The following is a 57671-nucleotide window of genomic DNA, read 5'->3' as shown; positions in this document are numbered from 1 at the left end:
GATTAGCGTCAGCATACTGATGGCGATTCACGCCCAGGCGGCGGAACAACCCGCTCTGACCGTCACCGCAAACCCGAATAACACCCCGTCATCGGTCGAGAAAAAAGCCACGTTAGGTAATTCAGGCAGCCAGGAAATCCGTAATACGCCCTGGTCAGTGCAAACGGTTTCACCGCAATTAATGAAACGCCAACAGCTAAAAAGTATCAGCGATATTTATCGCTATATGCCTTCGGTGCAGGGGGATGGTGCCCGACCGCAAACGCGCGGTATGCAAGGAAGCGTGGTGCAGAACAGCATGATTGACGGATTGAATGTCGTCTCCACCACGGATTACGCCGCCGCGCAGTTTGACCATCTGGAAGTGCTGAATGGTCTGGCCGGTTCGCTATATGGACCGGCTAATCCGGCGGGATTATTTAATTTTGTCAGCAAACGTCCCACCGATTCCCCACAACATAGCGTCACTATCGGCGCGGGAACCGGTATCAGCCATTTGCTGGCGGGGGATTTTAGCGGTCCACTGGATGATAACGATCGGCTGCGTTATCGCCTCAATCTGCTGGATGATGAAGGCAGTGGCTACGTCACAGGCAGCAAAAAGCGCCGCCAACTGGTCAGCTTCGCGCTGGATGCCAATCTCACCGATCAGACGGTGCTGGAAACCAATTTTAGCTACTACCATTTTTACGACAAAGGGCTGCCGGGTAAATTCGCGCTGGGTAGCGGTCTGACCTTTCCGGCAGCACCGGATCCGAAAACCGCCCATCTCGGTCAATCCTACGCCGGGGACAATAACCACACCCTGACGGCGGGCGTGCATCTGAAACACGATTTCGATGGAAACTGGCAAGGCGAGGTGGCCGTGCTGCGTCAAATTGCCGACCGTGAGTCAACAGCGGTGACCAATACCTTTACCGATAACCAGGGGCATTACACCACCACCACCTCATCCGCCACTGCCAGCCGTTTTACCATCAACAGTTACCTGGCAAACCTCAATGGTGAAGTAGATACCGGCTGGATCCACCATCAAATCGCCGCCGGGGTACGGGGGTTCGTCTGGAAAAATATGAACCCGAAAGCCGGTGGCACCAGCACATTGGGCAGCGCGTCGTTGGATAATCCCCAGGCATTTGCCGAGCCGGACTATCCCGATTTTACCGATCGCTATCACTCAGCCACCGCCACCCAACATGCGTTTTTGCTCAGCGATAATCTGGCGTTTTCTCCGCAGTGGAGCCTGCTGCTGGCGGGCAGCGAAAGCCTGCTTAGCTCGGCCAACTACAGCAAAACCGGCAGCCGCAGCAGCGAGTCGTCAAATAGTGGTTTTAGCGGCTCAGCCAGCCTGATGTATAAGCCGGTGGATCCGCTGACACTGTATGTCAGCTACGCCGACAGCCTGCAACAGGGCGACACCGCACCCGCCACCGCCAACAACGCAGGCAACATCCTGGCGCCGTATCGTAGCCGTCAGGTTGAGGTGGGGAGCAAGCTGGCGGTCAATAAGTTGCTGCTGACCGCCGCACTGTTTCAGATCAAGCGTCCTTATGCCTATACCAACGCCAACGGTGACTATGCGGTGGACGGTGAGCAGCGTAACCGGGGCATTGAGCTGATGGCCGACGGCGATGTCACCGAGCGTTTACACGTCTATGGTGGCATGACCTGGCTGGACCCGCGTCTGCTGAAAACCGCCAGCGCGCAGACGGAGAATAAACAAATCGTCGGTTTGTCGCGCTATGTTGCCAGCCTGTTTGCCGCTTACGACCTGCCAATGCTGAGCGGTACCGATATTCACGGCGGCATGCATTATGTCGGGCGTCGTAGTACCGACAACCAGAACGAAGGTTGGGTCAGCGGTTACACCACGCTGGATGCGGGGGCGGCGTGGAAGACGCAACTGTTCAACACCGCCACCACCTTCCGCCTTGATGTCACTAACCTGACCAATCGCCACTACTGGACCAATATCGTGCCGGGTGGGCTAAACGGCTACAGCGGTTCTGGCTATGCCAGCGCGCAACTGGGCGAACCGCGTATGGTTCAGGTTTCCATGCAACTCAATTTCTGATCGGGAGCAAGGCCATGTTAAAACCTTTCTGCGGGCTGGCGCTGCTGGTAATTAGCGCTGTGGCTCAGGCCCAAACGGTGACGGACGATGTGGGTCAGCAGGTGGCAATTAGCCATCCGGTGACGCATATCGCCGATGCCTGGTTCGCTCACCATTCGTTGCTGATGACGCTGGGAGCGGGGGATCGTATTGTGGCGACGGTGAATCATCCGACCGATCGCCCCTGGATGTTTAAGGTGCAGCCAACGTTGTTTCAGGCGTTACAGGCGCACGGTAAAACCTTCGCCAGCGAAGCGCTGGTGGCGCGTCATGTCGATGCGATTTTCGTTCCGGCCCATGATCCTGATGCCCAGTCTTACCGGCTGGCGGGGATCCCGGTGCTGGAGATGCAATTTGATGACTTTGCCTCGCTGCGCCGCTCCCTCACCACCACCGCGCAGGTGGTCGGTACGGCTGAGGCCGAGGCACGCGCGGTGGCGTATAACCATTATCTCGATCAGCAAATTACCCGCATTCAGGCGAAAACACAGGGGTTGAGTGCCAGTCAGCGTCCTCGCGTGCTGCATATTCAGTCGCTGCATCCGTTGAAAGTGGATGGCCGCGCTACCTTGATTGATAGCTGGATCTCGCTGGCGGGAGGACGCAATGTTGCGGCGGGCATTGAAGGCAATATGAAGCCGATCTCCCCAGAGGAGGTGATTCGCTGGAACCCGGATGTGATCATTATTGGTGCCGGTGCGGGAACCCTGGCGGATTCCGATTACGCTGCGCTGTTTGGCAGCGTCAATGCGGTGAAAAATCATCGGGTGTGGCAGAATCCGGCAGGGGTGTTTCCGTGGGATCGCTATGGCACCGAGGTGGCGCTCCAGATTCAATGGGCCGCAGCCAAATTGCATCCTGAGCTGTTTCCCGATCTGAATATCGTCGACGCCACGCGCGATTTTTATCGCCAGTTTTATGCGTATCCATTGAGCGCCGCTGAGGCCGGACGCATCTTACAGGCGCTGCCGCCTGCAACCTAAAACCGCAGTGAATAAAATGCTACAGCAAATAAATCAACAATTTTAAGCATGCAAGAAAGCCGCACCTGTTGGACCAATAATTCAGCAGTTAAATAAAATTACAAGACATATCAAGCTGTTCCCTTTACATATCTCTACAATCAACGAAATAAGCACCGGGGATGGCGGCATCTCTCCCCGGTTGCGTAGCGGCGCGATTTATCGCGCTGTTTTTTTTAGGGTTAAAATCGCGCCGCTACCTTGTGTCTTTTAACGGAGTCGCCTTAATTCTTAAGGTTAACTTAATGTTGAGATGTGGCTCACATCAGGAAACAAAATAATATCTGGCAATGTCACGGGCAAATAGAGTTTTTCCTTTTTTTACTATGCTGGTTAGCGGGAATGTTTATTATTCTCACGGGGAGTGATACTAATAATTATTATCATTTCGCTTTTAGCCACTTTTGGGAGCACTCTACTTGCTGGCCACGTTCATTATCGCATTGCGCGAAGGCCTTGAAGCCGCATTAATCGTAGGCATTATCGCCGCTTTCTTACGCAAAAATGGCCGTTCGCTCACCGCGATGTGGTTGGGTGTCGGTTGTGCGGTGATACTCTCCCTTGGCGTGGGTTTTGTGCTGAACCTGACCGAAAACGCGTTACCACAGGCGCGTCAGGAGATGATGGAGTCCATTATCGGTCTGGTGGCAGTGTTTTTTGTCACCGGCATGGTGATGTGGATGAACAATCATGCGCACAACCTCAAGCGTCAGTTGGAAACCGAAGCAGCAGAAGCCATCAGCCATTCCAGCGCCTGGGCGTTGACCAGCATGGCGTTTCTCGCGGTACTGAAAGAAGGCTTCGAAACCAGCGTATTTCTGCTGGCGACTTTTTCCGCTTCACAGTCGGCTGCCTGGGCGGCGGTGGGTGCCGTATTGGGGTTACTGGCTGCCGTCCTGGTAGGATGGGGCATCTATGTCGGTGGCATCCGTATTAACCTGTCGCGTTTCTTCCGTCTTACCGGGTTGTTCCTGATCCTGGTTGCGGCCGGTTTAATTATCTCCGCGTTACGTAGCGCGCATGAAGCGGGATGGTTAAACACCGGACAACAACGCATTGTTGACCTGAGCTGGCTGGTTACTCCCGGCACCGTGCAATCGGCGCTGATTACCGGCGTGCTGGGTATTCCGGCAGATCCGCGTCTGGTGGAATTCGCAGGCTGGATTATCTATATCGTGGTGGTCGCGGCGATGATCTACTGGCCTGCCCACTTAAGACCGACACCAAAAAGAGCCGCACAGTTCACCACCGTGACCGGTGCGGGCCTGACGATCACCGCGTTGTTACTGTTCTTTGGCTATCCGGCACCGGATGTGGACATTCCCGATCAAATTCCGTTGGTTAGCCGCACCTCGCAGCAACCGGTCGGCCATATCAGCAGCCAGCCAGGCGCGGGCAAACAGTTTGCCGTGACGCTTGAGGGACAGGCAGCGGAAACGCTGGTGGTGCCTGCCGATCAGCTCAGCAACGTCAGCACCTCGGGGCGTCAGGAGTGGCAGGCGAGTTTCAGCTATGAACCCGCCGATGCCAGTTCACCGCTGACGCTCGACCAGGTCATGGCCGCCTATGGCAACCGCATCCCGGTTGGCTTAAGTCCGTCACAACATCCCGGTCCTTATGACGCCAAATGGACGGTGAATTGCCGTGTTGATGCCGCCATGAGACGTGGCGTGTTGGTGAGCGCGGAATCTCAGGCCGGCACCTTTATCACGTTATCGGGCGGTGGCCTCCAGTCTCCCCGCACCATCAGCGCGCGGGCGCGTAACGCAGAAGCCGGGTGCGACTGGCAGATCAGCCCGACCTGGTCACAGGATATTGAACAACGCTTGCGTGATGCGGTTGTTGCTCATGATATCTGGCACTTCTGGGCCGTTATTTTACCTTCACTTTTTGCCATTCTGGCCTTCACCTGCTTTTTCTCAGCCAGTCGCCAGTTCCGGCGGCTGAAAGGTGTTCGTGCCCGAGGACGCAGCAAACAGGGACTGCTGGACAGTTCAACTCACCAACTGCCTGAAAAATAAACAGGAAGGCACGATGAAGACAAAACCGTTCTCTACAAAATACGCGCTGATTGCAGCAGGGATTTCTGCGGCTTTAATGCTGTCCGTGGATGCGCAGGCGGCTACGGCAGCGCCGGTGAAAAACGGCGCTTCACAGGTCAACATCACCATGACCAGTGAAGGCGATGGCACCTGCCATATCGACCATACTTCGGCGAAAGCCGGTCCGGTCACCTTCACCGTGGTCAATAAAACCGCGACCTCACTGACTGAGCTGGAACTGTTAAGCGACAACCGTATTCTGGGCGAAAAAGAGAACCTCGCACCGGGCCTGCCTGCGGTGAAATTCACCGTCACGCTGGACGGCGGCACCTACCAGATTTATTGCCCGGGAGCGAAACAAGAGCTGACTAACTTTACTGTCACCGGTAAAGCGGCGGCAGCACCGACCGGCAGCGTCGCGACGCTGTTGGAAGAGGGCACCAAAGGCTATGCCAGCTATGTTAACGGCGTAGTGGATGCCATGGTGGTGGCGGTCGATCGTCTGAAGGCAGACATTGATGCGGGCGATCTGGAAAAAGCCAAAGCAGACTACGCCAAAGCGCGTCCGTTCTACGAACGTATCGAATCTGACGTCAGCGGCTTCGTGTTACCGGGCTTTAAAGCCACCGATAATGCAGGCAACCTTGATTACTTAGTCGACATGCGTGCGTCCAACATCGACCCGAAAGTGGGCTGGCACGGTTTCCACGCCATTGAACGTGAGCTGTTCAGCAAAAAAGCGATTACGCCGGAAACCAAACAACTGGCGGCTGAACTGCAAACCAACGTACACAAACTGGATGAGCAGGTTAAGCAACTGACTTACAAACCGGAAGACCTGGCAAACGGTGCTGCGGATCTGCTGGAAGAAGTTCAGAGCAACAAAATCAGTGGCGAAGAAGAAGCCTTCAGCCATCTCGATCTGATCGATTTCGCCGGTAACATCGAAGGTGCTGAGCAGGCATTCGCCTTCCTGAAACCGGGTCTGGAAAAAATCGATCCCGATCTGACCAAGCGTGTCACCGAGCAGTTCGCGGCAGTGCGCGCGTTACTGGAAACTTACCGCGACCCGGCGATTCCGGGTGGCTACAAGTACTACACCGCCGAACTGAAGGCCTCAGAGGGTGCCAAACTGAGCCGTGCTGTACAGGCGTTGCAGGAACCGTTGTCCAAAATCGCTGAAAAAGTCGCAACCAGCGGAAAATAATCGATGAACGATAAGTCCAAACCGGCCAGGGAGGCCGGTAATTTCACCCGGCGAGATTTATTGAAAGGGGCGGTCGCCAGCGCCCTGACGATTCCGGCAGTCAGTTCGGCGCACGGACAGATTGAAGCGCAGCATAATCCCGAAGATCGTGTTGACCTGTCGCGCGAGCATGCTTTTTATGGCACCGGTGGTCAGGTGGGTATCGAAACACCCCCGCAGCGCCATATTATGTTTATGGCGTTTGACCTGACCTCGCAGAATCCGCGCGATCTCCAGGTTTTGCTGGCGCGCTGGTCATCCGCCATCGCGCAGATGATGCGCGGCGAAACCATTGGTCAGATTGAACCCGCGCGCAACAGCGGAGTGGGGGGCGATACCGGCGAAGCGATGGATCTGGGGCCCGCCTCGTTAACCGTCACCGTTGGTCTGGGGCCGCGTATTTTCAGTGAAGCAATGGGCCTGGCAGGGAAGAAGCCGCCGCTGATGCGCGAGTTGATTCAGCTACCCAGCGACAACTTTGATCCGGAACTGACCGGGGGCGATCTCTCGATTCAGGCCTGTGCTGATGATCCACAGGTGGCGTATCACGCGGTGCGTAACCTGGCACGTATCGCCAAGGCGACGGGCACTGCGGCGACACGCTGGTCGGTGTTGGGATTTGGCCGCGCCTCCGCAGGTAAGGGGCAATCCACGCCGCGCAACCTGTTTGGTTTTAAGGATGGTACGCGCAATATCACCGAGAAAGCCGATTTCAAACGCCATGTGTGGATTAATGAGGGTCCGGCCTGGCAGCAGCAGGGTAGCTATCAGGTGGTACGTAAAATTCGTATGCACATCGAGAACTGGGATGTGGACCGCGTCAGCGATCAAAATAATATCTTTGGTCGCCATAAGCTGTCCGGTGCTCCGCTGAGCGGTCATAAAGAGTTTGATCAGCCTGATTTTGAGGTCAAGGATCAAAGCGGTGAACGGGTTATTCCGGCTACGGCGCATATCAGCCTGGCGGCGCATGAGAATAATCAGGGTATTCGTATCCTGCGACGTTCTTATAATTATACCGATGGCTTAAATAATCTCGGCTTTCTCGATGCGGGATTGCTGTTTATCAGTTATCAGAATGATCCGGCACATTTTGAAACCTTACAGGCTAAACTGGGCGCGGCAGATGCGTTGAATGAATATATTTCCCATATTGGTTCAGCCATTTTCTTTATTCCACCGGCACCGGCTGAAGGTTCATATATCGGGGCGGAATTATTCACCTGATTAAATGCACATCGCCAGGGGAATGGTGCCTGGCGATGTGCCTGCTGTGTGCCAGATTGTTCGGTAATCCACGTTTTAACCGTAAGCCACTTTGTCATTAATATGATACAGGGTTGCAGTCGCCGCCATCACATGCTGACCATCATTGCCCGGCTGATGGGAATCGACATTGGTGATGTGGTAGCCCACGGCACCCGCTTCCAGCGCCTTTTTCACAAAGGCGTCATTAAGTTCTTCCATAGAGGTCACCCAACTGACGCTGGTAACCCCAACCGGGTGGATCGAGGCAATTTCACGGTGAGATAATCCTGAACGGACCAGTACCGGGTTAATTGTCTTTTCAGTAAAAATAGAAATGATGTCGTTAACTAAAGCTTTCATATCTGACTCCTCAACGTGACTGGTAAGCCAGTTATACGTATGACGATGGGTTGTTGTCGTTTAATCTTCGTTGATAAATATCGACGGTTGCGCACGGCAGGTAATCACCACCGTTAGGAATAATAAATACCTTTTAGCCAACTGAATTTTAGCTTTAACTGCTAATTAACACGCAGGCAAACTTCTGCCACAACTCCATTAACTTTACGCGAATTTTTTTTCATTTGATTACATTTGTGTCGCGATGGGGGCGCCCGGTACAGATCTTCGCACCAGATTATAAATAACATGTTAAGGATTGGTTTACTCTGAGCCTGCCTGACGAGAAGCCGGCAATGACTTCTCTATGCCACATCATAATAAACATTCTTCACGTCCGATTAGCCCAAATGAATTTGGGCTTCTTTTTGTCGTTCCCTGAAAAAACCTTGTTCGTTCTGGTTAACGCCTTTGGCCGCATACACTTTGCGTTACAAATTGTTATGATATAACATATCCATTTTAACCAATGGAGAGTCTGGTTGTGGTAAGCAAAATTAAAAAAATCGTGTTATCTCTGGGATTAATTGGCCTGAGTTCATCGGTACTGGCGCATGGGGATCATGCGCACGGTAAGCCACTTACGGAAATGGAGCAGAAAGCGGCAGAGGGCGTATTTGCCGATAAGGATGTTAAAGACCGCACCCTCTCTGACTGGGACGGTGTATGGCAATCGGTTTATCCGTTACTGGTTAACGGCGCTCTCGATCCGGTGCTGCGTAAGAAGGTGGAAAAAGATCCCAGCAAAACCTTTGCCGACGTCAAAGCGTATTACCGCAAAGGCTATGTCACGCAGGTTGATACCATCGGCATCGAAGACGGTGTGATGGAGTTCCATATTGGTGCGCAGTCCAGTTCCTGCCACTACCGCTACGACGGACACAAAATTCTGACCTATACATCCGGGAAGAAGGGCGTGCGCTACCTGTTCACCTGTCAGGATGCTAACAGCCCGGCGCCGAAATTCGTTCAGTTCAGCGATCACATCATCGGCCCGAGAAAATCGTCGCATTTCCATATCTTTACCGGCAACACCTCCCAGGAAGCGTTGTTGAGTGAGATGGATAACTGGCCCACTTACTATCCCTGGCAAATGCAGACCGCCGAGGTCGTGGAGGAGATGCTGCACCATTAAAATGCGTTGATTCAGTCATCTCAGGCCTATTCGTAGCGGCGCGGTTTACCGCGCAGGTTATCCGGCATCATGCAAACAATTGCGCGATAAATCGCGCCGCTACAACGCCTGCCGCGCGTGGTTTAAATTCGAAACGGTAATAAAAAACGTCATAACTTGCTGATGTTTTTTTATTAACCAATTTCACATTTCTTTATCATTTAGTGCTATCTCCCCGACAAAAGTACGGAATCTGATAAAAACCTGATAACAGTTTTGAAACTTAAACGGTAGGATGTTACCCGTAACTTTGGTGCTCCTTTCTTCTCAACATCAGGTATCCCATGAAACGACATTTTCCAACTGAAACCGTTTCTGCCAGCAAAAATGGAACCGGTTCCAGCCGCAGGGAATTTCTCTTTGCGACCCTGGGTTTAACGCTGACCGGTGTCGTCGCAAGCCTGCCGGGCAGGGCGTTTGCCGCCAGCGTTGTCAGTGGTAGCGATGCGGTGAAGCAGTTTGTCAGTCTCTCTCAGGCCATCACGGAACATCAGCATCTGGATACGGTGCTGGCGGCGCGTTTTTTTGCCGCTTTTAGTCAGCGCGATGCGCAGTTCGCTCCCCGCCTGACACAGCTTGCGTTGTTGTTACAACCCGGTATGTCTGCGCAACAACTGCTGGCGAAAGCCGACAGCGCAGGTCTGCACGATTTCCTCTATCAAATCGTCACCGCCTGGTACACAGGAACCGTGGGTGATGACTATCACGGCACGCTGGTCGCCTATAAGCAGGCGTTGATGTACCAAACCGTCAGCGATGGTCTGGTGGTGCCGACTTATTGTGGCAACGGTCCGATCTGGTGGACGGCCCCGGTGCCGGAAGAACGCAATGGGCTGATTGACTCGCTGTAAACACTCCTTATAAAAAACGAAGAAAACCATGAAAAAACCGATTTTCTCTGCGCAGGGCGATGCCTCCGCAGACATTGTTATTGTGGGCTCCGGTGTGGTGGGTGGTTTGATGGCCAATGAACTGGTCAGTCAGGGCTATTCCGTACTGGTACTGGAAGCAGGTTTACGTATCGATCGTGCACAGGCGGTGGAAAACTGGCGCAACATGCCCTTTGCCAATCGCGCCGGTTCCGATTTTCAGGGGTTATATCCGCAGTCAAAGTTTGCCCCGGCACCGCTCTATTTCCCGCCGAATAACTATGTCAACGTCACCGGCCCTAACGCCGCCAGTTTTCAACAGGGCTACCTGCGTACCGTCGGCGGCACCACCTGGCACTGGGCGGCATCCTGCTGGCGTCACCATCCCAGCGATTTTGTGATGCAGTCGAAATATGGCGTGGGTCGCGACTGGCCGATCAGCTATGACGAGCTGGAACCCTGGTACTGTCGGGCGGAAAACGAAATCGGCGTCGCGGGACCGAACAATGTGGCGATGCAATCCCCGTCTGAACGCAGCCAGCCTTATCCGATGGAGATGGTGCCGTTTGCCCACGGTGATAACTACTTTGCCAGCGTGGTGAACCCGCATGGTTACAATCTGGTGCCAATCCCCCAGGGACGCAGCACCCGTCCGTGGCAGGGGCGTCCTACCTGCTGCGGCAACAATAACTGTCAGCCGATTTGCCCGATCGGGGCGATGTACAACGGTATTCACCATATTGAACGTGCGGAGCGCAACGGTGCGGTGGTGCTGGCGGAAGCGGTGGTTTACAGAATCGATACCGATGACAACAACCGGGTGACGGCGGTGCACTGGAAGGACAGTTCCGGTGCCTCACACAAGGCCACCGGCAAAGCCTTTGCCCTGGCCTGTAACGGCATCGAAACCCCGCGTCTGTTGTTGATGGCAGCCAACGGCGGTAACCCGAATGGCATCGCCAACGCATCAGATATGGTGGGACGCAACATGATGGACCACTCCGGCTTCCACTGTTCCTTCCTGACTGAAGAACCGGTCTGGCTGGGACGTGGCCCGGCGCAGAGTAGCTGCATGGTGGGCTATCGCGATGGCGATTTCCGTCGTGATTATTCGGCAAACAAAATGATCCTCAATAACATCTCACGCGTGGTGGCGGCAACGCAGCAGGCGTTGAAAAAAGGTCTGGTGGGCAAAGCGCTGGATGAGGAAATTCGCTATCGCTCGATTCACAGCGTGGATATCTCTATCAGCCTCGAACCTTTGCCGGACCCGGAAAACCGTCTGACGTTAAGCAAAACCCGCAATGATCCTCACGGTCTGCCGTGCCCGGATATTTATTACGATGTCGGTGATTATGTGCGTAAAGGGGCCGAGGTGTCGCATGCGCAACTGGAACATATCGGGCAGTTGTTCAACGGTAAAGAGTTCACCATCAGCAAGGGCCTCAACGCCAACAACCATATTATGGGCGGCGTGATTATGGGTAAAAGCGGTAAAGACGCGGTGGTGGATGGTAATTGTCGCGCCTTTGACCATGAAAACCTGTGGTTGCCTGGCGGCGGGGCGATTCCTTCCGCGAGCGTTGTGAACAGCACCCTGACTATGGCGGCACTGGGACTGAAAGCCGCGCATGATATCGCGCAGCGTATGAGGACACTGGCATGAAGAGATTAATTGCCAGCAGCCTGGCGGCCCTGGTGACGTTTGGCGTTCAGGCCGCATCGCTCGATACCCATCTGTTGCAGCAGGGCGAGCAGGTTGCCATCGCTTCGGACTGCCAGGCGTGCCATACCGCACCCGGCAGTAAAACCGCGTTCAGCGGCGGCTATGGCATCGCGTCGCCAATGGGGGTGATATACGCCACCAACATCACCCCATCGCAAAGCGGTATTGGTCACTACAGTGAAGCCGAGTTCGCAGCGGCGGTGCGTCATGGTGTGCGTGCCGATGGGGCGCAGCTCTATCCGGCAATGCCTTACACCTCCTACAGCATGATGACCGACGCCGATGTGCACGCCCTGTATTACTACCTGATGCATGGCGTACAGCCGGTGGAAAAACAGAATCCACAAACCCATCTGCCTTTCCCGTTCAGTCTGCGTTTTAGTATGCGGTTCTGGAACATGATGTTTGCTAACGACAAAATGTGGCAAAACGATGGCAGCAAAAGCGCCGAATGGAATCGGGGCAATTATCTGGTTAACGGACTGGCGCACTGCAATACCTGCCATACGCCGCGCGGTTTTATGATGCAGGAACAACAGGATCGCCCGCTGGCTGGTGGTCCATTAGGAAGCTGGTATGCGCCGAATATCACCTCAGACCCGATCAGCGGCATTGGCGGCTGGAGTGATGACGAGCTGGTGCAGTATCTGAAAACCGGACGTGCGCCAGGGAAAAACCAGGCAGCGGGCGGTATGGCGGAGGCGGTGGAGCACAGCCTGCAATACCTGCCGGACAGCGATCTGCACGCCATTGCGGTTTACCTCAAAGGCACGACGCCACTGCGTGATGAGGGAGAAACGCAACCGGCCTTCAGCTACGGCGCGCCGATGGATGTGGAAAACAGCCTGCGTGGACGCAACCCGAATAACGCTAACCACTCGCTGACCAACGGTGCCGCGCTGTTTAGCGGCAACTGCGCCAGCTGTCACCAGCCGGATGGGGCGGGGAGTGCCAACCAGGCTTATCCCTCGTTGTTCCACAACACCGCAACCGGTATGCGCAATCCCAACAACCTGATTGCGGCGATTCTGTTTGGTGTTCAGCGTGATACCACCGACCATCAGGTATTGATGCCGGGCTTCAGCTCGCCATCCTATGTTGATAAGTTGAGTGATCAACAGGTAGCCGATATCAGCAACTTTGTGCTGAAAAACTACGGCAACCCTGACGTCACCGTGACGGCAGGCGATGTGGCCTGGGTGCGGAAAGGCGGTCATCCGCCACTGCTGGTCCGCCTGCAACCGCTGGTGGTGCCGGGCATCATTGGGGTGATTATCCTGGTGCTGGCCGGGGTGGCGCTGAGTGTGATGCTGCGGCGTAAAGGCAAAAAATAGTTGTGATTAATAGGGCCAGGCTGATCACCTGGCCCATTTTGTTACGGCGATGTGTTACAGCCGTTGTGACTTGTCGCAAGATTCGCGCGATAAATCGCGCCGCTACGCCATGTTTAAACCGTTATTTTGTTGTAGCGGCACGATTTATCGCGCTGATTTCATTGCCTCATCACGCTGCGTGTAACACCTTTTGTTAACACGTTTTGCAGTGATGTTGGTCGCAAAAATATTTTCCAGACTCTCTTTAATAGATAGCAGTGCTAAGCATCTATTCGAAGGGGGCGTTATGCAGGACTCTATTCCCGGAACACGTTGGTATCGCGTTATTGCGCCGATTTTAATTGTTTGCATCATCTCCTTCATGGACCGCGTCAACATCAGTTTTGCCTTGCCGGGTGGCATGGATCAGGATCTCGCCATTACCAGCCAGATGGCGGGCATCATCAGCGGTATTTTCTTCATTGGTTATCTTTTCTTGCAGGTGCCGGGTGGGCGCATTGCGGTTAATGGCAGCGGCAAGCGGTTTATCGCCTGGTCGCTGGTAGCATGGACGGTGGTGTCGGTGGCGACCGGCTTTGTCACTAACCACTATCAGCTGCTGGCGCTGCGTTTTGTGTTGGGTGTATCGGAAGGGGGAATGCTGCCGGTTGTCTTAACGATGGTCAGTAACTGGTTCCCGGAAAAAGAGTTAGGGCGTGCGAATGCTTTTGTGATGATGTTCGCGCCGCTGGGCGGTATGTTCACCGCACCGATTTCTGGATACATCATCAATGCGCTGGACTGGCGTTGGCTGTTTATTATCGAAGGTGGGCTGTCGGCGGTGATCCTGCTGGTGTGGTGGCTGGTGGTAAGTGACCGCCCTGAAGAAGCACGCTGGTTGCCGGAGCGCGAAAAGGAGTGGCTGCTGCGCGAACTGCATCGGGAACGTGCGGCTGCGCGCGCTGTGGCACCGGTAAGCAAAGCGCCGTTAAAAGCAGTGTTCCGCAATCCGGGGCTGATGAAGCTGGTGGCGCTGAACTTTTTCTATCAGACCGGCGATTACGGTTACACCCTGTGGCTGCCCAGCATCCTGAAAAACCTGACCGGTTCGAATATGACCGGTATCGGTCTGCTGGCGGCCTTGCCCTTCGTCGCCACGCTGCTCGGTATCTATGCCATCTCATGGCTGAGCGATCGTACCGGTAAGCGCCGTCTGTGGGTGATGGTGTCGTTGTTCTGCTTTGCTGCGGCGCTGCTGGCCTCGGTGGTGCTGCATCATAACGTGGTCGCCGCCTACATCGCGCTGGTGGTGTGTGGTTTCTTCCTCAAGGCCGCTACCAGCCCGTTCTGGTCGATTCCCGGGCGTATCGCTGCGCCGGAAGTAGCGGGAAGTGCGCGCGGGGTGATCAACGGGTTGGGTAATCTGGGCGGATTCTGCGGGCCGTATCTGGTCGGGATGATGACCATGCTGTACGGACAAAATGTGGCGGTGTGCTGGCTGGCCGGATCGCTGGTAGTCGCGGGGTTGATTACCACACAATTACCCAAAGCCTGTGACCGTAATCCGTCTGTCGGACGTGATGGCAGCGAGCAGGATAATCTGGTTACCCTGAAACATTAAGTCAGTCGCCGCGCAGGCGTTGGGCTGCGCGGCGTCCTCAATGCTTACCAGCCTTTGATAATGTCGCCTTTGTAAATCTCGTTGGCTTTGTTCAGCACTTCGGGTGACTGGAAGGCTTCCTTCAGCTTCTGAATATTCGGGCTGTCTTTATTATCTTCACGCGCCACGATGGCGTTCACGTAAGGCGATGCTTTGCCTTCCATAAACATGCCATCGCGCGAGGCTGACAGGTTCGCCAGCGCGGCGAAGTTGTTGTTGATGATCGAAACGTAGACCTGTGGATCGTCGAGGGTGCGCGCCAGTTGCGGCGTATCGACTTCAACAAACTTGAGGTTTTTCGGGTTAGCGGTAATGTCCAGCGTCGTTGGCAGCAGGCCCGCTTCCGGTTTCACGCTAATCAGCCCCTGCGCCTGTAACAGCAGCAGGCTGCGGCCCAGGGTGGTAGCTTCATTGGAAATGGTGATGGTCGCGCCATCCGGCAGATCTTTTAATGACTTGATCTTGCGTGAGTAACCGGCAATCGGGAACACGAAGGTATTGGTGATCACGGCAAAATGATAGCCACGCTCTTTGGACTGCATTTCCAGATACGGCAGGCTCTGGAAGGCATTGGCGTCGACATCTTTGTTGAACAGCGCTTCGTTAGGCTGGACGTAGTCGTTAAAAGCCACCACATCGACGTCGAGATGATATTTGTCATGCGCCACCTGCTTAACGGTGTCCCACAGCGCCTGGTCTGGTCCGGTGTTGATCGCCACCTTGACACTGTTGTCGTTGTCTTTATTGCAGGCGCTGAGCAGCGTAACGGATGCGGCCAACAGTACGGAGAGTAATTTTTTATTCATAACGACGTTCCCTTCAGCATATCTGGATAATCTGGTGCGCATTTCTCGCGTAGCGGTGCGACTTATCGCGCGGATTTTGACCTTTTCCGCACGATTACGCGATAAATCGCGGTGCTACATTGCGCACGCACTATAATCTACATCCAGACGTCTGTACATCCGGATGGAGATCGTTTGCTGCAAATTGCAGCGCCGCGGGAGGTAACCGAAACCGCCTGTTTTGAAAAGCCGCTGTCTTTTTTTTGTTGGATACTGTGCTGCCTTAACCTTATTCAATTCCCAGGGACTCACGATGTTTCACCTGATCTTCAGCATTCCCGGCTGGTATGTTATCGCGCGCTTTATTGCGCCCCTGGCCTTGCCACTCGCGGTGAAGCTGGTGTTTTCTGCCGTGGTGCTGCTCGCCACGCAATACCTGTTTTTCAGTCGCTTCACCTCCGGCAGTATCATGTCGCCAGAAATGCCGCGTCCGGTGATCATCCTGTTCAACTGGGCCTTCTGTGCGGTGCTGTTCCTCGCCATGTTGCAGGTGGTGATGGATGCGGCGGCATTGCTTGCGCTGTTGTTGGGACATCCGCTGACGATAGCTCCCGCGTTGCGTTATGGTGCAGGGGGCGTCGCCATGTTGCTGGCGGCGGTCGGCGTGCATCAGGCGATACGCGTGCCGCCGGTCAAGGATGTGGTGTTTAACATCAAAAACCTGCCGCCAGAATTTGAGGGCTACCAACTGCTGCAACTGACGGATTTGCACATCAGCAAGCTGTTCAATGCCCGGTGGACCACGAAGATGGTGAAAAAAGCGATGGCGCTTGATGTTGATCTGATTGTGATCACCGGCGATGTCATTGATGGCACTCTGAAAAATCGGCGCGCTGATGTTGAACCGCTGCGCGGCCTTAACGCCCCGGATGGCGTGTTTGCCATCACCGGCAATCACGAATATTTCTTTGAGCAGGCGGCCTGGACCGATCACCTCGCCTCGCTGGGGCTGAAGCCGTTGCTCAATAGCCATACGGTGGTGGCGCGTGATGGAGCCAGTCTGGTGATTGCCGGGGTGACCGATGCTTCAGCACCGGGCAGAGGTGCTCCTGGTCCGGATTTGGCGCGTGCGCTGGTGGGCGCGCCGGAGCGTGCCCCGGTCGTGTTGCTGGATCATCAACCGCGCAATGCCCGACAAAATGCGGCGCAGGGGGCTGACGTGCAGCTTTCCGGGCATACCCACGGCGGGTTAATCGCCGGGTTTGATCGCCTGTTTGCCAAACCCAATGGCGGCTATGTTTCGGGCCTGTATGCGGTGGAAGGGATGCAGTTGTACGTTAACAACGGCACGGCGTTGTGGCCGGGGATGGCGGTGCGCTTAGGTCGTCCTTCCGAGCTGACGCGCATCACGCTTCAGCCCGCGAAATAGATTACGCATTTTTCAGCACCACCACGGCATAGCGGCAGAGCTGCGTTGTGGTGTTGCTGAAGATGCAGTCGCTGGGATCCCCCAGTTCGAGGCAGTCACCTTGCTGCATTTCAAAGGTATGATCCCCTTCCTGAAAACTCAGCGTTCCTTCCAGCACCCAAATCAACTGACGCCGTGACAGATAGGATATCGCTGGCATTGGCACGCTCACCCCGGCCGGTAAATCGACACTGACCAGATCCACAGGTATCTGACCTGGTGAGACATGACGGCGAATATAACCGGTCTCTGGGTCCTGCCAGACCGGTTGCTGCGCCTGTCGGATCAGGGTGCCGGTCTGCACTTCGCTCAGGGCGATCAACTGCGACATACTCATATCAAAAGAACCGGCAAGTCGCGCCAACAGGGTCGCCGTCGGGCTGCTTTCGCCGCGTTCAATTTTGTGGATCATGGCGCGGGAAACCCCAGAGTTATCCGCCAAATCGGTCAGTGACCAGCCGCGTTTTTCCCGCTCGGCTTTTACTTTTTGTCCAATACGGATATTTATGCTGTCTTCTTTACTGGATTTTTCGTCTGACATAGTAGATAAATAATATAGTGAACGAACCATCTACTTTAGTGACAGAACCATGAGGTGTCCAGAATGAATATACGCCCGGCAGTGGAGCAGGATGCGGCAGTGATTGCCGACATTTATAACGACGCGGTGCTGCACAGCACGGCAATCTGGAATGATAAAACGGTCGATGTGGCGAACCGTGTGCAGTGGATGGCTGACCGTCAGCACGCCGGTTTTCCGGTGTTGGTGGCGGTTAATGCTGATGAGGCGGTGCTTGGCTACGCCTCCTATGGTGACTGGCGTCCGTGGGATGGTTACCGCTTTACCGTGGAACACTCGGTGTACGTGCTGAAAACTGCGCGTGGCAAAGGCGTTGGGGAAGCGTTGATGCATGCGCTCATCACCCACGCCACGCAACAGGGAAAACATGTGATGGTTGCGGGTATCGAGTCGGAAAATACAGCCTCGATTGCTTTGCATAAAAAACTCGGTTTTCGCGATGCCGGTCGCGTCAGTGAGGTGGGTAACAAATTTGGCCGCTGGCTGGATCTGACCTTTCTCCAGTTGCACCTCGATCAACGGGAAAAGCCCTGACAGGCAGGCTGTCAGGGGCAGGGTTAACCCTGTATTGAGCTGGCAAAGGTGCTGAGATGGTTTGCCACCGTTTGCGCGGCTTCCACCGGCAGCAGATGGCCTTTACCGGGGATGATATGGACGTCAGCCCAGGGATAAAGTCCGGCGATCGCCTGTTGAACCACTGCGGGAGGATCAACCCGGTCGTGCTCACCCGCCATAATGATGATTGGCAGATGGATGTGTTCGGCGGCAGCACGCAGGTCCTCACGCGATGCCGTAAAGATCCAGCCATCTGCCGCGTCGTCACTGACGCGAAGCGCATCCCGGACCAGCATTTCTTGTTGCTGAGCCGTCAAATGCCCTGCGGTTAAGACGTTTTCCAGTGTCCAGAGCACCGATTCACGGCTGCTGTAAGCCATACGCATCTGGCTGCGCTGTTCTTCACTGATGTTCATCGGGGCGAGCGGGGCGGAAGCCACCAGCGCGAGAGCCTCGACCTCCTGATTCAGACGGCTGGCGAGCAGTTGGGCCGTCTTCCCACCCATTGAGTGTCCAACTAAAATCACCCGTTTCAAGTTTAACTCTTTGATCACATTGTAAACGTCATCGGCATGGTCAGCAGTGCGATAGCCCTGCCCACCAACCGCTGACTCTCCTGAACCGCGTGCATCAATCGCGACACAACGGAATGTATGGCTGAGGAGATTGATCACCGAAGACCATGTTGCAGAAGAACCTCCCCAAAAATGCATAAAAACCAATGCAATATCGCCACTGCCGTTATCGGTTACATGCAGTTCTACACCCTTGCTGACTATTTTCATTGTTGCCTCGTCGTCTGAGAAATCGTCAGCAACAGTATCTGCAACAACGTAATGGTTTGGAATCAGCGAGAAAATAGCTATGGTAAGTACTAAAAATATATACAAGGTAAGGGCAGGATGGACCGACTCGTTAGCATGTCAGTATTTGTCACCGCGGTAGAAGAGGGTAGCATCGCGGCCGCGGCGCGCCGATTGAGTCTCTCCGCCGTTATGGCGGGGCGCTACCTCAGCGCGCTTGAGGAAGCGCTATCGGTAAGGTTGCTGGAACGCTCCACCCATCAGTTAAACCTCACCGATGCCGGTGCATCCTACTTTGCAAAAGCAAAACGTATCCTGAACGATATTCGTGAAGCGGAGCAGGAAGCCACAGCGAAACATATTTCCCCGCAGGGAAGCCTGCGCATCGCGGCCCCGGTCACCTTTGGCACCCTGTATCTGGCACCGTTAATTGCTGCGTTTATGCGTGATTATCCGCAGGTCGATATTCAGTTGCAGCTTCTTGATCGCTTTATCGATCTGGTTGATGAGGGGGTTGATCTGGCGATTCGTATCGGCCAGTTGCCTGACTCGGATCTGGTTGCCCGACGTATCATCGATTATCGCTTATTAGCCTGTGCCACGCCTCGTTATCTGGCGGGGGCGGGTATGCCGGTGTTGCCGGAGGATTTGTATCACCACGTCCTGATAGGTTACTCGGGTACCATGACAACATCGCCGTGGCGTTTTAGCGCCGCCAGCGGTGAGGTGAGTCAAATCGTGCCCAGCTGTCGCGTTCTCGCCAACAACACCGGCATAATGGTTGAACTGGCCTTACAACATGCCGGAATTGTCTATGGACCTGAATTTGTGGTGCAACCGCATTTACAGACAGGCGATTTGGTCGAGGTGTTGCCGGATTATCGTTGTCCGGTGATCTCATTGTTTGCTGTTACGCTTAACGCCAAATACGTCAATACCAAAACACGATTGTTTATTGGCTATCTGCAACAGGCTCTGGCCCCGCATAAATCTTCCGATACACCGCCGGCGTTAAACCGGTGACTTTAATGAATGCTCGCCGCATCACATCGCTACTGCTGTACCCGCAGAGCGCGGCGATAGATTTTACCGGGTGATTGGCGGTCAGCAGCTCGCGCGCCAGGGTGATGCGGGATTCCTCCAGCCACTCACCGGAACTGACGCCCATTTCCTGATGAAACAGGCGGTTCAGATGACGGGTGCTGAGTTGGATATGCGCGGCCATCTGCGCAACACTTTTTACCGTAGCCAGATGCGATAATGTCCAGCGTTGCAGATCCTGCAATGCTGAACGACCGTCCAGAGAGGTCTGCTGTTTACGTACGAAATGCCCTTGTCCGGCAGGCCGCCTGAAAAACATCACCAGATTCGCCGCAACATCCAGCGCCACTTCACGCCCCACATCTTCTTCAATAAAGCGCAGGGCTAAATCCATGCCCGATGTGACGCCTGCCGCCGTGCGCAGTGGGCCATCCGCGACATAGAGCGCATCAGCGTCCAGCGCAATGGCCGGGTAGCGTTGCGTCAGGGTTTTGGCAACCGACCAGTGGGTGGTGACTCTGCGATGATCCAGCAAGCCAGTTTGTGCCAGCAATAACGCGCCAGTACACACCGAGCCAAAACGTTGGCTGTGCAGACAGAGTGGGGTGATGGCGGCAAGTTGTATCGCGTTGAGGGAAAAATTCTCGGCATCTGGGGCACCTGCGATAAGAAAACTCATCGCGCCTTCAGGAACAGGATTGTCCAATTGGCAATCGGCGGAGAGTCTGACACCGGAAGAGGCCACAATCTCCCGACCCGCTAATGACATCACCCTCGGCTGGTAGACCTGACGATGCAGAATGCGGTTGGCTTCAGCAAATGCATCCAGTGGGCCTGCCACATCCAGCAGCTGGACGCCAGGCACCGCCAATATCACGACGTTATGCACCATCTTCATCTCCTGAGTCTGTTTATATCGCAATGTCCGAAATCGTCAATTCATGACTAATGTAGACATTCTCGCATCCTTTTAGAATGGCAGCCAGACATCCAACAGGAGACACATGATGAACTTCACCGTACAAGGCATTCGCATTCCCGATACGCAGATGATGCGAGACGCAACCGCTTTTATCCGTGACACTGAATCTGACCTGCTGTTCAACCATTCCAGCCGGGTTTATTACTGGGCGGCTTTAGCAGGCCAGCAACGCAATCTGAAAGTCGACCATGAGTTGCTGTACGTTGGCTGCATGTTCCACGATATCGGGCTGACCCATGAACATTGCAGCTGCGATAAGCGTTTTGAAGTGGATGGAGCCAATGCGGCGCGTGAGTTTTTACGCGGTTATGGGGTGGAAGAGGGCGAAATCGATAAAGTCTGGACGGGCATTGCGTTACATACCACCCCTGGCATTCCGGAGTTTATGGCCCCGGAAATTGCGCTGGTCACGGCAGGCGTGGAGATGGACGTACTGGGGATCGGCTATGAAGGGTTTGCGGCGGATGACCGGGAGGCCGTGGTGGCACAACATCCGCGTAGCGCCAGTTTCAAGGAAGAGATCATTCAGGCATTCTATGACGGTATCAAACATCGTCCGCAAACCACCTTTGGCAATGTGAAAGCCGATGTCCTGAAGGATAAGGATCCCGCGTTTCAGCCGATGAATTTCTGTCACATTATCCGGCAGTCGCGCTGGCAGGGATAAACATCTTAATTACAACATACGGCAACGCGTTCTGGCATCCTCTGTCCGGCAACAATGCGGCCTGTTTGGCCGCTCTTTTATTTTAGTGGTATCGCTTCCACAACCTGTGCTTTTGCTTCCCTTTTCCACATCAGCGGAATAATACCGAATATTTATCTTCAACTCGCGGAATTTATTTAACTTTATGTATTTTAACAAGTAAGTGACTTTTCTTAAAAATATCGCACGGAATTATAATGTAGCAACATTGTGATAACGATTACACTAATGCTGTAGTTTCTTTACAGTTGTCACGCTTTTTCCTTCAAGGTTAATAAAATGTCACGGGCTTCCCGAATTCTAAATTTGTTAACGCTACTCTTTTCAGTGGTTTGCGCTGCCTGGCTGCTGATTGGTGGTGTCTGGTTACTGTCGCTGGGCGGCAGTGCTTATTACCTGATTAGCGGCCTGGCAATGGCAGCGTTTAGCTGGCTATTGCTGAAGAGAAAGCGCAGTGCGCTTTACCTCTACGCTGCGATTCTGTTCTTTACCGCTATCTGGGCCTGGCATGAAGCCGGGAGCGATTACTGGACGCTGGTTCCACGTCTGGATATCTGGGTGTTGCTGGGTATCTGGTTAATTCTGCCTTTCAGCTACCGTCAATTCTCTGTCAGCAACAACAAACCGTTGGGGGCGATGCTGGTCGCGCTGCTGGTTAATGTGGCGTTGTTGGCCGGTTCTGCACTGCACGATCCCCAGGAAATCAACGGTGAGCTGCCGCTGACCGATAAAGCCCCGGCGACATCCACCGTTCCGGCGGAAGACTGGTCAGCCTATGGCCGTACCCAGGAAGGCGTCCGTTATTCACCGCTGCAACAGATCAATGAACACAACGTCAAGGATCTTCAGGTTGCGTGGCAGTTCGAAACGGGTGACCACAAAACCGCGAATGATCCTGGCGAGATCACCAATGAAGTGACCCCGCTGAAAATCGGCAACATGCTGTATCTGTGTACCCCACATCAAATTCTGATTGCGCTGGATGCTGCCAGCGGCAAAGTGAAGTGGCGTTTTGACCCGCAGCTGAAGTCAGACCCGACTTTCCAGCACATCACCTGCCGTGGCGTGTCGTACCATGAAATGCCAACGGCCGCAGCGAGCAACGCCAGCCAGCCTGCCATCTGCGCGCGCCGCATTTTCCTGCCGGTGGATGATGGCCGTCTGTTTGCGCTGGATGCTCAGACCGGTGAACGTTGCCAGAGCTTCGCCAACAATGGTGAACTGAATCTGCAACATCTGCAGCCAAATGCCTATCCGGGTGGCTACGAACCGACATCTCCGCCAATTGTCACCGATAATATGGTGATCATCGCAGGTTCAGTCACGGATAACCTGTCAACCCACGAGCCTTCTGGCGTCATTCGTGGTTTCGATATCAACAGTGGCAAACTGGTGTGGGCCTTTGACCCGGGTGCTAAAGATCCCAATGCGCTGCCTGCGGATGGTGAAACCTTCACCGCTAACTCACCGAACTCCTGGGCACCTGCCGCTTATGATGCCAAACGTGACATTATCTATCTGCCGATGGGCGTCTCCACACCGGATATCTGGGGTGGCAACCGCACGGCGGAGCAAGAGCGTTTTGCCAGCGGCCTGTTAGCGCTGCACGCGTCAACCGGCAAGTTGGCCTGGTTCTATCAGACGGTGCATCATGACCTGTGGGATATGGATCTGCCGTCGCAACCGACGCTGGCGGATATCACCGATAAAGATGGCAACACCGTTCCGGTGGTGTATGTACCGGCGAAAACCGGCAACATCTTTGTACTGAATCGTGAAACCGGCAAGCCGGTGATTCCGGCACCGGAAACCCCGGTACCACAGGGTCCAGCGCAGGGCGATCATCTGAATCCAACCCAACCGTTCTCTGAACTGACCTTCCGTCCTCAGCAGAAATTGCAGGGCAAGGATATGTGGGGCGCCACCATGTTTGACCAACTGGTGTGCCGCGTGATGTTCCATCGTCTGCGTTATGAAGGCCCGTTCACGCCGCCGTCAGAGCAGGGGACACTGGTATTCCCTGGTGACTTCGGCATGTTCGAATGGGGTGGCATTGCGGTGGATACCGACCGTCAGATCGCAATTGCCAACCCGATGGCGATGCCGTTTATCTCGAAACTGATCCCGCGCGGGCCGGGTAACCCAATCGAGCCAGGTGCCGATGGTGCCGCTGGCTCAGGTTCTGAGTCTGGCGTGCAACATATGTACGGTGTGCCCTATGGCGTGGAGCTGAATCCGTTCCTGTCGCCGTTTGGCCTGCCTTGTCTGCAACCTTCGTGGGGCTTCGTCTCGGCGATCAATCTGCAAAATCACCAGATTGTCTGGAAAAAACGTATCGGTACGGTACGTGACAGTGCTCCAGTGCCGCTGCCGTTCAAAATGGGTGTGCCGATGTTGGGTGGCCCGGTGACCACCGCAGGCAATGTGTTCTTCGTGGCAGGTACGCTGGATAACTACCTGCGCGCCTATAGCGTGCGGAATGGTGAGTTGCTGTGGCAGGCGCGCCTGCCAGCCGGTGGGCAAGCCACGCCAATGACCTACTCGGTTGATGGTAAGCAATATGTGGTGATTATGGCGGGCGGTCACGGCTCGTTTGGCACCAAATTGGGTGATTATGTGATTGCATATAAACTGCCGTAATCAGTAATCGTCAGACGGAAAACGCCCCCATTTGGGGGCGTTTTTATTATTTATTATTACTGTTCTGCATATTTTCGAACTGTGTGGTGAGATAAGTACTGGTATTATTTAATGCGTTAAGCATGGTATCCAGATGAGTAAATTGGCTTTTATAACGGGCTATGGTGTTATCTATTTTTTTACTGGCGTTATTATATTGATCGGTCAGCGCATTTAGCTTTTTACTGATGCTGTCCGTCGCTCCTTGCAGAACACCTTTGCTATTCAGCATTGCTGCCAATCCGGTTCCCAGCCCGGTCGCCACGCCGGTGGTTTTACCATCTCCGGTGAAGATATCCCGCACTGCGTCCGGTGTGGCAGAGATAGCATTACTGAGCTTGTCGGCATCAAGCCTCAGTTTGCCGTTTTGAGGATCGGTGGTGATACCCGCCTGGGTGAGGGTTTTAAACGTTGCCGACCCCGAGCCATTGGCCAGAATGCCTTTTAATTGCGTCTGGATTATTCGCAGCGTGCCGTCACCTAATAGCGCACCATTTTTTGTATCTTGATCCTGACCAGCATCGACGGGCGTATATTTGGTCAGGTTACTCATCGTATCCTGGAGCGAATTGTAGGCATTGACCCAGTCGGTAATGGCGGTTTTCGCTTTAGAATTATCGCTGGTAATGCTGAGCGTTTGCGTGCCGGATGTCTGGTCATTTAGCTTAAGCGTTACACCTTCAACCGCATCGGTAATAACATTACTGCTGCTCTCTATGCTGACATTGTTAATGCTAAGGAGCGCGTTTTGCGCCGCAACATTCTGTGTCAACCCTTTGGTGGTGACTGCCGCGTCGTAACCGATAAAATCCTGCAACGTGTCATCGCCAGTCACCTCAATACCTTTCACCGCATGACCGGTCCCTGTCTCGGTGGCAGTCAGTGAGAGGCGATACTCTTTATCGGATACGCGGATCAGACTCGCGCTGATACCGGCATTAGCCTTATTGATGCTATCGCGCAGCGCAGAAAGCGAAGTTTGATCTTTGCTTAAGGTGATGCTGTGCTCTTTGCCATCCTCCATGCGAATTTTCAGCGTCCGACTATCAGCATCGCTACCCAGTGGTAACTTCAAATCACTCTTTGCCGCACTGGTTAACGTCTGGGATTGCGCCAGTTGTGTCACACTGATGGTGTATTTTCCGGGGATGGCACTCCCACCCGAGTCGGCACTAAAGGCGGTGGTGCTACTGGTTGCACTGGTCTGGGTATATAGCCCACTTTCCTGCAATTTACTGTTGGCAGTCTGAAAACTCTGGATGGCTGTTTTCAGACTGCCATAGGCCGACAGCTTCGCTGTGGCCGCACTTTGTTGCTTTGAAATGGGTGTCAGAACCTGTTTCTCGGCGCTGGTGAGCTTGTCGAGAATTTCATCAAGTTTTAGCCCAGAGCCTATTCCTAACGTTGAAATCCCTACCATTTCCTTCCTCCTGTTAATATTTTATTACATTTACACTCTCAATCATTACAGAGAAATGGGATTTTATGATCGATAGGCTTACGCAATCCTTACATAAGGCGGTGTTTTTCCCGGTATATAGCGTAATGGCGGGCAGGTAAGGTTAAAATTTGAGCTATAAGGCAGGGGAGGAAGGGCGTAATGGGCTATGCTTGGATACAGCAAGCCTTCATGTAAAACCAAAACGTGGGTAAGTGTGCAGGAATTGTTCGACTTCCTTTCTTATTAAGTTGGATATTAAAATGCATAAATTAATAATCCGAACATTAGGATATCATTTGCTCGTTGTGGTTTTCTGGTGTCATGCCAGTGAAATAAATCTCTATTCAGTCAATACCGGTTCTTTTGTTTACCATCTGACCGGGAATCACGGGCAATACACAGAGAATTTCGAAAATAACTTTTTTTCTGTTGAGCGTAAACTCTCTGAAGATTCGAAATACAGCGTGTTACTTGGCACAATGAAAAATAGTTTCGACGATCGTTGTCTTGCGATGGGCGTGAGAAGGGACTGGGCCTCCTGGGATAACGGGTGGGTGTTCAAAGGCGTATATGGATATACCGGCGAGTTCTTTTTCGATGCATTTAAAAATTGTGGTGATCACGGTTCTTATCATGATTTTAAAAAGGCAACTGGCATTGGATTTTCACCTTATATTTATCATGGCTTTCAATATAATTTCACTTCTTATTTTGGCATCGAAACGGGGATTATCATTCCCAGCGTGTTTGTTATCACTGTGCAGTGGAGTTTCCGGTAACCCTGGGGCGGGTGCGCTTCTGGTGACATAAATGTCATGATTTAGTCATGCGATGAACAGAGGTGGTTTTTTATAATGACTATAAATCAGGAACAGAGTGGAAAAGAAGTTTCACACCGTTTTCTGAGTAACCACCACCCAGGTCAGATATCAACCACTTATTGGAATTTAAGTTGTTGGCTGCATGGGGAATTTTAAACCGGAGATCCACTATGAAAAAAATCCTTGTATCGCTTGTTGCCATTATGACCTTTACCTCATATTCCTGGGCAGCAGAAAAAATAAATATCCACGACATGGTAAATAATGCGCAGGCTCCAGCCCACCAGATTCAGTCTTCCTCTGATAAAAGCACCCCCCAGGGAGAAAGCATGAAAATGATGGATATGGGCGCTCATGACCAGGCTGCTATGTCTCATCAAATGATGCAAAACAACAGCGCTATGGCACACCAAAATATGACTGAAATGCACAAAAAAATGATGAAATCACAAAAAGGAACAACGAATTAGACAACAAGACCGTTCTGAATTCTCCGAGGTTATGAGAAAGGAAACAGCAATCCAGCGGCACACAGATTCTTTAACCTAACCAATCGGTAGATTTTGTCTATCCATGTTGATAATGTCACCCTGATTTCCCGGTTTTGAATGTCACTTGCTACTGTTTTCTGATGAAAAGGAAAGGGGAGTGAGGTCGTTTTTCAGGCCGGGTTTGAAGGGTGATAGCGCAGCCAGAATCGGTGGCTTGAAGTAAATGATAACCCCTTCGGATCAGGTGATGCTGTGATGTTGCTGGGCTATAATCATCATCCCTGTACATTAGAGAAGATTGCCAAACTGAAGCCTGTCCAGTTAATCTGAGGTTAACCGGATGAAAATGTGCTTTCGCAATGAACTTTAATCCCCGGATTAACCTCTAAATATCCATAAAAGACTTTTTTGAGTATTTTTTATACAGTTAGGGTGCTGCAAACGTGAAGAAAAAAAAACTATATCTCATAGACCAAATTTTAACGCTTTACTCGCGATTTTTTAGCAGGGAAACAGCACCTTCCTTACACGATCTTAATCCCAAAACTGTGGTGATCTATTCCACCACTGCACTGGGCGATTTTCTGATGAATACACCGGCTATTTGGAGCCTTAAAAATCGCTTCCCTGCCAGTCAATTCATTTTGGTTTCCAGTAAGAAGAATAAGGATTTAGTTAGCCGCTATCAGTGGTTTGATAAAATCTATATATGGGACAATAAGTTACTGAATTACCTGCCATTGTTCTTCAAGTTGCGCCGGCAGAAACCCGACTTATCGGTGATATTACACGGCCATTTTCCGTACGATGTTATGAGCGCAGTATTAACTGGCAGTAAGGTCATTGTGCGCGACCATTACGGCAGCGAGTCGCCACTTCTTAATAAACATCTGGACCATTACTCGGGTTATTTCGACGATCACACCATTAAACGCAAACTTAAATTGATTGAGTCGCTCGGTGCGCAGTCGCATCAGACCCGGATGCATCTGCCGGAATCGGAAAGCAGCGTTACGAGATCAGGTGACCACCTGCGTATTGGATTTCAGTTAGGTGCATCTAAAGATATTCGTCGCTGGCCACTAACATCATTCTGCCAGTTGGTGGCAGCGCTGCTTACTCGTTGGCCTGACTGTGAAATCATCGTGACCGGTGCGCCGCATGAGCAGCATCTTGAACAGGAGTTTATTGATAGCCTGCCGCTGCATTACCGAAAAAATGTTACGCCGATGGCGGGTAAAACCAATCTCAGCGGCTTGATTAACTTGATCCGCAGCCTGGATCTGTTGGTAACGGGTGATACAGGACCGATGCATATTGCGGTCGCTGCGCAGGTTCGTACCGTCAGCCTCTTTTCTACCGCCAATCCACGTTATACCGGCCCCTGTCAGGACAGTGACCGTCATATCATTATTCACCGCCCGCCTGAAGATGACTCGCAACATCCCATGACTTCGATCACCGTTGAAGAGGTCGAACAAGCCATAGTGAAACTGGTGGGATAATGACTAACACGCCACAACCCTCCATGCTGGCAGCGGTGATTGCTCTAATCGAATATCATAACAAGCCAACCGCGCTAGGTTGGTTTAAGAAAGTTGATCACCCCAACTTTTACGTGCAAAGGTTACCCCTGAATGAGTTTGAATTTGCAGATCTGATGAATGACTTTTTTATCACTTTTGCAGTCAGTTCAAAGCATTATGATGATGCACGCTATTTTCCGGCAACACGCCTGCAATTCCCTTTGTTTACCCGTCGGAAGGGGTTTTCTTATCACCCCTTGACGGTTGCACTGCTATGCGAAGCGGCCAGACTTGGACACTGGCCTGAGGTGGTTACTGAATGATGGTTTGCAGAAATGCGTCGTAGACCTCATCCGTACTGAGCGAGCTGACATGGCGCGAGGCTGGTTGCAATACCTTATGCTTCACCTGCCAGGGATGCCAGCATGCCGGGTCACTGTCACCAAATAGCGCGACAACCGGAAGTCCCAGCGCAGCGCCAATATGCATCGCGCCACCGTCACTGCTTACAAGGCCGCGAGATAAGGACATGGCCGCGATAAGCTGTGGCAGGGTGGTTGTCGCCACCGCTTTCACCGGCAGGTGCGTACAAAGTGCCATAATTTCGCGAGCTTTGTCGTCATCACCCGGATGGCGTGGATTGTCTCGGCTACCGGGTGACCACAGCAGCATAATCTGACAACGATGCCGGGTAGCAATTTTGTCTGCCAGTTCAGCGAACCGGGCGGCCTCCCATTGCTGGCTTGGCTTGCGGGCGCTAATTTGTAATGCATAAACCGGGAGAGAGGGATCGATGGCGTAGCTGTTACGCAGGTTGTTTGCACTCTCAGCATCCGGCAAAAGCGTCAGTTTACCTGGCGCAGTGGCGCTGAGATTAAACGGTCGTCCAAGGCTGAACAGGATTTCACTGATATGTTGCTGAGACTGACTGGCCGGTGGGAGCAGGTCGGTAATCAGCGGATGTGACTCTTCGCCTAAAGCAATGACTCTGCCAGGACGTATGATTTTTACCCATTTCAGTCCGTGCTGGTCCCAGCGGCTTTTTGCGAGGACCACCGCATCATACTTCTGCTTTTTCAGGTTAATCATCAGCATCAATCGTTGGAACAGGCAGTTCAGTCGACCCTGACCTTCGTCGCGGTGATGTAGTTTGGTGTAATACAAAAGTTGTCGTATATCGGGATTATTTTTTAATACCGGTGCCGCATAATTATTGGTTAGCACATCGACCTGATGCTGGCCTGACTGTGCGAGCGCACTTAAAAGCGGCGTCGTCAGTAGCGTGTCGCCAATATTATCCCGACAAATAATTAAAACCTTCATATCTGGTATCCTCTGCGCACAGACTGCTCTGGCTGGTCGAAAATTAGGCGCGCACCGTTAACACCTTAAGAACGTTAACATGACGGCAAAAGTTAACATATTAGTCAGCAAACAGCGAGGTTGGTTCAATAGATCGGATAACCGGAAAAGGCGGATGGCTTAATTTGAACTTTAAAAGGTTTGCGTTTTGTATGAGAAAAGAAAACGTTTTTTATATAGCTTAAAATAACAGCATAATGACCAGGGCATATTATGAACTGACTAAAAACAGGCATTTTCAAATATCCTAACATCCGCATCTCCAGAACGGCTAAGTCAGCTTTGCCTCTATAACACATGTCTATCCATTATTAAGATGTCGTCTCAGTGGCTAAGTTAAAGTGTCATCTACTTGGGAGGTCGTGCAAAACGGCGGTTAAAGTCGTCGATAAAGCCCGTAATCCAGCGGTTCGCCTCGCTGATGGAGCTGATGTTGTGCAGCCGCAGCTCCTTCACCAGCCGATCCTGCAGTGTCTGGTTGGCGCGCTCCACGCGGCCTTTGGCCTGGCTGCTGTTGGCGCAGATGCGCTCTATGCTGAGGTCGCGCAGTGCACGGCCAAACTGTGTGGTACCGCTGCGGCGTGCGTCCGTACCGTTAACCCTGAAAACGGCGTGCCTGTCGCTGTAGAATGCGACGGGTTTTCCATGTAAATCAATATACTCCCGTGTTGCTGTCATATAATCGAATGCTGACTCCGAATCGCAGAAGCGCAGGTGCATCAGGCGGCCGGTGGCATCGTCAACGTACACGAGCAGGCAGCACTTCGGTGCCCGATCCTCAAACCAGGCATGATGAGATCCGTCCAGCTGCACCAGTTCGCCGAGACAGTCGCGCCGGTGTCGTGGCTGATAAATGTGAGCCTGACGCCGTGAATGCGGCCGCCAGAGTCCGTCTGAGATCATCCAGTTGCGGACAGTCTCAATTATCGCTGCTATGGCTACCGGCGCCTCCATGCGATGCTCCGTGAAAACAACACATACATCTCAGAAAAGGTCGTCCGCAGACTGATGGCTGAAGAACAGCTGATTGTTAAGCGTGCCGGGCGCCGGCGATACAGCGCTTACTGCGGAGAAATCGGTCAGGCCCCAGAAAATCTCCTCGCCAGAAATTTTCGTTCCAACCGGCCAAATGAGAAGTGGCTGACCGATATTACCGAGTTCCATCTTCCGGCAGGCAAGGTCTATCTGTCGCCAGTCATCGACTGTTTTGATGGCAAAGTGGTGAGCTGGGCCATAGGGACACGTCCGGACGCAAAACTGGTCAATGCCATGCTCGATGATGCGATCGATACGCTCAGGGAAAATGAAAGACCGGTGATACACAGTGACAGAGGCAGTCATTACCGATGGCCGGGCTGGCTGGATCGTATCAACAGGTCGGGTCTTGTAAGGTCTATGTCGCGCAAAGGTTGTTCGTCGGATAACGCAGCGTGCGAGGGCTTCTTCGGGCGGGTCAAAAATGAAATGTACTACGGCAGAAACTGGGTGCGATGAGTCCGGTGAAGTACCGGGAGCATCTGGGGATCACAACATAACAGTCCAGGAAAACATCCGCATCTCCGCATCTCCCATTAGCGCTTTGGAGTAACAACACATGTTGAACCTAAGCACAGATGACCGGGTTCAGGCCAAGCTGAGTTGTCCGTTGTTCAGGTTAAACACAGGGTTTAACCGCCAAATATCTCTTTACCGCGCGTCTGTAAATCATTCACGGCTTCCAGTAAATCATCTTCGTTTATTGCCCGCTGCCGTTTTTTGTTCGGGTCTTTCTTCCCGACCCTCCGGCCCGGGCCTGTTCCGGCAGGAAGTGCCTGTGAGCGCGTGTTATCGCGCTTATCCTGCATCAGCTTAGCCACCGCCAGCGCGTGACCCAGCCGCTTATTATCAATGATGGCCCCCTGGTCAACTTCAGACAGGCGATCGTAAGCAGAGTAGGGAAGTACCGTTCCGTTACTTCTGAGTTCGACGTGACCGTCCGGATACTGCCAGGAGTCCAGATATTTACCGATGACACGGCGGCTCTGCTCATTATCTTCAAGCAGACAGAGCATCTTATCGTAACGTACCGTCAGCGATTTTGAGACCTTGCGCGGCTCACGCCAGGTAAAAATCGCCTCAAGATCGTCGTCTGCATCGAGAGGCCGGTGAACGTCAAAATCATGCCGGGGAGCCTTCGCAAAGCGGAGGTTGTAATCGGCCATGAACTCATCTGCGAAGGCATTGGCCGCATCCGGCGTGCTGATGCCGCGCAGACGCAGCTCTTTAACGAGGCGATCCTGCAATGTCAGATGGGCGCGTTCCACGCGTCCTTTGGCTGAGCTGGTGTTGGCGCAGATGCCGGTGATGTTGAGTTCGTTCATTGCACGTCCGAACTGAGTCTGTCCCTTACCGCCGGCCGCGTTTTTGTTGTTAATGCGGAAGATACTGGCTTTATCACTGTAAAACGCCAGCGGCTTGCCGTGCTGCTCCAGATAGCCGCGTGTGGCTTCAAAATAGGTAAACGTGGACTCTGATTTCACAAAATGGAGCTGCATCAGGCGGCTGGTCGCGTCATCGACGTAAACCAGCAGCGTGCAGGCCGGGCCACGGTTTTCAAACCAGCGGTGGTCACAGCCGTCGATCTGTATCAGTTCGCCGACACAGGCGCGTCGGCAGCGTGGCTGCTGGATCTTCGGTGCACGCAGTCTGCGGGGGATCCAGAGACCGGAAAGTATCATCAGCTTACGCACTGTCTCTTTGGATAACACCACGCCGTGAAGCTCGGCCAGTTTTTCGCAGGCCAGCGTCGGACCGAAGTCGGCATAACGTTCGCGGATGATCTGGATGGCATGTTCAGCAAGGCCTTCAGGCAGCTGATAGTTGCTGGGCTTGCCGCGCCGCCGGTCAGCCATGCCGAGCGGGCCGTCTTCGCGGTAACGCTGAAGCAGGCGGCGGCAGTGTCTGTCGGAGATCCCGAGGCGTTCTGCGGCAAGACGGGTAGTGAGCCGCCGGTCAATAACGTCCTGGATCATTTTAAGCCGGTTAACTTCGTTCATCGTAAAAAACTCCGCACCAGAAGCCGCCATATCAGGTTCCTCAGCAGGTAGCCCGAAGCGGCCAGGTTAGTTTAGCTCATAACGGCTAAGTCAGCTTTGCTTCTATAACACAAGTACACATAACGTGAATTATGTTAAATGCGATATCCGGCTAACCCCGCAACGCCACCCCATCCCGTAGCGGCGCGATTTATCGCGCAGGTTTTACGTCACCACTGCTGGATGATGCGCGATAAATCGCGCCGCTACGAAATAACCGGAACACACCTGGCAGCGCTACGCAAAATCTCCCGCCCAATCCCCCTGCGCTTCTCTCAGAATTCACGTAGCGACGCCTGCTGGGTTTTAATGGTCCAGATAGAGATAATGCATCCAGCTGGTCATTCGCAGCAGCACCTTCCGCATCACCGATACGTGTGTAAAGTGATCTGAATAAACAGCAACTTGTGCAAAGATGCCATCGGGTAATGCATCCACATCAGCATTCGGTTGCAGTTCAATCACTGCCAGGACACCATCAGAGCCAGGTGTGATGGTCAACGATTGTAGCGTCCCCTGTGCCTGATAGCTGCCGCCAGGGACTACCGGAAGAATGCTGGTCAATTTTCCGGGAAAGACCTGACCCGGAATAGCAGTAAATACCACTTCAGCTTCATCTCCCGGCTCCAGACGTAGCAATGAATTTTGTCGGAATTGCGCAATGATCTGTCGTTTTTGCTCAGGAATAAAAATCATTACTGGTCGCAGTGGCAAGGCTGCGGCATAGGTGCCGGGACGGATCAGCACCTGGGTAACATAACCATCGCTCGGCGCCCGAACGATGGTTTGGTCCAGGTTGTACTGCGCTTCTGCCAGTTGCGCGCGCAGGCTGACAATTTGTGATTGTTCTCCATTAACCGTGCTATCGAGTTGGCTTTTGATTTGCGCCTGTTCCGCCACCGAACTTTTTACCAATGCATCCTGGGCTAAGTAGTTCTGGCGCGCATGATCAATATCACTTTCCGAAAATGGATTAACCTTTGCTTTGCTTCCCTGTAAATAACGCTGGTAGTCTTTTAATAAACGGTCGCGTTCTGCTGATACATTGCTCGTATTCGCAATGGCCTCATCTAATTGACTCTTCAGCGTCTGAATATTTGAAATGGCCGTCGCTAAATCTGCCTTTAATCTGTCCACTCGCGCCTGATAACGCGTACTGTCCAGGCGAAAAAGCATCTCTCCTTTTTTAATTTCAGTGTTCGTTTTGTTGGTCACTTCTTTAACAATACCGGTGACCTGCGGCGTAATAGGAATGGATATCACCGCTTTTTGTGCCAGAGCAGTATAGGGATGGTTATAGTTCATCAACAGGATAAGTGCGCCTACCAGAAAAACGCCACCCAATGCGGCTGTTGGCACCGTCCATTTATTAACCGGTATTTTGAATAGTTTAAAAATGGCCCACGCAAACGCAACATAGGTCAAAATAATCAGTAAATCCATACGATTACTCCGCAGGAGGAGCGTTACTTATACCCTGTTTTCGCTCCAGTTCAGCAACGCGTAACTTAAGTAGTTCCAGCGAATCATTTTGACTTTGCATTCCCCAACCCCGTTCCGGGCGATACAGGGTGGCCCATATCCAGAGAAATGGCCAGATAACATGAAGCGTAAAAAGGCTCACCCAGCCAGCCACATGTATCGCATCGGCGTGAGGATGATTACGTGATTTTGCAATAAGATAAGGGATATCGTGCAGGATAATTATCCCGTAAAAAATAATAAGGAAGACAAAGATCAGAACGCCCAGTGCAAAGTAGTTTAGAAACATATCTGCCTCGATATGAAGTCAGTCTGCTGATAAATATAGACGTCATCACCAGGACGAGAAAGAAAGATAATAAAAAAAATCACCCGCTACGCTTATTATTGGCACTGAGTTTAACGGGTTAAATCATTAAACATACCCCATCATTCTTAACATTGACTGCGCCTGATTCACCGCTTGCGAACGATGAGACACCCCTAACTTTTGATACAGATTCCGAATGTGCGTTTTAATGGTTGTTGCCGCGATCGCCAGCTCACCGGCAATCTGTTCATTGCTGTAGCCAGAATAGATCAGTCCCAGCACTTGCCATTCCCGCTGCGTTAATGGGCTGGTGCGAATGAGTTCCGGAACATCAGGATGATTTAACAAACGGCTGACAAAACCCTCATCAAAATGAGCAAATTTATGGCGGTGATGTTTATTCAGTTCATCAAGGATACGTCGCGCCCGGTGGTTATCAAGCTCATCCAGAATATTGAGCTGAATCAGTTGCCGCAATTGCTGCGCCATCATCTCACCCTCAATAACAAAATGGCTGACAAACCCCGTGCTGCGTGCCAACTTCAGGGCTTCAATTAAGGTTCGCTGCGCATCAACTTTACGATCGGTTTGCCAGTAGATTTGATTCATCAGGAGCAAATTGCGATTCAAATCACTCATCAATCGTAGTGCGCGCGCGTTGTCATTTAATTCATCCAGCACCACCTCTGCCTGCGTCATATTACCCAACATGATCTGTGCCCGCGCCACGTTGCGCCACTGGCCTTGCAGAAAATGATTATTGGCGAACGCCGGTTTCGCCGTCTGGCGCATCCAGGTATTGGCGCTTTGTTTATCCCCGGTCATCTGCCAGTAAATCACCCGTACCTCGTCAGCATTGGCGATCCAGTCACTGTGCCAGTTACCGTTATTCAGCAGGTTTTCCAGCCGATTCAGGTGACTGCGGGCATTATCCAGATTGCCCCGCGCCAGCGAGCATTGTGCCAGCAGGCCCAGGCACTGAATTTGTTGCTGCTGCTGATACCCTTTCAACACCCGGATACCCGCGCGAGCCGCCTGCTCGGCCTCATCCAGCCGCCCCCATGCCCACATCAGTTGCGCGCGGATGCGTAACAGGAACTCATGTAGAGGAAATTGCGCCAGGTGTTGTTCATTCACCAACACAAACGCCCGCTCCTGTGTCTCATACGCGCCCTGCAAAAAGCCCTGAGCAAACAGAATTTCACTCTGTTGAATCAGGCTCCACAGCGCGTAGTGCCAGGTCTCGTCACGTCGCGCCATTTGCTCCGTCTGACGCATCAGCTTCAGTGAATTAACCAGGTCGCCTTTACAATGCATCACTTCACCCAACACCGACGTGGCGACAATACGGCTGTAATAACAACTTTCAGGCAGGCTCTCCAGCGCCAGCATCGCCAGATGTTCCGCTTCCTCGGCGTTGCCATTGTTGATGGTGACCTGGGCACGAACCGCGTTAAATTCCCCGCGTAATGCCTCGTCGATATCGCGACAACACGCCGCTTCAAAGCGTGCCAGCAGGCTGTTAACCTCATAAAAACGATGCTGACTTTGCATCAACCACGCCTGTAATAACACCAGACGAGGATTCTCCAGCAATGTCTCCCACGGCAAGGTTTTGAGCGATGCCTCGAGCAGCGTTAATTCGCTCTGATTAAACAGCGTCCAGGCATGGACGAGTAACACATCACGCAACATCCCTGCATCACCGGACGCCAGCGCATGATGAATAGCTTCGCGCGGGTACCCCTGCGCCATCCAGCTTTCTGCGGCGGCGCGATGAATAGCGGGCAACTCGGCGGCGAGTTCCCACTGACAACGCAGCCGCAAAAAACTGCCAAACAACGGATGATAGCTAAACCATTGCCCGGAATTATCCATACGTTGTAAAAACAACCCCTGCCGCTCGATCTCTTCCAGCCGCATCTGTCCGTTCTCTTCCCCGGTGACGCAAGTAATCAGCGCATCGTTCATGGAACGTAGCAGCGCACTTTTCAACAGAAAATGACGCGTGGCGACGTCAACGTTGTCGAGCACCTCCTCCACCAGATAATCCGAAAGATGGCTGGCGTTGATGCCGGAAAGGCGACGCGCAGAATCCTGGGCGGAGCTGGCCCCCTGACGGGCGGAGAGCGCAATCAACTGCAAGGCAGTGGCCCAGCCTGCTACATCATCACACAGTTGGTTGCTCTCTTCACAGGCGAGCGGTGCCGTCAGACGCCCATCAAAAAACTGCTTCGCCTCCTGATGGGTAAAGGCCAGCTGCTGGCTACTCAGTTCAATCATTTGTTCACGTACCCGCAGATTGGCGATACCCAGTTGCGGCAAATTACGTGACAGCAGAATCACCGTGAGATTGTCGGGTTGATGGCGCAAAAAGAAGCGCATTGCCTCATGAATGGCGGGATTAGTGATGTGATGATAATCATCGACAATCAGCCACAGCGGTTTTTGCCACTCCGTCAGCTCAATAAACAGTTGCGCAAATAATGCATTGAGGTTCATGTACTGACGCTTTTGTGCCAGCAACTCGCTGCGGGGACACCCCCCTTGCGTAGCTTGTTGCAACGCAGCAATCAGATAATCAGCAAAAGGTTCGGGATGATTATCCCCCTCGTCCAGTGAATACCACCCCAGATTGCTTTGGTCCGCCGCCCACTGTGAAACCAGCGTGGTCTTACCGTAGCCTGCGGGGCTGGTCACCAACACCAGCCGATAATTACCGGCCGCGGTGAGTTTTTGCAGCAGGCGGTCACGCGTGACGGTGCTTTCCAGACGGACAGGGCGACTGAGTTTCGAGGGTATTAACATAGACGCATGCATCTCCCTTACATTTAGCGATTATTTTTTTACGCTTCGAAATTATTATTCACACAACTTCGATTATTCGCGGAGTGATTGCAAGCAAACTCATTAAGTAATCTTTACAAAAGCGGCAGTTATCACATTCCTGACACACTTTCAGATTCCCCTCACCCTCTCCACCCTGCTTATCCTCCCTGGTGAATTTACCGCAGGAGGAGGAGCGTATAGCCAGCCACAGGCACACTGGCGGGCAGACTTTATTCGCTCTCACAGGACATCCGGTTATGACACAGCTTTTTGATCGTTCACGTTTTATGCAATCCCTCACCCGCCAGTGGCAACGTCTTGGTTTACGCGATGCACGCGATATGACACCACATCAGTGGTGGCATGCCCTGAGTGGTGCACTGGCCGATATGCTGGCTGATCTTCCCGCTCACGCCCGCAGCACACCTCAACGTCACGTTAACTATCTCTCGATGGAATTTCTGCTTGGGCGTCTGACCGGGAACAACTTGCTGAATCTGGGATGGTATGACGCCGTTAACGATGCGCTGAAACAGTGGGACATTAATCTGAGTGAGGTGCTGGAATGTGAAACCGATCCGGCATTGGGCAACGGTGGGCTGGGCCGTCTGGCTGCCTGTTTTCTTGACTCGATGGCCACCGTGGGACAACCGGCAATCGGCTATGGCCTGAATTATCAATATGGCCTGTTTCGCCAGCGTTTTGTCGAAGGTAAGCAACAGGAACTGCCGGATGACTGGCAGCGCGATCGCTATCCGTGGTTTAGCCATAACGCCGCGTTAAACGTCACGGTTGGCATTGGTGGCAAGGTGATCAATGCACGTTGGCAACCGGCGTTCCTGTTGCAGGGTGAAGCCTGGGATTTGCCGGTGGTCGGTTTTGAAAATGGCATCACGCAACCGCTGCGTCTGTGGCAGGCAAAGCATGCACAGCCTTTCGACCTGCAACGCTTTAACGATGGCGACTTTTTACGTGCCGAGCAGCCCGGCATTGATGCCGAGAAACTGACCAAGGTTCTCTACCCCAACGACAATCATGCAGCAGGCAAAAAGCTCCGTCTGATGCAGCAATATTTTCAGTGTGCCTGCTCGCTGGCGGACATCCTGCGCCGCCACCATCAGGCCGGACACCCCATCGCCACGTTGCCAGATTACGAAGTGATTCAGCTCAATGACACCCACCCCACACTGGCGATCCCTGAGCTGATGCGTCTGTTGCTGGATGAGCATCAGATGGATTGGGAACAGGCCTGGCAGATCACCCGCCGCACCTTTGCTTACACCAACCATACGCTGATGCCGGAAGCGCTGGAGTGCTGGGACGTGCGTATGGTACGCGCCCTGCTGCCGCGCCATATGATGATCATCAATACCCTCAATACCCAGCTTAAAAAGCAGGTCGATGCGCGCTGGCCGGGCGATGACGCGTGCTGGGCGAAGCTGGCGCTGGTGCATAACAACCAACTGCGGATGGCAAACCTCTGCGTGGTGGGCGGCTTCGCAGTGAACGGCGTCGCGGCGATGCATTCACAACTGGTGGTACAGGATCTGTTTCCTGAATATCACAGCTTGTGGCCGGAGAAATTCCATAACGTCACCAACGGTATCACCCCCCGGCGTTGGATTAATCAATGCAACCCGGCACTGGCGCGGCTTATCAGCGACACCTTAGCGCAACCCTGGATCAACAATCTGGATGCGTTGCAGGGCCTTGAAGCCTTTGCCGATGATGCCGACTTCCGCGCGCACTATCGCGCCATCAAGCAACACAATAAAGTTGAGCTGGCGCATTGGGTTCTGGCGCGCACCGGCATCGCTATTAATCCTGAAGCGATGTTTGACGTGCAGATTAAGCGTCTGCATGAATACAAACGCCAACACCTGACATTGCTGCACATCATCGCGTTGTGGCAGACGCTGGTCAGCGATCCGCAGGCGAATCTCGCGCCGCGTGTGGTGTTGTTTGGTGCCAAAGCTGCACCGGGCTATGCGCTGGCGAAAAACATCATCTACGCCATCAACAAAGTGGCGCACGTCATCAATCACGACCCGCGTGTCGGTAACCGGTTAAAGGTGGTGTTCATCCCCGACTACAACATCTCGGTGGCGGAGCGCCTGATCCCTGCCGCCGATCTTTCTGAGCAGATCTCCACCGCCGGCAAAGAAGCGTCCGGCACCGGCAATATGAAGCTGGCGTTGAACGGCGCTCTGACCATCGGCACGCTTGACGGAGCAAATGTCGAGATTGCGGAGCAGGTTGGCAGCGAAAATATTTTTATCTTCGGTCACACCGTAGAACAGGTTAACGCGTTGAAAGCACAGGGTTACGCTCCCGCCGTGTGGCGCAAGAAGGATCGTCAGCTCGATCAGGTGCTGAAGGCGCTGGAAGATGGCACCTTTAGCGATGGCGATACCCACGCCTTTGCCGAATTGCTGCACAGCCTTAACGCGCAGGGCGGCGATCCATATCTGGTGCTGGCTGACTTCCATCACTACCTGAAGGCTCAGGAACAGGCGGAAACGTTGTGGGCCGATCAGGAAGGCTGGACGCGTGCCGCGATCCTGAATACCGCGCGTTGCGGCATGTTCAGCTCCGATCGGTCGATCCGTGATTATCAGCAACGTATCTGGCAGGCGGAACGCTGAGGAATCCGATGAAACCACACAATCTCATCGCGCTGGATTACATTGATGCCCACGGCCAGTCGCAAACTATTTCCGCCGATACCCGCCAGCGCCTGCTGGCGGCCATGCAACCCGCTGTTGCTGAGCGAGCGCCGTTACCCGCCGTGAGGGTGTTTCAGCACGGTCAGCCGCTGGAGTTATCACCAACCCTGACCGGTCCGGCGCTCTGGCGGCTGCAAAGCGAAAGCGGCGATGAGTGGTCAGGACAATGCGTCCCGGACCAATCGCTACGTTTACCCGTTTTACCAGAGGGATATCATCAGCTTACGCTATCATCAGCCGGCAACAGCTTTAGCTGCAAGATTATCGTGACACCGTCACGTTGTTATGAGCCGGGCGAACTGGTGAACGGTGAATCGCTGTGGGGAGCCTGCGTCCAGCTCTATACTCTGAGATCAGAGCATAACTGGGGCATCGGTGACTTTGGCGATTTGAAACTGATGCTTCAGCAAGTGGCGCAGCGTGGCGGTGCCTTCATTGGTCTGAATCCCCTGCACGCCCTGTTTCCGGGGATGCCGGAGAGCGCCAGCCCTTACAGCCCCTCATCACGCCGCTGGTTAAATGTTATTTATATCGATGTGAATGCGGTGGACGATTTTATCCGGAGCGAGGATGCACAAAGCTGGTGGCAATCCCCCGCGACGCGGCAGATATGGCAGGACGTGCGTGCCAGCGACTGGGTGGATTATCGTGCCGTAACGCAACTCAAACTGACCGCGCTGCGTCTCGCCTGGGCACATTTCTGCCAGCGCGACCTGGCCGATCCCGACGTCAATGCCTTTGAAGCCTTCGTCACCGCCGGCGGTGAAAGTTTGCAACTTCAGGGGGTGTTTGATGCGCTACATGCGGCGTTGCTGGCGCAGGACGAGGGCAATTATGGTTGGCAGGTGTGGCCGCAGGTCTGGCAGCATCCTGACAGCGCAGCGGTACGCGCCTTTCGTATTGAACACAGCGATGAGGTGAATTTTTACCTGTGGCTTCAGTGGCTGGCCGCCCGCCAGTTTGCCGCCTGCTGGGAGGTGTGCCAGCAACAGCAAATGCCAATCGGGTTATACCGTGACCTGGCGGTGGGGGTGGCACAAGGTGGCGCGGAAACCTGGGGCGATCGCCATCTGTATTGTTTACAAGCCAGCGTTGGCGCTCCGCCGGATATTCTTGGCCCGCTTGGTCAGAATTGGGGATTGCCGCCGATGGACCCGCAAGTAATGCAGGCGCGAGCCTATCAACCCTGGATTACCCTGCTGCGGGCGAATATGCGCGACTGCGGGGCATTGCGCATTGATCATGTGATGGCGCTGCTGCGTCTGTGGTGGATCCCGCGCGACGGCAACGCGGCCCAGGGTGCCTATGTCCACTATCCGATTGACGACCTGCTGGCCATCCTGGCGCTGGAGAGCCAGCGCCATCGCTGTATGGTGATTGGCGAAGATTTGGGAACCGTGCCGGACGCGATTATTGGCAAACTGCGTGACGCCGGGGTGTATTCCTACAAAGTGCTTTATTTTGAGCAAACCTCGGCAACGGGTTTCCGCCCACCGCGCCAATGGTTGCGTCAGGCGATGGCAGTTGCCACCACCCATGATATGCCGACGCTGCGTGGCTGGTGGCAAAGTGATGACCTGACGACCGGCAGCAAATTGGGACTGTATCCTGACAAAATTATCCTCGCCGGGTTGCATCAACAGCGGCGGGCGGCTAAACAGGCGCTGGTGCGCAGCCTGCGCCGCACTGGCTACCTGGCGAAATTTATCCGTCAGACCGTGATGAACACCACGCTGAACCATGCAATGCACGGCTTTCTGGCCGACAGCAGCAGCGCATTGCTTGGACTGCAACCCGAGGACTGGCTGGATATGGCCGCACCGGTGAATATACCGGGCACCACTGATCAGTATCCCAACTGGCGGCGTAAATTGCGCGTCACGCTGGAAACGCTGTTTCGCGATGCGCATGTCAATGCTTTGCTGGCGGATATCCACCAGCGGCGGCAGATCAGTTAGTTTGCGCGATAAATCGCGCCACTACGGGCCGTTCCGTAGCGGCGTGATTTATCACGCGATTATTGCACGCATAAAAAAGGTGCGCCGTAGCGCACCAGGTGGGGCAACTCAGCACTGCCGGGGTAACATCACCCCTTGCCTTTAACACTGCTGATAAACGTTGGCCGTGCGGTGGTTGATCCCAGCCGTTCGGCCTCATCCAGCAGTTTGAGCGCTTTATCAATGTTGCCCTGCTCAACCGCCTGGCGGATGTTCTGATTAAAGTAGCTCTCGGTGTCATTCATAATCGGCGCGCTTTTCGGTGCAGGTGACGTTGTCACGACGGCCGGCGTTGCCGCCTGGGTACTGCCGACCATCACCGGTGCCGGGCCGGACGAACCAAATAACGGCCCCACCAGGATTGACGAGCCAGAACTGGTTTTGACTTTCAGCTTCAGCGTACCGGTGCCGGTGTGGCGCGCGATCGGATCAGGAATATCAGGTATCGCGTTGCTGGTGCCTTTGGCATACGCCTTGGCCGGGTCCAGCAATGTGGTGGTTTGCGTCAGATCCTGCTCGGTAGTAAACACCAGCAAGTAAATCTTGCGCTGGCCGGGCACCGGCGTCAGCTTCATCAACCCTTCCAGTCGGTCCGGTGTCATCACACCCGGTTGCTGATAGGTAAAGAACTTACTCGGAAACCAGGCAGCAGGACGCAGGTTTTCATCCAGCACCAGAACGTTCGGTGCGAACACCTGATTGTTTTCCACCTCGCTGGTTAAAGTGACGTTCAGTTCACCGATATTGGCAGGCAGGCTATAGGCTGCCACTGCGCCCGTTACCCCGGCGGCACCGGTCGGGATAGCGCTGTTCGACAACTTGCTGACCTGAGTGCGCGAAGCATCTACCGGGAGCCAGCTCAATTGTTGCAGGCTGGCGGTTGGGAATGTCGGTGCCGCAGAGAGATCCTGGGGCACGAGGGTGATATCGGCATAGGCTGGCAGACTTTGCCCCGCCAGCAGCGCAGCACTCAGGCAGAGCGCCGCCAGTGTTTTTGTCATTTTCATTGTTTTGGCCTTATGAGCAGATCAGCAGCGACGGAACCAGGCAATGGCCGCCGCTGCCGAATAAACGATCGATAAACTAGCGAATTACCACCAAATCTCCATCTGCGCACCAAACGTCCACTCGTCGTTATTACCGCGACTGTTGGTCAGGATGCCGTTACCGCTGCTATCCGCTGCGGCAAAAGAGGTGATATCGCCAGAGGAGTCTTTGGTGTAGCCCCACTTCTCATCCCATTTGGCGTAGGTCGCGAACAGACGCAGTGCCGGACGCGACCAGATGCTGTCGCCAGCCTGCCATTGTTGCGCGAGGGTGATTTTGTACTGACCGTTGCGCTCATTCGCCTGTTGTGACTTGACGTTGTCGTAGCCCACTTCCAGCAAGGTACTCATGATCGGCGTCCATTTGTACATCGGACGCACACCCACGGTGTACCATTCGGTACCACGGTTATTGTCGAGATCGATGTCCTGGTACATGGCGACGTACATCAGATCCCAACGATCCGCCAGCGAAATCGCCCCGTGGTCGAGGATCCGGTACATATTACCGTTGTTATTCAGGCTGGTGCCCTGTGGCAGCCCTTTGCCTTGTGAGGTCATGGCATCGGAGGCGTATTGCAACACAAACTTGTTGTAGCCCTTCAGCATGCTTTGGGTATGTTCAGCTGTGAACATCCAGCCATCTTTTGACGCGCCATTTTCCAGATGGTAGCCATCACGCTCATTGGCACGTCCGTAATCAACACCCAGTTCCAGTACGCCATTCGGGTTAGTTTGCAGCCCCGCCAGACGGATATCGAACACATCGTTGGCCGTGGCGGTGGCGTAATCACGCGTTTGATCGCTGGAGAAGGTGTAAGAACCGCCGGATTCTGACGAACGCGTGGCAGCGAAGGAGAGTTTGCCAAAACCGAGATCAACATCTTCCAGACCCGCTCCCGGACCGGAGATATCCCAGTAGTAGAAGTCGATCATATGGACGTCATGGCGTTGATAGAAGCGCTTACCGGCCCACATGGTGGCGCCCGGCAGGGCATCAATCAGGTTCTTGCCTTTGACGTTGGCTTCACGGAACGCCGGGGAGGTCGCTTCCCAGTCGTTTTGCTGTGATACCGAATAGGCCACGTTAGTGTCGAAATAGAAGCTCTTATCGCCCTCTTTCCACACTTCCTGGCCCAGTTTCAATTCAGCGTAGGTTTCGCATTCGTTACCCAGACGGTATTTGCTTTGCGCACCGGTTGCCTGAAAACATTGTTGTTCACCACCACTGCCGGTCCAGCCGATGCCGGAACGGGCATAGCCGGTGAAATCCACCGCCATCGATGGGGCAGAGAGCGTACCCGCCGCGATGGCAACCGCGAGAGGGAGTTTGCGCAGAGTTAACATGTTTTTATCTCCTGAGGTCATTGCTTTTCTTGTTTTTACGGGGCTAAACACCAGGCTCCTGATGCAGCCTGCGACAGGCGCTGCCATCTTCACGGAACAGATGGCAACGTTCTGGCGGCAGGCCAATGCCCATCAGGGCGCCCTCTTCTACCAGCACCACGTCTTCCTGGCGGTAAACCAGGTTCTGACGGATGGCGGGGATTTGGATGTGAATTTGCGTTTCAAAACCGAGTTGCTCGACCACCTGCACCTCACCTTCGAGGGTGACATCGGCGATATCGCTGGAAATCAGATGTTCGGGACGAATGCCTAACGACATGTTGCTACCCACCTGCACCCCGGCACTGTCCACCGGCAACCACACCAGTTGATCGTTGGGCAGCCGTACCTGAACCTGCTCAATCGAGGTCGCGGTGACTTTCACCGGCAGAAAATTCATCTTGGGGGAGCCAATAAAACCGGCGACAAAGCGGTTGGCGGGATAGTGATAAAGCTCAAGTGGACGGCCGACCTGGGCGACGCGTCCGGCGTCCAGTACCACGATTTTGTCAGCCAGCGTCATGGCTTCGACTTGATCGTGGGTGACATAAATCATGGTGCGTTTCAGTCGCTTATGCAGACGGGAAATCTCGATGCGCATCTGCACACGCAGTGCCGCGTCGAGATTGGATAACGGTTCATCCAGCAAAAACACGCGGGGTTCAGCCACCAGCGTACGACCAATGGCGACGCGTTGACGCTGCCCGCCGGAGAGCGCTTTGGGGCGGCGGTCGAGCAGATGCGCCAGTTGCAACACCTCCGCCACCTGATTTACCCGTTGTTGAATCTCCGCCTTTTTCACCCCGGCCAGTTTCAGGCCGAAGGACATATTTTCCGCCACGGAAAGATGGGGATAGAGGGCGTAGGACTGGAACACCATGCCAACGCCACGTTCGGCAGGCGGTACATCATTCATGCGTTGATCACCAATCAACAACTCGCCGCGGGTGATGGTTTCCAGCCCGGCGATCATGCGCAGTAGCGTGGATTTACCACAGCCTGATGGGCCGACAAACACCACGAACTCCCCTTCACCGATCTCCAGATTGATATCTTTCGATACCTCGGTGTCGCCCCAGGTCTTAGTGACATTGCGTAACGCGACGCTCGCCATGATGCTTTTCCTCTCAGCTTGCTAATCCTTGCCCGTATCACGGCGGGCAGACTCCGGCGACCACTATGGGCAAGGCTGACGCCGGTAACATCCTCCACACCGGGCGGATTTATGGGGGAGGAGACGGGAGGAGGAGATCATGGCTGACAGTCAGGGGTGACGGGGCCGCCAGGCATTTTTGTGATCGGCAATACAAACTGACAGCGCCATTTTTGTGCGCCAGACCGTGATAACCGGGCAGTTTTGCAACGGCGATCACATTGGACGCGCGACGGGCGTAGAGGGGAGGAGGATGAGAACGCAACCTGAATCCACACAATGTGGCGACAACAGAAATTTTCGTTACCGCTAACAGGATGGAGTTATGACGATGAAAACCGGCGCACGCATTCTCGCCTTATCAGCCCTTTCTGCCGTTTTATTTTCGGCAACCGCGATGGCAAAAATCGAAGAAGGAAAACTGGTCATCTGGATCAACGGCGATAAAGGCTATAACGGCCTGGCTGAGGTGGGGAAAAAGTTTGAGCAGGAGACCGGCATCAAGGTGACGGTGGAACACCCGGACAAAATGGAAGAGAAATACCCGCAGGTGGCGGCGACCGGTGACGGCCCGGATATCATCTTCTGGGCGCACGACCGGTTTGGCGGTTATGCCGAATCGGGCCTGCTGGCGGAAATCACCCCGGATAAAAATTTTCAGGAAAAACTCTTCCCGTTCACCTGGGACGCGGTGCGTTTCAATGGTAAGTTGATCGGCTACCCAATTTCAGTTGAAGCCCTGTCGCTGATTTATAACAAGGATTTATTGCCCTCCCCGCCCAAAACCTGGGAAGAGATCGCCGCGCTCGACAAGCAAATGCGTAAACAAGGCAAAAGCGCCCTGATGTTCAACCTCCAGGAACCCTACTTCACCTGGCCGCTGCTGGCGGCAGGCGGTGCCTACGCCTTTAAATACGCCGACGGCCATTACAACGTGAAAGACGTGGGTGTCGATAACGCCGGGGCAAAAGCCGGTTTGCAGTTCCTGGTGGATCAGGTCAAAGCCAAAACCCTCAATGCCGATACCGACTACTCCATCGCGGAAGCGGCGTTTAACAAGGGCCAGACCGCCATGACCATTAACGGTCCCTGGGCATGGAGCAATATTGACAAAAGCGGCATCAAATATGGCGTCACCCTGCTGCCGACACTGAATGGCAAGCCGTCGAAAGCCTTTGTCGGCGTGTTGAGTGCCGGGATCAATGCTGCCAGCCCGAACAAAGAGCTGGCAAAAGAGTTTCTCGAAAACTATCTGCTGACCGATACCGGACTGGAGGCGGTGAATAAAGACAAGCCGCTGGGTGCCGTGGCGCTCAAATCCTTCCAGCAGCAGCTCGAGAAAGATCCGCGTATTGCCGCCACCATGAGCAACGCCCAGAACGGCGACATTATGCCGAACATCCCGCAGATGGCGGCCTTCTGGTACGCGATGCGCACCGCCACGCTTAACGCCCTGAGCGGCCGTCAGACGGTTGATGCCGCGTTGAAAGATGCCAAAGCACGTCTCAATAAGTAATTTCCACTCGCCGGGCCGGAGCAATCCGGCTCGTCACTGGCTGTTAAGGAAAACCGGATCATGTCAGGAAAACCGCAAACGGGAAGCACGTTGCTGAAGGGCCTTCTCGTCGGGATCTGCTGTCTGCTGGTCGGCTACCTGTTGGTGCTGATGTATATCCAGGGTGAATATCTGTTTGCCCTGATTTCGCTGGTTATCAGTGCGCTTGGTATCTGGATCTATGCCAACCGCCGTGCGTATGCCTGGCGCTACGTTTATCCCGGTATCGCCGGGATGGGTTTGTTTGTGCTGTTCCCGCTGGTTTGTACCGTCGCCATTGCGTTTACCAACTACAGCAGCACCAACCAACTGACGCTGGAACGCGCGCAGCAGGTGTTGCTGAGTCGCCAGTATCAGGACGGTGCTGGGTTAAATTTCAACCTGATTGCGGCAGGTGACCGCTGGCAGCTGGTACTGACCGAGGCCGATAGCGGCCAAACCTACGTTTCAGCGCCGTTTGCCTTCGGGGGTGAACAGTCACTGAAACTCACGGTCGCCACGCCGCCTGCCGGTGAACGTGCCAATTTGCGTGTTATCACCACCCATCGTCAGGCGCTCAGTCAAATCCATGCGGAACTGCCGGATGGACGTCAACTGGTGATGAGTTCCCTGCGCCAGTTTTCCGGTACACGCCCGCTTTATCTGCTGAGTGATGATGGGCGGTTGAAAAACCAACAAAGCGGCGTGTTCTATCGCGCCAACGGGCTGAGCGGTTTTTATCAGAGCGTCAATGCCGACGGTAGCTGGGGCAGCGAGAAACTCAATCCCGGGTTTACGGTAAATACCGGCTGGAAAAACTTTATCCGCGTCTTTACCGATGAAGGGATCCAAAAACCATTCCTGGCGATCTTCGGCTGGACGTTGATCTTTTCGCTGCTGACCGTGGTGCTCACGGTCGCCGTGGGGATGGTGCTGGCCTGCCTGGTGCAGTGGGAAGCGTTGCGCGGCAAAGCGGTCTACCGCGTGATGTTGATCCTGCCGTATGCCGTTCCGGCATTTATCTCGATCCTGATCTTTAAAGGATTGTTTAATCAGAGCTTCGGCGAAATCAACGTGATGCTGAAGACGCTGTTTGGCTTTCAACCTGCGTGGTTCAGCGATCCGACGCTGGCGCGCGCCATGCTGGTGATCGTCAATACCTGGCTGGGCTATCCCTACATGATGATCTTGTGCATGGGGCTGTTAAAAGCGATCCCGGACGATCTTTATGAAGCCTCAGCGATGGACGGGGCCGGGCCGTTGCAGAATTTCTTTTTGATCACCCTGCCGTTGTTACTGAAGCCGTTGATGCCGCTCATGATCGCCAGCTTTGCCTTTAACTTTAATAACTTCGTGCTGGTGCAATTGTTGACCAATGGTGGCCCCGACCGGCTTGGCACCACCACCCCGGCGGGTTACACCGACCTGCTGGTTAACTACACCTGGCGTATCGCCTTTGAAGGCGGCGGCGGTCAGGACTTTGGTCTGGCGGCGGCGATAGCCACCCTGATCTTCCTGCTGGTGGGCGCACTGGCGGTGATTAACCTGAAAGCCGTGCGGATGAAATTCGATTAAGGAGACGTTATGGCGATGGTACAACCCAAATCGCAGAAATTGCGCCTGCTGCTGACGCATCTGGTGTTGCTGGCCTTTATCGCGGCAATCCTGTTCCCGCTGCTGATGGTGGTGGCGATCTCGCTGCGTGCCGGAAACTTTGCCACCGGGAGTTTAATCCCGGATCAGGTGTCGTGGGAACACTGGCGGCTGGCGCTCGGCTTCAGCGTCGAGCACGCCGATGGCAGCGTGACGCCCCCGCCCTTCCCGGTGCTGCTGTGGCTGTGGAACTCGGTCAAAATTGCCGGTATCAGCGCACTCGGCATCGTGGCGCTCTCCACCACCTGTGCGTATGCCTTTGCCCGTATGCGCTTCACCGGACGCGCCAGCCTGTTGAAAGGCATGCTGATCTTCCAGATGTTTCCGGCGGTGTTGTCGCTGGTGGCGCTTTACGCGTTGTTTGATCGTCTGGGCCAGTACCTGCCGTTCCTCGGCCTGAATACCCACGGTGGCGTGATCTTTGCCTATCTGGGGGGCATCGCCCTGCACGTCTGGACCATCAAAGGTTATTTCGAAACCATTGACGGTTCGCTGGAAGAGGCCGCCGCCCTGGATGGCGCGACGCCGTGGCAGGCGTTTCGTCTGGTGTTACTGCCGCTGTCGGTGCCGATCCTGGCGGTGGTGTTTATCCTCGCCTTTATTGCAGCCGTTACCGAGGTGCCAGTGGCTTCGTTGCTGTTGCGCGACGTCAACAGCTACACGCTGGCGGTGGGGATGCAGCAATATCTCAATCCACAGAACTACCTGTGGGGTGACTTCGCCGCTGCGGCGGTGCTTTCCGCCATCCCGATTACGCTGGTGTTTCTGCTGGCGCAGCGCTGGCTGGTCAGCGGTCTGACCGCCGGGGGTGTCAAGGGTTAAGACTTCATCATTGTGTTGCCACTGCTTCCTCAATGTTCACTACCATTGAGAGTTGAGATGCTTCGGCGGCCTGCGGGCCGCCTCTTTTATTGTCACCATATAACAACAAATTGATGGAAAATTCATTTTTGTCACTATATAGATACGTTTTATTGCCTCACTTCAGCAATACATCGGTCTTTCTTTTCTTCGGCCTTTTCACATCGGTATTCATGAACAGGTTGTTAGTTGCGCCGCTGCGGGTCAGCGAGCGTCCAATGGCAGCCTGCAATTCAGGGAAGTCAGCACAATGCGTCAGTTGGGTGCTGATGACATCGGCAAACTCCTCCAGCACTCGCTCGGGATGAATGATTTTTAACTCGCGGCCAAATTTAATCAGGCTGTCCCGATCGGGAAATTGTTTGCTTTTATTCAGTTTTAACGCCAGTTCGTTATCGTTGGTTGGGTAAATCTGCGTATTGACCACATCGTATAATGGCGAGAGTTGTGGCATTGCTGCCCCTTCCGCCTGATAAACCAGCGAAAAGTTTTTCAGATGCGCATCACCGTTGCCCACCATGCAACTGAACAACACATAGCGCCAGTACAGCTCGACCTGCGCCTGGTCGCGGGTGAACAGGCTGACAATTCTGGCACCGGTTTCATATGAACCCGTGTATTTATGATCCGCAGTCTTACCCGCCAGCACGCAGAAATCTTCCATTGCCAGCCGCTTTTCTCCCTGAATATCAAAGCGCTCCATTATGAACAATTCTTTGTTATCTGATAGCCAAAAATCCGCTACCGGCAAGCCACAGGCGCGCGCCAGAGACATACAGATAAACTCGTTCTCCGCCAGGCGGGGATACTCTTCATCACCGGTTTTCGCAATCAGATTGGGATACAGCACCGTGCCCCGGCTTTCACTGCTGATCATCACTTTCGGCTGCACACCGGAGATGGTGGTTTGCAGTAGATATTTGTTCAACAGATACTGGAAGGCGCTCTCTTTATGATCCCAACGCAGTAAATCCTCCAGCTTCTCCGGTGTGGGACGCGGTAAATTGATATCGCTGACGTAGGAAAGCGCGCCAATCCCGGTATCTTGCTGCAATGCCAGAAACAGCATGTCGGAGATGCTACCGACGTAGCGACGCAAGCGCTCCGCGATATGGTAACGCACGTACCCTTCCGGGATATTCATCTCAAAGATGTTAAACAACCGGCTGGCGTTATAACCCATACGGTTATCCGGCAACATGGTCAGCGACACGCGACGGCTGGCGGGACTGGCATAGGTGAAGTTATAGCTGCCGTGTTCATGCAACAGCCTGCCACTGTATTCACCGCCGTTATAGACCTCAATCTGACGAATGGGTCGGGAGAGCTGGCTCAGATCAGTCATCATCAAACAACGCCTCCAGCTCATCCAACTGCGGTAAACCCGCGGTTTGTACCGTCAGCATCAAATCCATCGCGGTGAGATAAAGGGTAAACGCCTTGAGCGAGCCAGTGTAGGCACCGTTCTCGATCTCTGAAACCAGCGTGCGATGAATGCCCGCGCGTGAGGCCGCGACCTGTTGGGTCCAGCCTTTGGCTTTGCGCCGTTCGCGACATTTCAGGCCGATGGCTTTCATACCTGGCAACATAACCCCTCCGAATGTATACATATAGTGACAAAGTATCTATTAATATAATTTTGTCACCATATGACTACAAGATCCATTTAAAAGAAAAGCGCGATAAATCGTGCCGCTACGCTTGTTTTTGCTGGTTGTAGCGGCGCGATTTATCGCGCATTGGTAAAATGATTACGAACGCAAAAAATCCTGCCAGCGGCGTGTCAGATAATTGTGTTCATCCATCACCGAGTTCCACACCGCGATATGGCTCATGCGTTGTTCATAGCTGCCGCCGTCACGGCTTTCGCCTTCCGGTATCAACGGTGCGCCCCATGCGTCGTAAAGCATTTCTGCGGCGGGTTTGCCACCATACCAGAAATCCCACTCGGCGGTAGAGAGATACGCGCGGCTGCGCTCCGGGTTAGAGATGTAATAGCCCTGGCGCGCCATCACCGCTCCCGGCCAGCCGGATTGCCACCAGTTCAGGTAAGCGTAAGCCGCGTCTTTAATTCTGCCGGTGGCGCAACGTGACAACGACATGCCGCCATACCATGCACGATAGCCTTCGCGCGGATGCGCCATCTTATAACCACGTTGATGGAAGTGGTGACGGAAGTAGATCGGTGCCCACAGACTCTGCACCTCCACCTGACGGTTTTCAATCAAATCACACGCCTGCTCCTGGGTGGCCCAGAACGCGGCGAAATGCCCGTGGCGATTAAGGCGCGACAGCGCCTGCGTCAGCACATCAATCTCTTCCAGCGTCAGGTTGCCGGTGTTGGCAAACCGCGCCAGCCCCGCGCCCTGCATCGCCAGCGCCGCATCGAGTCCCCCCATCGCGGCATCTTCCTGCAACGCGACCTGGCCGGTAAGCGCCGGATGCAGCAACCACCCCCAGCTCTCCTCTGCGCCCTGCAAGGCCGCAGGCAGCCGGTCAACGTGATAAGCGAAGCTATCCGCATTGTGGGTCAGCGGCAGCATACTGATGTGATCGCTTGGCTGGCTACCGAGGTGCAAATCACGTTGCACATATAAGCGTTGCGATGGCACGCTGCCATCGGCCAGCACCCCATCGGTGTTGAGGGTGCCGGTTTTTGCCAGGGCATTGACTTCGTCCCACCAGGTCAGCCGCTTAATCTCCAGCGGTTGGATGGCGCGTGCAGGCCAGACAAAATCGATGTTGTGGAACCATTGGTCGTACAGGTCATAACTTTCGGGATGCATCACCGCGATGCGCTGCGCATCTTCGACGCTGCGCAGCATATATTCAATTTTGATGCCGAGATCCTGCTCCGCGCGCACGCGCAGCATCTCCAGCAGCGTGACGGAGGTTCCGAGCACGCGTAAGGTCAGTTGGTCGTTGACCACTGCCGCAGAATTCATACCGTTATGGCTCCTCAAACGCCCGCAGGTAGCGGCTGAACGCCTGTTGCAGGCGATCGGCCTCCAGACCGCGCAAAATAAATACCAGTTTTGAACTCTCCAGCTCACCGGGCCAGTCGTGCAGATGTACCGGCGGATGTAAGGTGTGTTGCACACCGTGGATAACAATCGGCGTGCTGCTGTCGCTGACACGTAAAATGCCCTTCATCCGCAGCACCGTGCGACCGTGGCAATGTAATAGCATTGACAGCCAGATAGCAAATGCTGGCCAGTTTAACGACTGATGCAGAGTGATCACGCAGGTTTGCGTAACCGGATGTGAAACGCTGTGCGTCGTCGGTGCCAGCCGGTAGCCATCATTCGCGCAGGCACCCAGCCAGCGAAAACGCTGTTGGCGTGAACCGCTGCGTAACGGCAGGAGAAACAGGCTATGCGGGTCGTTCAGCGCCGTACGCGTATCGCTAAGTTGTGCCAGTGGGTTGAGCTGACCTAGCCAGTCAGCCAGCAAGGTCTGCTGCGATGGGTTGATGCGATCGCTTTTGCTTATCAGCAATTTATCTGCCGCGCTAACCTGCGCCAGCCATTCAGGTTGTACATCCGCCTGCATACGCGCATGTTCCGCATCCACCAGTGTCACCAGCGTGCCCTGAATGAAATGATGCTGGAGTTGTCGATCGTGCAGCAGCGTTGAAAGAATCGGCGAGGGGTCGGCGAGTCCGGTGGTTTCCAGAATCACCTGCTTAAACGGTGGCAGTAGGCCACGCGTGCGACGTTCAAACAGATCGAGCAGCGCGGTTTTCAACTCGCCACGGATCTGACAGCAGACGCAGCCACTCGGCAGCAGCACGGTATCCGGTGCCACTTCATTCAGCAAATGGTGGTCAATACCCACTTCGCCGAACTCATTGACCAGCAACGCGACCTCATTCAGGTTTTGTTGCGCCAGCCAGCCTTTCAGCAAGGTGGTTTTACCGCTGCCAAGGAAGCCGCTCAGTACGTGTAAGGGTAACTTTTCCTGATAATCCATCCGCTCTCCTTACAGCACGTTCAGCCAGTTATCATCCAGTGGATCGACAGGACGTCGGATCATCTTTTCCGCTTCCTGCCACAGTACATCCAGAGAATTCACCAGCACTTGTTGTCCGGTTGGGCTGGCTAACAGCCAACTGTTGTGAAACTCGGTTAACGTCAGTCGCCACGGCTTGAGCGCGCGGTTAAGCAGCGCCAGTTGTTGCAAACGTAGCTGACGTTGGGGGATATCCTGGCGCAGTGGATCGCTCCACTGCGGCCCGTTATCCAGCAGGCCGCAGACTCCACACATCATTGCCTCCGTCAGGGCATCACATCGCCAGAATTGGGTCCCAGCGTCTGGCCGACAAACAAGTTGCCGCCGGGTTCACTGGCGAGCAGCAGCGCCACCGGTGCCACTTCTTCAGCACGACCAAAGCGTCCCAGCGGCAATTCAGCCGCTTTGGCCTGCTTCCATGCCTGATTGATGCCATCAATCAGTGGCGTCTCAATCGGGCCGGGGGCGATGGCGTTGACCAACACGTTATCCGCCGAGACTTCCAGCGCCAGCGATTTGGTAAACCCAATCACACCGGCTTTGGCGGCGGCATAGTGACACAACTCCGCGCCTCCTTTGATCCCGAGCTGCGAGGCGATGTTAATCACCCTGCCCCAGCGCTGAGCCTGCATGACGGGCAGCGCCCGTTGAGTGGCGAGAAACACGCTACGCAGATCCACCGCCATCATCTCTTCCCACATCGCCAGGGTGATCTCCGTGCAACGCGCCTGAGTTAACATCCCGGCGTTATTGACCAGCACATCAATACCGTCAAAACGCGTGAGGCAGGCGTCTACGCCAGCGGTGGCACCCTTGATCTCACCAACATCCGCCACCACCGCGTGACACTCCGCACCGAGCTGCTGGCATTGCGTCACCTGCCACGCCAGTTTATCGGCGTCACGATCGGTCAATATCAACCTCGCCCCCTCACGGGCGAACAGGACGGCAATCGCCGCCCCAATGCCGCTGGCCGCGCCGGTAATCACACAACGTTTATTCTGCAATTGCATAGTGGCTCCTTAATCCGGCCAGCGTACCGTCAGACCGCCATCAACAATCAGGCTTTGTCCGGTGAGATAGCTGCTCTCTTCACTGGTAAGGAAGGCAATCACTTTGGCGATCTCTTCCGGTCGCCCCACCCGCGCCAGCGGAATAGCGCTGGCTGCTTTTGCCAACCCTTCCGGGCCAAGAGAGTTCTGCTTATCCAGCGATTGCGGCGTTTCGATCAAGCCGGGAATGATGGCATTACAGCGCACGCCGCGCGGTGCCAGTTCCACCGCCAGCGAACGACAGATGCCCGGCACTGCCGCTTTGGCGGCAGCATAATGAGCATGGTCTTGCCAACCGTAAACGCCACCGGCAATGGAGGAAACCGCCACCAGACTGGCTCCGGCGTGCAGATGCGGCGTGGCCGCACGGAAACAGCGCATCACGCCGGTCAGATCGACGTTTAACATGTCATCCCAGCGTGCGTCGCTCATCTCTTCAATCGGCGCGCGACGCAGGATACCGGCATTCGCCACCATATAATCGAGACGACCAAAGTGCTGCACGCCCTGCGCGATAAACGCATCTACCGAGTCAGTCGAGGCCACATCCAGCGGTAGCCAGAGGGCATTGCCCCCGGCGGCTTCTACCTGCGCCGCCGCTAAGGCCGGATCGTGCGGATCGGCGGGATAGTAACCGGCGATCACGTTAACGCCACGCTGGGCGTAGAGCGTAGCCAGCGCCAGGCCAATTCCGCTGGCGGCGCCGCTGATAGCGGCAACCGGTTGAGTTGAGGACGTAAGGTGCATAACCATTCCTTAAGCGGTGGTGACCGCTGAACTGACACCCGCGCGTTGTGGTGCATGTGCGCGAGCGAAAAACATAATGATGCCGGAGATAAAGCACGGGACAGCACCGAACCACAGCGCAGCATCCTGCCAGTGTCCACCACTACTCAGGACGCTGGTCGTACCGACACCGGCGATAATCGCGCCGACCGGTCCCATCGCACCAATCAACGCACCGGCCGTGGCACGGATGGCGGTCGGGAAACTTTCACTGATAAAGAACAGCGCTGCTGCGTAGGGGCCAATCAGGAAAAACAGGCCGATGCTGTACAGGGCAACGATAGTGGCGAAGTTATCCGGGCAGTAAAGCATCGCGGCAAAGGAGACGCCGCCCAGCATCCAGCCAACCGCAATGGTGTTGCGACGGCCAATGCGATCGCCGAGCCAGCCGTGCACGAGATAGCCGCAGTAGCCCACGAGGTTAGAGAGAATCAGGATCAGCAGCGAGTTGTTAAAGGAAACGTCATGGGTTTTGGTGATCACCGTGGTGCCGAGTACGCTAAAAATCTGGATGGCAAACCAGTTGATTAACACCGCACCGCCTAACACCAGCGTGGCGCGCAGTGACGGGCCACGGAAGGCAGCAGCCAGACCGGCGTTGTGCTGTTCTTCATATGAAACCTGATAATCGTCTGCAACCTGGCGGGCATCGCGATCGTTACCTTCAGCGCGCAGTTGCTGGATCTTTTTCTGGACCTGGAATTGCGGAGTTTCTTTCAGTTTCAACGCCAGAACCGCAATCACCAGTGACGGCAGTGCGGCAAAGATAAAGCTGCCCTGCCAGCCGATGATCGGCATCAGAATCGCCGTCAGCGCCGAGGCCACCAGCGCCCCTACCGGCCAGCCGCCCTGCACCAGGCTGTAAACAAAACCTTTGCGTTTATTGAGTTTCGGGTCGTCGATGGCGGTGTAAAGCTCAGACAGGTAGGTTGCATTGACGGTCTGCTCGGCATAACCCAGCCCCGCCACCGAACGAATCGCGGTCAGCGCGCCTTTACCCCAGGCACCACCGACAGCGGTCAGCAGCGAGCAGATCGCCGCGCCCCCGACGGTGACCACAATCCCCATGCGGCGACCGAGACGGTCGACCAATGGGCCAATTGCCAGTGCAATCACCGCTCCGCCGACCGCCACCCAGGTGGCGATTTCCGCCTGCTCAACCTCGCTCCAGCCGAAATGGCCGCCGATTTCCGGCAGCAGGGTGCCAAACAGGATGAAATCATAAACAGCAAAAACCCAGGCGAAAAAAGCAATCCAGGTGGCAAATTTTACGTCCCTGATGGTCAACTGCTGCGGCTGCCAGCCATTTACGGAGATTTTCTTAAAGATGCTCATAGCGCTATCACTCTGTCAGGGGTTCATATTCCGTAGCGGCGCGATTTATCGCGCTGTCCTGCCATTCACGCGATAAATCGCGCCGCTACGGGACGGTATGCGTACTTAGCGCGGTTGGCGCTGTTTAAAGTCGTCGGCAATCTCATCGAAGGTGACGAAACGGACGCCTTCGTGGCTACGGATGTACTGGATCAGACGCTCCAGCATCAGCAACACCTGTGGGCGGCCAGACACGTCGGGATGGATGGTCATGGTGAACACCGCGTAGTCGTTCTCGCGGTAAACCCAGTCAAACTGATCACGCCACATCTCTTCCAGATGACGCGGGTTAACAAACCCGTGGCTGTTGGGGGATTTTTTGATAAACATCATCGGCGGTAGATC

46 protein-coding genes and 3 pseudogenes (2 of these 49 running past the window's edge) are annotated in these 57671 nt (G+C 54.2%); 25 read left to right on the top strand and 24 right to left on the bottom strand.

Going from position 1 to position 57671, the window contains the following annotated elements; genetic code table 11:
• From AC6I8T_RS22245 to efeB, 5 genes are all read left to right on the top strand, one after another.
• On the top strand, window positions 1–2074 hold the 3' portion of the coding sequence (locus AC6I8T_RS22245) for a TonB-dependent receptor (RefSeq protein WP_208725626.1). The gene continues 38 nt to the left of window position 1, outside the view; the window shows 2074 of its 2112 coding nt (coding positions 39–2112); its start codon lies off the left edge, out of view; its stop codon occupies window positions 2072–2074.
• A gap of 14 nt (window positions 2075–2088) precedes the next feature.
• Complete coding sequence (locus AC6I8T_RS22240) at window positions 2089–3096, top strand: ABC transporter substrate-binding protein (protein WP_497834415.1); 1008 nt, start codon at window positions 2089–2091, stop codon at window positions 3094–3096.
• Between the two features lie 458 nt (window positions 3097–3554).
• Entirely contained in the window at window positions 3555–5156 is a 1602-nt protein-coding gene (efeU, locus tag AC6I8T_RS22235) for an iron uptake transporter permease EfeU (RefSeq protein ID WP_208725624.1), read from the top strand.
• A 13-nt stretch (window positions 5157–5169) separates the two neighbouring features.
• A complete protein-coding gene (efeO, locus tag AC6I8T_RS22230) occupies window positions 5170–6384 on the top strand; it encodes an iron uptake system protein EfeO (RefSeq protein WP_415175460.1) in 1215 nt (404 codons plus the stop codon).
• A gap of 3 nt (window positions 6385–6387) precedes the next feature.
• Window positions 6388–7650: an iron uptake transporter deferrochelatase/peroxidase subunit gene (gene efeB / locus AC6I8T_RS22225; protein WP_208725622.1), complete on the top strand. Its 1263-nt coding sequence runs from the start codon at window positions 6388–6390 to the stop codon at window positions 7648–7650.
• 75 nt (window positions 7651–7725) lie between these two features.
• On the opposite strand, the gene AC6I8T_RS22220 is transcribed toward efeB, so the two are convergent.
• Window positions 7726–8031 (bottom strand): YdgH/BhsA/McbA family protein, encoded by a 306-nt coding sequence (locus tag AC6I8T_RS22220; RefSeq protein WP_013511572.1) that lies wholly within the window; start codon window positions 8029–8031, stop codon window positions 7726–7728.
• Between the two features lie 523 nt (window positions 8032–8554).
• Here AC6I8T_RS22220 and zinT point away from each other — a divergent pair.
• From zinT to AC6I8T_RS22195, 5 genes are all read left to right on the top strand, one after another.
• Window positions 8555–9205: a metal-binding protein ZinT gene (gene zinT, locus AC6I8T_RS22215; RefSeq protein ID WP_244634057.1), complete on the top strand. Its 651-nt coding sequence runs from the start codon at window positions 8555–8557 to the stop codon at window positions 9203–9205.
• A 323-nt stretch (window positions 9206–9528) separates the two neighbouring features.
• On the top strand, window positions 9529–10095 hold the full coding sequence (locus AC6I8T_RS22210) for a sugar dehydrogenase complex small subunit (RefSeq protein WP_497834414.1): 567 nt from the start codon (window positions 9529–9531) through the stop codon (window positions 10093–10095).
• A 28-nt stretch (window positions 10096–10123) separates the two neighbouring features.
• Window positions 10124–11779 carry a GMC family oxidoreductase gene (locus AC6I8T_RS22205; protein WP_208725619.1) on the top strand — a complete coding sequence of 552 codons (1656 nt, stop codon included), beginning with the start codon at window positions 10124–10126 and terminating at the stop codon, window positions 11777–11779.
• Complete coding sequence (locus AC6I8T_RS22200) at window positions 11776–13173, top strand: c-type cytochrome (protein WP_497834413.1); 1398 nt, start codon at window positions 11776–11778, stop codon at window positions 13171–13173. Before AC6I8T_RS22205 ends, AC6I8T_RS22200 begins: the two co-directional genes overlap by 4 nt.
• Before the next feature lie 286 nt (window positions 13174–13459).
• Entirely contained in the window at window positions 13460–14773 is a 1314-nt protein-coding gene (locus AC6I8T_RS22195) for an MFS transporter (protein ID WP_208725617.1), read from the top strand.
• A 44-nt stretch (window positions 14774–14817) separates the two neighbouring features.
• Here the strand turns inward: AC6I8T_RS22195 and AC6I8T_RS22190 are convergent, their stop codons facing one another.
• Window positions 14818–15618, bottom strand: coding sequence for a MetQ/NlpA family ABC transporter substrate-binding protein (locus AC6I8T_RS22190; protein WP_013511579.1), 801 nt, complete (start codon window positions 15616–15618; stop codon window positions 14818–14820).
• A gap of 292 nt (window positions 15619–15910) precedes the next feature.
• Here AC6I8T_RS22190 and AC6I8T_RS22185 point away from each other — a divergent pair, with 292 nt between their 5' ends.
• Window positions 15911–17026 (top strand): metallophosphoesterase, encoded by a 1116-nt coding sequence (locus AC6I8T_RS22185; protein ID WP_208725616.1) that lies wholly within the window; start codon window positions 15911–15913, stop codon window positions 17024–17026.
• A 1-nt stretch (window position 17027) separates the two neighbouring features.
• Here the strand turns inward: AC6I8T_RS22185 and AC6I8T_RS22180 are convergent, their stop codons facing one another.
• Window positions 17028–17606 carry an XRE family transcriptional regulator gene (locus AC6I8T_RS22180; RefSeq protein ID WP_208725615.1) on the bottom strand — a complete coding sequence of 193 codons (579 nt, stop codon included), beginning with the start codon at window positions 17604–17606 and terminating at the stop codon, window positions 17028–17030.
• Between the two features lie 63 nt (window positions 17607–17669).
• On the opposite strand from AC6I8T_RS22180, the gene AC6I8T_RS22175 reads away from it, so the two are divergent.
• Window positions 17670–18179 carry a GNAT family N-acetyltransferase gene (locus AC6I8T_RS22175; RefSeq protein WP_208725614.1) on the top strand — a complete coding sequence of 170 codons (510 nt, stop codon included), beginning with the start codon at window positions 17670–17672 and terminating at the stop codon, window positions 18177–18179.
• Between the two features lie 23 nt (window positions 18180–18202).
• On the opposite strand, the gene AC6I8T_RS22170 is transcribed toward AC6I8T_RS22175, so the two are convergent.
• The gene (locus tag AC6I8T_RS22170; RefSeq protein WP_208725613.1) at window positions 18203–18985 is read right to left on the bottom strand and encodes an alpha/beta fold hydrolase; all 783 of its coding nucleotides are present in this window, start codon (window positions 18983–18985) and stop codon (window positions 18203–18205) included.
• A 117-nt stretch (window positions 18986–19102) separates the two neighbouring features.
• Here AC6I8T_RS22170 and AC6I8T_RS22165 point away from each other — a divergent pair, with 117 nt between their 5' ends.
• Window positions 19103–20026: a LysR family transcriptional regulator gene (locus AC6I8T_RS22165; RefSeq protein ID WP_208725612.1), complete on the top strand. Its 924-nt coding sequence runs from the start codon at window positions 19103–19105 to the stop codon at window positions 20024–20026.
• Here the strand turns inward: AC6I8T_RS22165 and AC6I8T_RS22160 are convergent.
• The gene (locus AC6I8T_RS22160) at window positions 19956–20936 is read right to left on the bottom strand and encodes a GlxA family transcriptional regulator (protein ID WP_497834412.1); all 981 of its coding nucleotides are present in this window, start codon (window positions 20934–20936) and stop codon (window positions 19956–19958) included. The genes AC6I8T_RS22165 and AC6I8T_RS22160 overlap by 71 nt on opposite strands.
• A 115-nt stretch (window positions 20937–21051) precedes the next feature.
• Between AC6I8T_RS22160 and AC6I8T_RS22155 the strand changes: the two genes are divergently transcribed.
• Both AC6I8T_RS22155 and AC6I8T_RS22150 read left to right on the top strand, forming a co-directional pair.
• Complete coding sequence (locus tag AC6I8T_RS22155; RefSeq protein ID WP_208726588.1) at window positions 21052–21693, top strand: HD domain-containing protein; 642 nt, start codon at window positions 21052–21054, stop codon at window positions 21691–21693.
• Window positions 21694–22011: 318 nt separating this feature from the next.
• A complete protein-coding gene (locus AC6I8T_RS22150; RefSeq protein ID WP_497834411.1) occupies window positions 22012–24372 on the top strand; it encodes a glucose/quinate/shikimate family membrane-bound PQQ-dependent dehydrogenase in 2361 nt (786 codons plus the stop codon).
• A gap of 46 nt (window positions 24373–24418) precedes the next feature.
• Here the strand turns inward: AC6I8T_RS22150 and fliD are convergent, their stop codons facing one another.
• Entirely contained in the window at window positions 24419–25831 is a 1413-nt protein-coding gene (fliD, locus tag AC6I8T_RS22145) for a flagellar filament capping protein FliD (RefSeq protein WP_208725609.1), read from the bottom strand.
• 281 nt (window positions 25832–26112) lie between these two features.
• Between fliD and AC6I8T_RS22140 the strand changes: the two genes are divergently transcribed.
• The 4 genes and pseudogenes from AC6I8T_RS22140 to AC6I8T_RS22125 all read left to right on the top strand — a co-directional run bounded on the left by AC6I8T_RS22140 (window position 26113) and on the right by AC6I8T_RS22125 (window position 29013).
• A complete protein-coding gene (locus AC6I8T_RS22140; RefSeq protein ID WP_244634056.1) occupies window positions 26113–26631 on the top strand; it encodes a hypothetical protein in 519 nt (172 codons plus the stop codon).
• A gap of 212 nt (window positions 26632–26843) precedes the next feature.
• Window positions 26844–27140 (top strand): annotated as a pseudogene (locus tag AC6I8T_RS22135) (PcoE/SilE family metal-binding protein); the annotation flags it as partial.
• Between the two features lie 467 nt (window positions 27141–27607).
• Window positions 27608–28669, top strand: a complete 1062-nt coding sequence (locus AC6I8T_RS22130; RefSeq protein ID WP_208725608.1) for a glycosyltransferase family 9 protein — start codon at window positions 27608–27610, stop codon at window positions 28667–28669.
• The gene (locus AC6I8T_RS22125; RefSeq protein ID WP_244634055.1) at window positions 28669–29013 is read left to right on the top strand and encodes a DUF1493 family protein; all 345 of its coding nucleotides are present in this window, start codon (window positions 28669–28671) and stop codon (window positions 29011–29013) included. Before AC6I8T_RS22130 ends, AC6I8T_RS22125 begins: the two co-directional genes overlap by 1 nt.
• Here AC6I8T_RS22125 and AC6I8T_RS22120 read toward each other — a convergent pair.
• Window positions 29003–30013 (bottom strand): glycosyltransferase family 9 protein, encoded by a 1011-nt coding sequence (locus AC6I8T_RS22120; protein ID WP_208725607.1) that lies wholly within the window; start codon window positions 30011–30013, stop codon window positions 29003–29005. The two genes, AC6I8T_RS22125 and AC6I8T_RS22120, sit on opposite strands and share 11 nt — an antisense overlap.
• 393 nt (window positions 30014–30406) lie before the next feature.
• Window positions 30407–30976: pseudogene (locus tag AC6I8T_RS22115) on the bottom strand (ISNCY family transposase); the annotation flags it as partial.
• Between AC6I8T_RS22115 and AC6I8T_RS22110 the strand changes: the two are divergent.
• Window positions 30974–31537, top strand: a pseudogene (locus AC6I8T_RS22110) (IS3 family transposase); the annotation flags it as partial. The pseudogenes AC6I8T_RS22115 and AC6I8T_RS22110 sit on opposite strands and share 3 nt — an antisense overlap.
• 182 nt (window positions 31538–31719) lie before the next feature.
• On the opposite strand, the gene AC6I8T_RS22105 reads toward AC6I8T_RS22110, so the two are convergent.
• From AC6I8T_RS22105 to malT, 4 genes are all read right to left on the bottom strand, one after another.
• Window positions 31720–33117, bottom strand: a complete 1398-nt coding sequence (locus AC6I8T_RS22105) for an ISNCY family transposase (RefSeq protein WP_208725606.1) — start codon at window positions 33115–33117, stop codon at window positions 31720–31722.
• Window positions 33118–33432: 315 nt separating this feature from the next.
• Window positions 33433–34569 (bottom strand): HlyD family secretion protein, encoded by a 1137-nt coding sequence (locus AC6I8T_RS22100; protein ID WP_208725605.1) that lies wholly within the window; start codon window positions 34567–34569, stop codon window positions 33433–33435.
• 4 nt (window positions 34570–34573) lie between these two features.
• Window positions 34574–34897 (bottom strand): DUF3302 domain-containing protein, encoded by a 324-nt coding sequence (locus tag AC6I8T_RS22095; protein WP_208725604.1) that lies wholly within the window; start codon window positions 34895–34897, stop codon window positions 34574–34576.
• 126 nt (window positions 34898–35023) lie between these two features.
• Window positions 35024–37726 (bottom strand): HTH-type transcriptional regulator MalT, encoded by a 2703-nt coding sequence (gene malT / locus AC6I8T_RS22090; protein WP_208726549.1) that lies wholly within the window; start codon window positions 37724–37726, stop codon window positions 35024–35026.
• Between the two features lie 278 nt (window positions 37727–38004).
• Between malT and malP the strand changes: the two genes are divergently transcribed.
• Together malP and malQ are read left to right on the top strand one after the other, a co-directional pair.
• Window positions 38005–40392: a maltodextrin phosphorylase gene (gene malP, locus AC6I8T_RS22085; protein ID WP_497834410.1), complete on the top strand. Its 2388-nt coding sequence runs from the start codon at window positions 38005–38007 to the stop codon at window positions 40390–40392.
• 8 nt (window positions 40393–40400) lie between these two features.
• On the top strand, window positions 40401–42431 hold the full coding sequence (gene malQ / locus AC6I8T_RS22080; protein ID WP_497834409.1) for a 4-alpha-glucanotransferase: 2031 nt from the start codon (window positions 40401–40403) through the stop codon (window positions 42429–42431).
• 128 nt (window positions 42432–42559) lie between these two features.
• Here malQ and malM read toward each other — a convergent pair whose 3' ends face one another.
• The 3 genes from malM to malK form a co-directional block, all read right to left on the bottom strand.
• Window positions 42560–43477 carry a maltose operon protein MalM gene (malM, locus tag AC6I8T_RS22075; RefSeq protein ID WP_497834408.1) on the bottom strand — a complete coding sequence of 306 codons (918 nt, stop codon included), beginning with the start codon at window positions 43475–43477 and terminating at the stop codon, window positions 42560–42562.
• Between the two features lie 84 nt (window positions 43478–43561).
• A complete protein-coding gene (locus AC6I8T_RS22070; RefSeq protein ID WP_415175480.1) occupies window positions 43562–44863 on the bottom strand; it encodes a maltoporin in 1302 nt (433 codons plus the stop codon).
• Window positions 44864–44906: 43 nt separating this feature from the next.
• Entirely contained in the window at window positions 44907–46016 is a 1110-nt protein-coding gene (gene malK, locus AC6I8T_RS22065) for a maltose/maltodextrin ABC transporter ATP-binding protein MalK (protein ID WP_208726538.1), read from the bottom strand.
• Between the two features lie 364 nt (window positions 46017–46380).
• On the opposite strand from malK, the gene malE reads away from it, so the two are divergent.
• The 3 genes from malE to malG are packed head-to-tail and all read left to right on the top strand — an operon-like array spanning window position 46381 to window position 50064.
• Window positions 46381–47571, top strand: a complete 1191-nt coding sequence (gene malE / locus AC6I8T_RS22060) for a maltose/maltodextrin ABC transporter substrate-binding protein MalE (RefSeq protein ID WP_208726536.1) — start codon at window positions 46381–46383, stop codon at window positions 47569–47571.
• A gap of 60 nt (window positions 47572–47631) precedes the next feature.
• Window positions 47632–49164, top strand: a complete 1533-nt coding sequence (gene malF, locus AC6I8T_RS22055) for a maltose ABC transporter permease MalF (RefSeq protein WP_497834407.1) — start codon at window positions 47632–47634, stop codon at window positions 49162–49164.
• A gap of 9 nt (window positions 49165–49173) precedes the next feature.
• Window positions 49174–50064 carry a maltose ABC transporter permease MalG gene (gene malG / locus AC6I8T_RS22050; RefSeq protein ID WP_208726532.1) on the top strand — a complete coding sequence of 297 codons (891 nt, stop codon included), beginning with the start codon at window positions 49174–49176 and terminating at the stop codon, window positions 50062–50064.
• Between the two features lie 157 nt (window positions 50065–50221).
• Here the strand turns inward: malG and AC6I8T_RS22045 are convergent, their stop codons facing one another.
• The 9 genes from AC6I8T_RS22045 to AC6I8T_RS22005 all read right to left on the bottom strand — a co-directional run.
• Window positions 50222–51451: a type II toxin-antitoxin system HipA family toxin gene (locus tag AC6I8T_RS22045; protein WP_497834406.1), complete on the bottom strand. Its 1230-nt coding sequence runs from the start codon at window positions 51449–51451 to the stop codon at window positions 50222–50224.
• Window positions 51441–51692 (bottom strand): helix-turn-helix domain-containing protein, encoded by a 252-nt coding sequence (locus AC6I8T_RS22040; protein ID WP_208726529.1) that lies wholly within the window; start codon window positions 51690–51692, stop codon window positions 51441–51443. Before AC6I8T_RS22040 ends, AC6I8T_RS22045 begins: the two co-directional genes overlap by 11 nt.
• Before the next feature lie 162 nt (window positions 51693–51854).
• A complete protein-coding gene (locus AC6I8T_RS22035) occupies window positions 51855–53048 on the bottom strand; it encodes an ABC transporter substrate-binding protein (protein ID WP_497834405.1) in 1194 nt (397 codons plus the stop codon).
• A 4-nt stretch (window positions 53049–53052) separates the two neighbouring features.
• Window positions 53053–54075: a CobW family GTP-binding protein gene (locus AC6I8T_RS22030; protein WP_208726525.1), complete on the bottom strand. Its 1023-nt coding sequence runs from the start codon at window positions 54073–54075 to the stop codon at window positions 53053–53055.
• Window positions 54076–54084: 9 nt separating this feature from the next.
• A complete protein-coding gene (locus AC6I8T_RS22025; RefSeq protein ID WP_208726583.1) occupies window positions 54085–54369 on the bottom strand; it encodes a hypothetical protein in 285 nt (94 codons plus the stop codon).
• 11 nt (window positions 54370–54380) lie between these two features.
• A complete protein-coding gene (locus AC6I8T_RS22020; protein ID WP_208726523.1) occupies window positions 54381–55127 on the bottom strand; it encodes an SDR family NAD(P)-dependent oxidoreductase in 747 nt (248 codons plus the stop codon).
• 9 nt (window positions 55128–55136) lie between these two features.
• The gene (locus tag AC6I8T_RS22015; protein WP_208726522.1) at window positions 55137–55913 is read right to left on the bottom strand and encodes an SDR family NAD(P)-dependent oxidoreductase; all 777 of its coding nucleotides are present in this window, start codon (window positions 55911–55913) and stop codon (window positions 55137–55139) included.
• A gap of 9 nt (window positions 55914–55922) precedes the next feature.
• Complete coding sequence (locus AC6I8T_RS22010; protein WP_208726520.1) at window positions 55923–57287, bottom strand: MFS transporter; 1365 nt, start codon at window positions 57285–57287, stop codon at window positions 55923–55925.
• A 105-nt stretch (window positions 57288–57392) separates the two neighbouring features.
• Window positions 57393–57671 carry the end of a polysaccharide deacetylase family protein gene (locus AC6I8T_RS22005; protein ID WP_497834404.1) on the bottom strand. Its footprint extends 597 nt past the window's final position, so 279 of the gene's 876 nt are visible here — the last part of the coding sequence; its start codon lies beyond the right edge, outside the window; the stop codon is at window positions 57393–57395.

The organism is Pantoea sp. X-Soil-OKNW-556, from assembly GCF_059730695.1.
The sequence above is the reverse complement of the archived record's forward strand: the minus strand, read 5'-3'. Positions and strand labels throughout refer to the sequence as shown.

Bases quoted from the DNA above. Each gene is read 5' to 3' on its own strand.
- AC6I8T_RS22240 (WP_497834415.1), top strand. From the start codon at position 2,089: ATGTTAAAACCTTTCTGCGGGCTGGCGCTGCTGGTAATTAGCGCTGTG.
- efeO (WP_415175460.1), top strand. From the start codon at position 5,170: ATGAAGACAAAACCGTTCTCTACAAAATACGCGCTGATTGCAGCAGGG.
- efeB (WP_208725622.1), top strand. From the start codon at position 6,388: ATGAACGATAAGTCCAAACCGGCCAGGGAGGCCGGTAATTTCACCCGG.
- AC6I8T_RS22220 (WP_013511572.1), bottom strand. From the start codon at position 8,031: ATGAAAGCTTTAGTTAACGACATCATTTCTATTTTTACTGAAAAGACA.
- AC6I8T_RS22210 (WP_497834414.1), top strand. From the start codon at position 9,529: ATGAAACGACATTTTCCAACTGAAACCGTTTCTGCCAGCAAAAATGGA.
- AC6I8T_RS22205 (WP_208725619.1), top strand. From the start codon at position 10,124: ATGAAAAAACCGATTTTCTCTGCGCAGGGCGATGCCTCCGCAGACATT.
- AC6I8T_RS22200 (WP_497834413.1), top strand. From the start codon at position 11,776: ATGAAGAGATTAATTGCCAGCAGCCTGGCGGCCCTGGTGACGTTTGGC.
- AC6I8T_RS22195 (WP_208725617.1), top strand. From the start codon at position 13,460: ATGCAGGACTCTATTCCCGGAACACGTTGGTATCGCGTTATTGCGCCG.
- AC6I8T_RS22190 (WP_013511579.1), bottom strand. From the start codon at position 15,618: ATGAATAAAAAATTACTCTCCGTACTGTTGGCCGCATCCGTTACGCTG.
- AC6I8T_RS22185 (WP_208725616.1), top strand. From the start codon at position 15,911: ATGTTTCACCTGATCTTCAGCATTCCCGGCTGGTATGTTATCGCGCGC.
- AC6I8T_RS22180 (WP_208725615.1), bottom strand. From the start codon at position 17,606: ATGTCAGACGAAAAATCCAGTAAAGAAGACAGCATAAATATCCGTATT.
- AC6I8T_RS22175 (WP_208725614.1), top strand. From the start codon at position 17,670: ATGAATATACGCCCGGCAGTGGAGCAGGATGCGGCAGTGATTGCCGAC.
- AC6I8T_RS22170 (WP_208725613.1), bottom strand. From the start codon at position 18,985: ATGAAAATAGTCAGCAAGGGTGTAGAACTGCATGTAACCGATAACGGC.
- AC6I8T_RS22165 (WP_208725612.1), top strand. From the start codon at position 19,103: ATGGACCGACTCGTTAGCATGTCAGTATTTGTCACCGCGGTAGAAGAG.
- AC6I8T_RS22160 (WP_497834412.1), bottom strand. From the start codon at position 20,936: ATGGTGCATAACGTCGTGATATTGGCGGTGCCTGGCGTCCAGCTGCTG.
- AC6I8T_RS22155 (WP_208726588.1), top strand. From the start codon at position 21,052: ATGAACTTCACCGTACAAGGCATTCGCATTCCCGATACGCAGATGATG.
- AC6I8T_RS22150 (WP_497834411.1), top strand. From the start codon at position 22,012: ATGTCACGGGCTTCCCGAATTCTAAATTTGTTAACGCTACTCTTTTCA.
- fliD (WP_208725609.1), bottom strand. From the start codon at position 25,831: ATGGTAGGGATTTCAACGTTAGGAATAGGCTCTGGGCTAAAACTTGAT.
- AC6I8T_RS22140 (WP_244634056.1), top strand. From the start codon at position 26,113: ATGCATAAATTAATAATCCGAACATTAGGATATCATTTGCTCGTTGTG.
- AC6I8T_RS22125 (WP_244634055.1), top strand. From the start codon at position 28,669: ATGACTAACACGCCACAACCCTCCATGCTGGCAGCGGTGATTGCTCTA.
- AC6I8T_RS22120 (WP_208725607.1), bottom strand. From the start codon at position 30,013: ATGAAGGTTTTAATTATTTGTCGGGATAATATTGGCGACACGCTACTG.
- AC6I8T_RS22105 (WP_208725606.1), bottom strand. From the start codon at position 33,117: ATGGCGGCTTCTGGTGCGGAGTTTTTTACGATGAACGAAGTTAACCGG.
- AC6I8T_RS22100 (WP_208725605.1), bottom strand. From the start codon at position 34,569: ATGGATTTACTGATTATTTTGACCTATGTTGCGTTTGCGTGGGCCATT.
- AC6I8T_RS22095 (WP_208725604.1), bottom strand. From the start codon at position 34,897: ATGTTTCTAAACTACTTTGCACTGGGCGTTCTGATCTTTGTCTTCCTT.
- malT (WP_208726549.1), bottom strand. From the start codon at position 37,726: ATGTTAATACCCTCGAAACTCAGTCGCCCTGTCCGTCTGGAAAGCACC.
- malP (WP_497834410.1), top strand. From the start codon at position 38,005: ATGACACAGCTTTTTGATCGTTCACGTTTTATGCAATCCCTCACCCGC.
- malQ (WP_497834409.1), top strand. From the start codon at position 40,401: ATGAAACCACACAATCTCATCGCGCTGGATTACATTGATGCCCACGGC.
- malM (WP_497834408.1), bottom strand. From the start codon at position 43,477: ATGAAAATGACAAAAACACTGGCGGCGCTCTGCCTGAGTGCTGCGCTG.
- AC6I8T_RS22070 (WP_415175480.1), bottom strand. From the start codon at position 44,863: ATGTTAACTCTGCGCAAACTCCCTCTCGCGGTTGCCATCGCGGCGGGT.
- malK (WP_208726538.1), bottom strand. From the start codon at position 46,016: ATGGCGAGCGTCGCGTTACGCAATGTCACTAAGACCTGGGGCGACACC.
- malE (WP_208726536.1), top strand. From the start codon at position 46,381: ATGACGATGAAAACCGGCGCACGCATTCTCGCCTTATCAGCCCTTTCT.
- malF (WP_497834407.1), top strand. From the start codon at position 47,632: ATGTCAGGAAAACCGCAAACGGGAAGCACGTTGCTGAAGGGCCTTCTC.
- malG (WP_208726532.1), top strand. From the start codon at position 49,174: ATGGCGATGGTACAACCCAAATCGCAGAAATTGCGCCTGCTGCTGACG.
- AC6I8T_RS22045 (WP_497834406.1), bottom strand. From the start codon at position 51,451: ATGATGACTGATCTGAGCCAGCTCTCCCGACCCATTCGTCAGATTGAG.
- AC6I8T_RS22040 (WP_208726529.1), bottom strand. From the start codon at position 51,692: ATGTTGCCAGGTATGAAAGCCATCGGCCTGAAATGTCGCGAACGGCGC.
- AC6I8T_RS22035 (WP_497834405.1), bottom strand. From the start codon at position 53,048: ATGAATTCTGCGGCAGTGGTCAACGACCAACTGACCTTACGCGTGCTC.
- AC6I8T_RS22030 (WP_208726525.1), bottom strand. From the start codon at position 54,075: ATGGATTATCAGGAAAAGTTACCCTTACACGTACTGAGCGGCTTCCTT.
- AC6I8T_RS22025 (WP_208726583.1), bottom strand. From the start codon at position 54,369: ATGTGTGGAGTCTGCGGCCTGCTGGATAACGGGCCGCAGTGGAGCGAT.
- AC6I8T_RS22020 (WP_208726523.1), bottom strand. From the start codon at position 55,127: ATGCAATTGCAGAATAAACGTTGTGTGATTACCGGCGCGGCCAGCGGC.
- AC6I8T_RS22015 (WP_208726522.1), bottom strand. From the start codon at position 55,913: ATGCACCTTACGTCCTCAACTCAACCGGTTGCCGCTATCAGCGGCGCC.
- AC6I8T_RS22010 (WP_208726520.1), bottom strand. From the start codon at position 57,287: ATGAGCATCTTTAAGAAAATCTCCGTAAATGGCTGGCAGCCGCAGCAG.